Source organism: Halomonas sp. A3H3, from assembly GCF_000982975.1.
Classification (GTDB): Bacteria; Pseudomonadota; Gammaproteobacteria; order Pseudomonadales; family Halomonadaceae; genus Vreelandella; species Vreelandella titanicae.
Genome location: NZ_HG423343.1, coordinates 2,930,773 through 2,974,919 on the forward strand (window position 1 = coordinate 2,930,773; position 44,147 = coordinate 2,974,919).

Genomic DNA, 44,147 nt, shown 5'->3' on the forward strand with positions numbered 1-44,147 from the left:
CACCCAAGGGGTCTGGTCGTAATGATGACGAACATTAAACGCCGGATACGCAGCGTGTGGCCCAGGCAATAGACTGCCAGGGCGGCAAGCAATGAGACGATCACAAACAGCATGATGTACATTAACAGTTACGCCTGACGACCATAGCACGCGTGAACCACCTGATCCCTTGCCGAACTCAGAAGTGAAACCGCTTAGCGCCGATGGTAGTGTGGGGTCTCCCCATGCGAGAGTAGGTCATCGTCAGGCACTTATTACGAAAAATCCCCCAGGGCGATGCCTTGGGGGATTTTTTTTGTGTGCCTTGCCGAACTCAGAAGTGAAACCGCTTAGCGCCGATGGTAGTGTGGGGTCTCCCCATGCGAGAGTAGGTCATCGTCAGGCACTTATTATGAAAAATCCCCCAGGGCTGATGCCTTGGGGGATTTTTTTTGCGTGAGGGGGAGGTTGTGAGGGGAAATAGTAAGGAGTAAAGGGTGTGAGCTGCCAGCAAGGCTCTCCTCACTCCTTACCCCTCACCCTTCACTAGAGAAGCATTTCTAACGCTTCAATCAGGCTATCCATCTCATCATCGGTGCCGATAGTGATGCGTAGGAAGTTGTTGAGGTCTGAGGTATTAAAATGGCGCACCAGAATGCCCCGCTCGCGTAGGCCAGCAAATAGCTGCGCACCTTCGTGGTTAGGGTGCTGGGCGAGCACAAAGTTAGCCTTAGAGGGCAATACTTCAAATCCCAACGCTTCAAGGCGCCGGTGAGTGCGTTCACGGGTGGTGATAACACGCTCGCGGCAGGCTTCAAAATGCTCGACATCTTTGAGTGCGGCGATGCCTACTAAGCTTGCCAAACTATCCACTGGAAAGGAGTTAAAGGAGTCTTTTACCCGCAGCAGGCCATCAATCAACTCCTCTGAGCCCACCGCATAGCCTAGCCGCAAGCCTGCCAAACTGCGTGATTTAGAAAACGTACCGGTGACGAGAAGGTTAGGGTAGCGATCAATCAGCGAAACAGCACTCTCTGCGCCGAAATCGACATACGCCTCGTCCACAAGCACTACTCGATCAGTGACGCGCTTTAGCAGCGCCTCGATAGTCGCAAGCGAATGCGCGTGGCCAGTAGGGGCGTTGGGGTTAGCGAAAATAACGCCGCTGCGGCTAGTATCCGCTCCAAGCGCATCAATATCGACTTCCCACTGCTTATTGAGCGGATGCTTTCGCAGCTCAACGCCATAAAGATTGGCGTACACGGGGTAGAAGCTATAGGTGATCGTGGGTACGTCTAGTGGTGCGCCATGGCGGAAAAATGCCTGAAAGGCAAACGCTAGCACCTCATCGGAACCATTACCGACAAACACTTGGCTACGCGCTACCTGAAACGTCTCCGCTAACGCTTCACGCAGCGCTGCAGAGGTTGGGTCAGGGTAGAGGCGTAGATGATCGGTCGCGTAGTCACGCAGTGCCTCACCGACACCTGGCGCAGGTGGGTAAGGGTTTTCATTGGTATTGAGCTTTACAAGCTGCTCGCGTGGCTGCTCGCCGGGCACGTAAGGCGTAAGTTCGCGAACGGCCGGACTCCAGTATTGGCTCATGTGGGTAACCTGATTATCCTAGCAAGGTACACCATGGTCGCTTGAAGGCTAACTAAGCGCAAGCATTCGCATCACTAGGGGTGTGCGTCGCACCTTGTAGCGGTTATGCTGTCATAAGTGCGCGTAAATAAATGTGATGTCCAACACGAGATTAAGGAGACACTCTATGCAACTTAAGAGTTTGCTGGCCGGTTCGGCCATGTTGGCACTGCTGGCTGGCTGTGCAAGCAGCCCCATGGAGCAGCAGCAAGAAGAGGCAGCTGCCGCACAGCAAAATTACCAAGGTTCATTACCTTGCCGCAATTGCGATGGTATCGATCTGGATGTCACGATGGTGGGTGAAGAGATGAGCGCGGCTGAAGAGCGTACCTTCACACTGAACGCTTCTTACCGTAACCACCCTCAAACACCGCCGGATGAAAACTACGCGGGTAACTGGGAAGTGCTAACCGGTACGCCTTCCGATCCGGACGCCACTGTTTACGAACTGACGCCAGATGGCGATGGTCAAATCTACTACTTCATGCGTATTGATGAGAGCACGTTGGAGTTGATTGATCCAGAGCGTCGCCGCTTTGAAAATGGTGAAATGCTGCAGCTAAAGCGTCAATAAGACGTTAGCCAGTAGTACAAAAGGCGGCCACTGGCCGCCTTTTGTGTTTGCTGGCACTCATGAATATAAAGTACGCGACAGTAAGTGATGAATACTAGCGGCAGCCAAGCGTAAGTTGCCACTTAGTGACAGCAACAGTAGGAGTGTAATGGCAGTGGCCAAAGCCAAAAGCGCCTTTGTGTGTACCGAGTGCGGCGCCGAATACCGTAAGTGGCAGGGGCAATGTAGCAGTTGCCAAGAGTGGAACACGCTTAGTGAAGTGCACTTGGCGAGCGCTCGCCCTGGCGGCGGCGCAGCCCCCGGTCGATCTGGTTACGCGGGTGATCTGTCACGCGAAGTGATCGACCTGGGCAATGTTGATCTTAGCGAAGTACCCCGCATGAGCTCCACTTTCGCAGAGTTTGATCGCGTGCTGGGCGGTGGGCTTGTGCCCGGCTCGGCGGTGCTTTTGGGTGGCAATCCTGGCGCGGGTAAATCGACCCTGCTATTGCAAACGGCCTGCAAGTTGGCCCAGCAGCGGCGTATCCTCTATGTAACCGGTGAGGAGTCGCTCTCCCAGGTAGCAATGCGTGCGCACCGCCTACAGTTGCCTACCAATGGCTTGAAAATGTTGGCCGAGACCAGCGTGGAAACCATCTTGGCGGTGTCTGAGCGGGAGAAGCCAGAGATTCTGGTGATTGACTCTATCCAGACCATGCATCTGGAAGATATCAGCTCTGCGCCCGGCGGCGTTGCCCAGGTGCGCGAGTCAGCCGCGGCGCTAACACGCTTCGCCAAAAAGACTAATACGGTTTTGCTACTGGTAGGCCACGTCACCAAGGACGGTTCACTGGCAGGTCCTAAAGTGCTTGAGCATATGATCGATGCCTCGCTTTTATTAGAAGGCGGCGCAGACTCACGCTTTCGCACCCTGAGGGGACAGAAGAACCGCTTTGGCGCCGTCAACGAACTAGGTGTTTTCGCCATGCTTGAACAGGGCCTTAAAGAAGTTAAAAACCCCAGCGCGATCTTTCTTTCTCGCCAGGAGGAGCAGGCGCCAGGTAGTTTAGTCATGGTGGTCTGGGAAGGCACACGGCCGATTCTGGTAGAGGTACAGGCGCTGGTGGATGAGTCCGCGCTGGGCAACCCTCGCCGTGTCGCCGTCGGCGTTGATCAAAACCGCCTAGCCATGCTGCTGGCAGTACTTAACCGCCACGGTGGGTTGTTTACCGGTGACCAGGATGTGTTCTTGAATGTCGTCGGCGGTGTCAAAGTGCTCGAAACCAGCGCCGATCTGGCGGTGCTGCTAGCTGTGGTCTCTAGCCTGCAAAATCGCGCGCTACCCAAAGAGCTAGTGGTGTTTGGTGAGGTTGGATTATCGGGCGAGATACGCCCGGTGCCCAGCGGCCAAGAACGCATTGCCGAAGCGGCCAAGCACGGTTTTCTCCGCGCCATTGTACCGCGCGCTAACGCACCCAAGCAGGCGCCTAAGGGTATGGAAGTGATCGCTGTTGATAAACTCAGCGATGCGCTGGACGCCCTGTAGCCTGGACGATACTGGGTTAAACTGATGATATTCCCCAAGTGCCAAGGAGAGACACGATGAGTTCGATTCGCTTGACCCAATATAGCCACGGCGCGGGCTGTGGCTGCAAAATCGCCCCGGACGTGCTGGATGGCATTCTTGCCAAGGCGGGGCCAGCGGCGGGCCATAAGCGGCTTATCGTCGGCAATCAGGGACGAGAAGATGCGGCTGTCTACGATCTGGGCGATGGGCGGGGCATGATTGCCACTACGGATTTCTTTATGCCCATTGTCGACGACCCCTTCGATTTTGGCCGTATCGCGGCGACCAATGCCATCAGCGATGTTTACGCCATGGGCGGCACGCCGGTGATGGCGTTAGGTATTCTCGGCTGGCCGCTGGATAAGCTAAGCGCTGAAGTGGCTGGTGACGTAATGGCCGGCGCCCAGGCGGTATGTCGCGAATTAGGCGTTGCCCTGGCGGGCGGTCACTCCATTGATGCGCCCGAGCCGATTTTCGGACTCGCGGTAAACGGCTTAGTCGACCTGGATAAGCTCAAGCTAAACAGCACCGCCAAGCCGGGTGATCTACTGTTTTTAACCAAGCCGTTAGGCGTGGGCATGCTAACCACAGCAGAGAAACGTGGCTTGCTGGAAATGGGCCACCATGGTCTTGCCCGTGAAACGATGCTCAAGCCCAATAGCATTGGTGTGAAGCTTGCCGATGTGAAAGGGGTGAACGCCATGACTGATGTCACTGGCTTCGGATTGGCGGGCCACCTTGCTGAAATGTGCCAGGCCAGTAACGTCATGGCCCAGATTGATTTCCGTAAGTTGCCTCGTTTGGCCGAGGCAGAGTCCTACCGCCGCCAAGGCGCTGTGCCTGGTGGTACGCTGCGCAATCGTGATGCGCTGGGGGAGAGCCTGCCGGCCATGGATGAAGCCCACTGGCAGTGGTTATGTGACCCCCAGACTTCCGGCGGCCTGCTGCTCAGCGTTGACCCCGCCTGGGAGGATGACGTTGAGCGTATTGGTCGCGAATTCGGCCTGTCGTTACAGTCATTCGGCGTCATGAAGGCGCGCCAGGGTAAAGCCTCCATCGAGGTGGTCGGGTGATACTGGCCACAACTCCAGCCACCACACCGGCGGTATTGGGTTTAATTAGAGAAGAGCGACCGCTAATAGATGTGCGCGCCCCGGTGGAGTTTGCCCAGGGCGCGCTGCCCGGTGCCGTCAATTTGCCCTTAATGGTCGATGACGAGCGTCATCAGGTGGGCATCGCTTATAAGAAGCATGGTCAAGCCGCGGCGATTGAACTAGGTGAGCGTTTAGTCAGCGGCGAGGTCAAGCAGGCTCGGGTCGCAGCGTGGCAGAAGTACTTAGCCGAATACCCAGATGCATTGATTTACTGCTTTCGCGGTGGACTGCGCTCGCAAATTGCTCAGCAGTGGCTGGAAGAGGCCGATATCTCAAGGCCACGGCTGGAGGGTGGCTGGAAGGCTATGCGCCAAGCGCTCTGTGAGCGCATTGATACGGCCGCGCTTCAGCCAATGCTGGTTGTTGCCGGGCTCACCGGGTGTGCAAAAACAGCGCTGATTAATCAGCTCGATAATGGCGTCGACCTGGAAGCTTATGCGCACCACAAAGGTTCTGCTTTTGGACGCAGACCTGAAGAGCCTGCTACTCAAATCAACTTTGAGCATGCGCTGGCCAAGCGGCTAATCGGGCTGATGGAAGGGCTGGTCATCGAAGATGAGTCCCGTCAGATTGGCAACGCCAATATTCCCTTGAACTTCTGGCGGGCGCAGCAGCAAGCGCCGCGGGTGCGTATCGAAATGCCGCTGGATTGGCGCCTTGCTCAGATTCAGCAGGACTATATTATCGACCTGGAGCAGGCCTATGCCGCTCGTCATGGGGCCTACCAGGGCTGGCAAATAATGCAGGCGCAGTTAAGTAATTCCCTTATCCGACTAGGAAAACGCTTGGGTAACGCGCGCCTTCAGCGCTTACAGCGGCTGCAGGCGCTGGCATTCAAAGAGCATGCCCAGGGCAACCCCCAATCCCATGAAGCCTGGCTTGCGCCGCTGCTCACCGAGTACTACGACCCGCTCTACCGCTACCATTTAGAGAAGCAGCGCGACGCTGCGCCGCCAGAGATTCATGTGGGCGATTGGGATAGCTGCCTAGAGGCCGCCAGGCAGTGGAACCGCTGACGGCCTTATAGCTTGTACTGTTACGCTGCTTTAAGCCACTGGGTCATCAGTCGGTCGAGCTGTGGCGCGAGGTGAATAAAGCGGTTGGGGTCTTCTAATATTTGGGCCGCATCCTGAACATAGCGGGTAGTGGAAGGTGACGCTTCAGGCCACTCGGCTGTGCCCAGTAGCTGTTTCACGCTAGCCGCAGTGGCTTCTAGGTGGCACAGCAGGCCGATGACACGACCTCTGTCCCATGCAAACCCTTGCAGCGGTGCAGCTTCGCTACCGCCTAGGGGCAGCGCATCGTCGGGTAAACTGAAGACATAGCGATGCCACATAAAAGCGCTGAATGTTTCGGGTAAATCCAGCAAGCTTTCCGGCGCTAGGGTGACTGTATGCCAGCCTGTTTCAGTATAGGTACCAGGCGCTACCACCGAGCCCAGTGCCTGGGCTATCCAGTGGGCGCCTACGCCAATACCCAACAGCGGTTTTTGGCCATCCAAATAGCGGTTGATGAGCTTATCTTCGGCTTTAAACCACGCCGGTGGATGGCTGAGTAGCTCTTCTGGGCCATCAAGTATAATCAGTGCATCAGACTCGTTTGGGCGGGGCGTTAGCTCGCCTGCGTAGAGATGAAAAACGGTGTAACTATGGCCCATACTGGTTAGCCAATCGGTTAAACGGGCGGGGCCATGGTCAGGGCCGTGCTGTAGCAGATGAATATGCATGGTAATCTCCTCGCCGGCCGTACAATCATCAAAGCGCTGGGGATCGCCCCAAGCGTAGAGAGACGATAACGTACCCGATAACTTTCACCAATATCCCACGTCAAGCGATCCAGGAAATCAGTATGGTGTCGAAACCTCAGGGCTTTTACCAACGGTTACAAGAACTCCCACTACCTGCCCAGCAAGCCTTCATGGCGGCGTTGTGTGAGCGTTTGCTGCCTAACTATATGCTTTATCAGCAAACCACCGGCCAGGGTGATAGCCATACGCTAGGCACCGTGCTGAGTTTGGTCTGGGAGCGGCTTAATGTGCCCAATGCCAGTATCGACTTTGCCCGCCAAGCGGAAAAGCTAGCCGAGTGTGAGCCGCCCGAAGAGGATGACAGCTTTGGTGCCCGGCGCGCCCTGGATGCAGTAGTGTCGGTCTCAGCGCTGCTGGACACCCTGCAAGGCGACTCCCCAGAGGCCGTGCTGGATGTTAGCCGCACATCCCGAGCGGGCGTACGCGCTTTTATAGAGCTTACTGAAGGCGAGGTTGACGCGCAGAAGCTAGCGCTGATTATTCGCGACCATCCGTTGATGGACGACGAAAACGATTTTCAGGATGCCGTATTGGAAGCCGTCAGCGAACCGCTGGATAAGGCGTCGCTGAAAGAGGTGCGTGAATTAGGTCGCAATGGTGGCATCAGCAATCTGGGTTTATCGCTAGACGACGTTGAGGAGTAGCGACTAAAAGCGCACCCCTGCGGTTATCATCATGCCTGCGGTGCCGAAAATGATCAGGTCTGATTCAAACCGGCCCCATTGCACGCCGATACTGGGGAGTGCGGCCGGGGCGATTTCCAAGTGATTGAGCGGAATTTTGTCGCGATACTCGCCTTTATAGCCGCGCAGGAGTCCGCCAGTGAGTTTGGCGCGCACGTTTATCCCCTGATCGGTTTGCCAAAGAGGGAACTCCCGCCCCGCATAGAAGTACCAAGAGGGCTGATCGAAGGAGTTTTTGAACCAAGCCCCGCCCGCTAACCAGTGATTCGGATTATGCAGTTCAATGCTAACCAGGTCTTGTTGGTTAGTGTGTTCCGGGTCGGGGCTGAAGTGGCGGGTATAAAGGCTGGTTTGCACCAGGGTGTGATCCCACTCCAACGACGGTGGCCAATCAGGTAGCGAGAATGCGGTAGCAGGCATACTAAACAGCAAGCCTGCTAGCCATCCCATCCATGGATGTGAGCGAAACATTCGAAGCTCCTGGTTGATAGAGGGCATTTTAAAGCCGCATTTCGATACCGCGTTCGGCCATATAGCGCTTAGCTTCAGGGATGGTGTATTCGCCAAAATGGAAAATACTGGCGGCCAGCACTGCATCGGCACCACCTTTGAGTACGCCATCCACCAGGTGATCCAGGTTGCCCACACCGCCTGAGGCTATCACCGGAACGCTCACCGCTTCGGAAATCGCGTGGGTCACGCCCAGGTCAAAGCCAATCTTGGTGCCGTCGCGATCCATGCTGGTGAGCAGTAGTTCGCCCGCCCCGAACTCAACCATCTTCTTCGCCCATTCAACGGCGTCAAGGCCTGTTGGGCGGCGGCCGCCGTGAGTGAAAATCTCCCAGCGGGGCGTTTCACCCTCTTCAGAGACCCGCTTGGCGTCAATGGCCACCACAATGCACTGGCTACCAAAACGCTCGGCGGCTTCGCGCACAAACTCAGGGTTGTTGACCGCCGCGGTGTTGATCGAGACTTTGTCTGCCCCGGCGTTCAGCATAGTGCGAATGTCGTCACAGCTGCGAATGCCGCCGCCGACGGTTAGCGGAATAAACACTTCGCCAGCAATGCGTTCAACCATCTCCACCGTCGTGTCGCGGTCTTCGTGGCTAGCGGTAATGTCGAGAAAGGTGATTTCATCGGCGCCCTGCTGGTTATAGCGCTGGGCAATCTCCACCGGATCACCGGCATCGCGAATACCGACAAAATTAACGCCTTTGACCACGCGCCCGGCGTCTACGTCCAGGCAGGGGATAATGCGTTTGGTAAGGCTCATGAACTGCCTCCCGTCAGTTGGTCGCTCAGCCGCTGAGCTTCGGCAACATCCAGGCTGCCTTCGTAAATTGCCCGACCGGTAATAGCGCCCAGGATACCGCTATCAGCAACCTCGCAGAGTGCTTTGATATCGTCCAGGTTGGTCACTCCACCGGAGGCAATCACCGGCAAACCGCCTTCGCGAGCAAGCGCCGCGGTGGCTTCCACATTGACGCCTTGCATCATGCCGTCGCGGGCAATGTCGGTGTAGACAATGCTGGAGACGCCGTCGTTGGCGAAACGCTTGGCAAGCTCAGTGGCTTTTACCGTGGAGACCTCTGCCCAGCCGTCGGTGGCGACATAGCCATCTTTGGCATCAAGTCCAACGATCACATGGCCGGGAAAAGCGCGGCACATCTCGCCCACAAAAGCGGGTTCTTTAACTGCCTTGGTGCCGATAATCACATAAGAGACACCGGCGCTTAAGTAGTGCTCGATGGTTTCCGCACTGCGAATGCCGCCACCAATTTGAATCGGCAGATCCGGGTAAGCGCGGGCGATAGCCGTCACGGCGTCACCGTTCACTGGTTTGCCTTCAAAGGCGCCGTTCAAGTCCACCAGGTGCAGGCGACGGGCGCCAGCCTCTACCCAGCGCGCCGCCATGGCCACCGGGTCATCGCCGTAAGACGTCGCGTCTTCCATGCGGCCCTGCTTCAATCGAACACACTGGCCGTCTTTGAGATCAATAGCGGGAATTACCAACATACAAAATCCTCTCAGGGCGTCCAGGTGACAAAGTTTTCAAGCAGGCGAAGGCCCGCGCGAGAGCTTTTTTCGGGGTGAAACTGCACCGCGAAGGTCGCGTCACGGCCAATGGCCACGTGGGCGGTTACCTTGCCGTATTGGGTCGTACCAAATACTTGTGCATCTTCATCGGCATTAACGTAGTAGCTATGCACGAAGTAGAAGTGTTCGTGATTATCAATACCTGCCCAGAGTGGGTGTTCATGGTGCTGCTCTACCACGTTCCAGCCCATGTGCGGTACTTTCAAGCGCTGCTCGTGGGCGTCGCGCATATCGCCAGGGAAACGATCTACACTGCCTTTAAAGAACCCCAGGCACTCTACGCCGCCATTCTCTTCGCTGCGCTCCAGTAGCATCTGCTGGCCCACGCAGATACCCAGCAGCGGTTTGGCCTGGCGGGTTAAGATATCCTCCACCAACCCGCGTAACTCGGTGCGCTCAAGTTCGCCAACGCAGTCGCGAATGGCCCCTTGGCCCGGTAGCACTAAACGCGTTGCGCCGAGGATACGGCGCGGGTCGCGGGTAATGACGACATTCTCATGGGTCACATGCTCCAGCGCTTTGGCTACAGAATGAAGATTGCCCATTCCATAGTCGATTACAGCAATGGTCATGAAGCGCTCCTTGGAGAAGTGGACAAAATAGGGCTAACGGCAAAGCCCGTGGCATCGCGCAGGCTACAGCGCAGCATCATAAGCTCCCTTTGGTGGAGGGCATTTGGCCTGCCATGCGCGGGTCTTCCATCACGGCCATGCGGAGTGCTCTGCCAAAGGCCTTGAAGATCGTTTCCGCCTGATGGTGAGCATTAAAGCCTTTGATGTTGTCGATATGCAGCGTCACGCGGGCGTGATTGACAAAGCCCTGGAAAAACTCCCAGAACAACTGAGTGTCCAGGCTGCCGATAGTGTCGCGGGTGAATTCAACATTCATAAACAGACCTGGCCGACCGGAAAAGTCGATCACTACCCGGGAGAGTGCTTCATCAAGAGGAACATAGGCGTGACCATAACGGTAAATGCCGCGTTTATCGCCAATTGCTTCAAAAAAAGCTTGGCCTAGCGTAATACCCAGGTCTTCTACGGTATGGTGGTCGTCAATATGCAGGTCGCCAGTGGCATTGATGTCGAGATCGATCATCCCGTGGCGAGCAACTTGATCAAGCATATGATCCAGGAACGGAACGCCGGTTTGGCAGCTAAGACGGCCTTCGCCATCGAGATTGACGCTGACCTTGATCTGCGTTTCGTTGGTGTCACGGCTAACCGTGGCAATACGCGCTGACATGTTGCATCTCCTGCGCTGAAGCGCACTCTGAGGGATGGCTGGTGGCGATCATCAACTTACCACTGATTTGATCGGCCTGTGGCGAAGCGACCATTATAGTGAATCGGCGCCCTCATCCGCTACAATGCGCGAAATGTAGCCGCAATCAATTGCGGCAGAAATAGCAGCCAGGCTGCTTTGGCGAAGAGGATTTCACCATGCCGGTGACACTGCACCATGTCGACCAGGCCCGTTGGGAAGCCGATGAGCAGGTGCGCCTTGATCTTATGCGCATCTATCAGGATGCGCCCCAAGAGCGTATGCCCACCCCAACGGTTGAGCCATTTATTGAGCAACATTTTGCAGGCCAGCACTTTTTTGCCTGTGCACTCTTCAACGATCGGCTGCTGGGGGCCGTCGCCGTTCAGGAGGGCGCAGACCGGGCGTGGTGGCTATCTGAGCTCTGCGTGCGCAAAACCACCCGTCGCCGTGGCGTCGGTTCGCGCTTGATGGCGCTGCTTGGCGAGCAAGCCAAGCAGGAAGGCCGTGTCCTGCGCATTGAAACGTCCACTTTACCACTGGCCGACCGCGTGCTGCTCTCCAAGCTAGGTTACCGGCCAATGGCCAATCCAGAAACGCCGGCAGCGGGTATGCCCGCCACCAGTGATTTTGTTGAGTTAGACCCACAAGGGAAAGGGTAATGAAACAGCTATTACGTATCTTGCTGGCAGCAGTCGGCATTCTCGCCATCGTTGCGGTCGCCGCCGTGGTCTACGTGACCACCTTTCTGGATCCAGAAGACTTCAAGCCCCGTTTAACTGCTGTCGTGGAGGAGCAAACGGGACTCAACTTGGCGTTGGAAGGCCCGATTACCTGGTCATTCTACCCGCGTATCGGCGTCAGTGTAGAGAAAGCCCGCGCCTGGTTGCCCGAGCAGGCTGAAGAGAGCGCTGCCTTTGCGGCTATTGACCGCGCCGAGGTGAGCGTGGCATTCGGCCCGCTACTGCGCGGGGAAATTGCCGTTGACGGCCTAACCCTGGACGGTATGCGCCTTAACTTAGAGCGCGATGAACAGGGTGAGGGTAACTGGGAGCCCTTGTTAGAGCGCCTTTCTGAGCACAATGAAAGCGCGGCTGAAACGGTGCTGGCGCCCGCCAGTGCTGGCCCCAATGCGGACGCCGGTAGCTTAGCCGTGGTGTTGAGTATTGCCAGCGTTGAAGTGAAAAACGCCGACATTCGCTTCCGCGATGCGCAAACCCAAGCACTGTGGCGTATGCAGCAACTGAATATCTCGGGTAGTAACGTTAACCCGCTGCGCGCCTTTCCGCTGAAGGCTATGTTCACACTGACCAAGCATAACCGGCTCGATGCCGAGGTATTGGAGCGTGCCCCTGATCTGACCAGCGATATCAATCTTGAAACACGCGTGCGGCTTGGGTTGGCAGATAAGCTTTTCGCCCTGGAAAATATGGCACTGACCACTCGAACCACCAAGGGGGCAGAGAGTGAGCCACAGCAGCTGAGTTTGAAGGCCGCCGAGTTGGTTGCCCGTATGGGCGAGCAGCAGCTCACCATTAAAGAGGGGCTGCTCGAAACGGGCCTGCGTAAGGCGGATAACTGGCAGGGCAGCTTGGCGTTGGCGCTCGCCTTTGGCCTGGAGGGCGACTGGCAGGCACAAACGGCGCAGTTGAAAGACTTGCAGCTTACCGGGCCGGATGGCCTAAGGGTGAGCGGCCACCTTAATATTGAGCAGTTGCGCGATGCCCCCCGTTATCGTGGTCAGCTAACCGCTGCCCCCTTTACGCTACGCCCCTGGCTTGCCCGTGCTGGCGTTACCCTAACCACCGCAGGCGAGGCTGCGCTCAGCGATGTAGCCATGACCAGTCCTATCGAAGGTGATGCCGAGCAATTCTCTTTGCCTAGCCTCTCGTTGGTCGTCGACGACAGCACCTTTACCGGCGAGCTGACGGCGGCGCTGAATGGCTCACGCCTGGCGTTCGATTTAGCCGGTGACCAACTAGACCTTGATCGCTATCTTCCCGGTGAGGCCACCGCCAAACAGGCGAGTCGCGGCTTGCTACGCAAAGCCTTTGCTCAGGAAAACAACACATTAGTGCCGCAATCGTTGCTCAGCGGGCTGGCGTTAGAGGGCGACCTGAGCGTGGATACGCTTATTTTTGCGGGCCTGACCTTCAACAATCCACGCTTGCAACTGCGTGGTGACGACGGCGTTCATCGGCTAACGGCGTTTGAGTCGGGCTTCTATGAGGGTGAACTCAGCGCTACCGGCCAGGTTGATGCTACGGATTCCATCCTTGAGTGGGCGCTATCGCCGACTATTAACAACGTTCAGGTGGCGCCGTTGATTGAAGCGATCAGTGAAAAAGAGGAGGCATCACCACTGCGCGGTCGCTTTAATTTAACCGGGGATGTCACCAGTCAGGGCAATACCCGTGAAGCGCTTATCGGCAACCTCAATGGCGCGCTTAATGCTCGTCTAAACGAAGGCGCCATTTTAAATACCAACATTTCCAAGCAAATGTGTGAACTGGTTGCCCAGTTAGAGGGGCAGGGCACTTTGCGGGATTGGCACACCGATACTCGCTTTGAGCGTTTTGATGCTACCTTCCAAATCAGTAACGGCTTAGTGGAGAGTGACGACCTGCTGATCACCCTGCCCGGCATCAATGTGCGTGGAGAAGGCGAACTGGATCTTGCCAGCTTGCACTTTGATACCCGTGCGAATGCCCGCTTGGTCGACACCGCCGACGCGGCCTGTGAAGTTAACCCGCGCCTAGAACAACTGCCGCTGCCCGTACGCTGTGAAGGTAATCTTGGCGATGAACGCACCGAGTGGTGCCGGTTCGACCGTGAGATGTTCCAGACCGCCGTGGTTGACCTGCTGCGCAACGAGGCGGGTGATCGTGTTAATGAAGAGCTGGAGGAGCGTCTAGGCGACTCTTTAGATGAGCTAGATGAACGCCTTGGCGAAGGTGCTGCTCAAGAACTTCGTGATGGTCTACGCAGCCTGTTTAACTGAGCATCGACGCAGGATGTGAAGTGACGCATTTATCGAAACAGTAAGTGCTGCGCCGGCCTAAACGCCGGCGCTTTTTTATTGGCACTGGTGCCTGCCCATTTCTGTTTCATATACCCATTTCTGTTTAAGGAGCGTGCATGGCAGATATGCCCACGCCGCGGCTAGCGGCAAACGAATTCCAACAACGCTTACTGGATTGGTTTGACCGCTACGGCCGTCACGACTTACCGTGGCAGTCGCCGCGTAGCGCCTACCGTGTGTGGGTGTCGGAAATCATGCTGCAGCAAACCCAGGTTGCCACCGTTATCGGCTATTTTGAGCGTTTTATGGCGCGCTTTCCTACCCTGGAGAGTCTCGCTAAGGCCCCGCAGGATGAAGTGCTGCACCTCTGGACGGGCCTTGGTTACTATGCCCGTGCTCGCAACTTGCATAAAGCTGCCCAGGTTGCATTAGCGGAGCACAATGGCGAGCTGCCGACGGAGAGTATCGACGCATTAGTCGCTTTGCCTGGTATTGGCCGCTCCACCGCTGGCGCTATCATTGCCCAAAGCACAGGGCAGCGGGCGGCTATTTTAGATGGCAATGTAAAGCGCTCGCTCACTCGTTTGCATGCGCTGCCCGGCTGGCCGGGCAAGCCCGATGTGGAGAGAAAGCTGTGGGCGCTGGCGGAGTATTACACCCCAGCAGAGCGCCTGGCGGATTACACCCAGGCGATGATGGATTTTGGCGCCACGCTATGTAAACGCAGCAAACCGGACTGCCTTAGCTGCCCATTTAACGATGTCTGTTTGGCCTACGCCCAAGGCGAACCAAAGCGCTACCCAGAATCCAAACCCAAAAAGGCGCTGCCCACACGACAAACGATCATGCTGATGCTGCGTGACCCGGAAGGCAGGATATGGCTTGAGAAACGCCCTCCCAGCGGTCTGTGGGGCGGGTTATGGAGTTTGCCGCAGTTTGAGAAGTACAGCGAGCTCAATGACTGGCTTGAAGACAACGCCGTTAACCCTAAGCGGGGAACTACATCGCCTAGCTTTTACCACACCTTCAGCCATTTTCGCTTAGAGATTACCCCGCAGCCGGTGAGCTGCGATAGGCTGGGCGGTGTTCGTGAAAGCGGCGTATGGTACGACGTTAACCATCCGCCTGAACTGGGCCTTGCTGCTCCCGTTAAAGCGCTGCTCAGCCAGCTAACGCCCTTTAGCCTCAATCCGACACCAGGGCACGCTTAAGCGTTTGCTAGCTGATTGGATGAGATCATTGAATGAAGTTGCAGAACCAGGAGCACGTTATGAGCAATACCGTTTTTTGCCGCAAGTACCAAAAAGAGTTGGAAGCACTGCCATTCCCACCTTTGCCGGGTAAGCAGGGGCAGGAGATTCAGGCCACCGTTTCCAAGCCCGCTTGGGAAGCCTGGCAGGCGTTGCAAACCCGCCTGATCAATGAAAAGCACCTCAACATGCTCGACCCCGAATCCCGTGCGTATCTAATGGAGCAGATGCAGCGCTTCCTGGACAACCAGGAAACCGACCAAGCCGAAGGCTATGTACCGCCCTCGCAGGCATGAATAGCTGGCATAAAGAGAGAGGAGGCTACTTCTAGTGGCGGGTGGTTTGGTCGAGCAACTGGCTTGTAATCAGTGGCTCTAGGTATGGGTGTATCGAAGGCCGAGCCAGAGATGGCGTAGTAAAAAAGACCTCTAAGCATCGGTATCGCAAGAAAGTTTCACAAAGGTGTTGACGGAAAGCGGCGTTTTTAGTTTAATACGCACCGTTGGCAGCGGCCAGATAGCTCAGTTGGTAGAGCAGGGGATTGAAAATCCCCGTGTCGGCGGTTCGATTCCGTCTCTGGCCACCACACTGCTGGGGTATCGCCAAGTGGTAAGGCACCGCTTTTTGGTAGCGGCATTCCCAGGTTCGAATCCTGGTACCCCAGCCATTGCCAACAAGATTTCTTGTTGATTGCAGAGCCTAACAGCGAAGCAATCAAGTTCTCAAGGAAACGTGAAGCGCCGACATAGCTCAGTTGGTAGAGCAACTGACTTGTAATCAGTAGGTCCCGGGTTCGACTCCTGGTGTCGGCACCACTGAAAAGTGGTTAAAAGCAACATGTTAGAGACTCAAAAAGGCTACCTTCAAAGGTGGCCTTTTTTGTTTTATTCCCCAAATTCTGCATCTGCGTACTGTTTCTTTCAAGACCACTTCTGCCTGTTCTTATCAGATTGGCAAATCGTATCTGAGTAGTCGAAATGACCTGATTTGTTGGCGGCCTTCAGCAGATTCTATAAAATCCTTCATCCTCGACTGTCTGGTTTTCACGGCTATACAAGCATGGGAAGCCTGAGTGCACCTTCGTGCAGCATAAATTCTTATGTGTGTATCAAAAAGAGGCGAAGCACCTACATTAAAGGTGTTCAAAAGCCGCTATTGTGGCATGTTGTTTAATTGGCACGTTTGTTGCTTTAGTTTTTTTATAGTTGTTTAGTGGTAATGGCCTTCGACTTAAGAATAGCGTCAATGAGTTGACAAAGTCGATTAGGGGTCACAATACTAAGTTTAGTAATTGACATATTGTGCGTCGGCATACACCGAAAAGGCACAGAGCAATAGGGCTCCCATCGTTACCGTCAGGTAGCGTTGTGAGCCCTTTTTTTATGTCTGAAAATAGGAAGGTCAGTCAATGAACAGTCGTATCCCGGTTGGCATACTCTTCTCCACCCAAGGCCCCTACGCCACCGTTGGCCGCTCAATGCGCGATGGGGCGATGCTGGCGCTGGAAGAGGTCAACCAGGACAAACGATATCCCTTTGAGCTTGTGCCCATCGAGTGTGAGCCAGCCGGTGACATCGCTGCCTACAGCACACTCGTGAGGAGTTTGCTTCGCCATGAGGGCGTGAAGCACGTGATTGGTTGCTATACGTCTTCCAGCCGAAAAGAAGTTATCCCGATTTTCGAAAAATATGACGGTTTGTTGTGGTATCCCTCTCATTACGAGGGGTTCGAGACCAATAACAACGTCGTTTATACGGGCGCCGTGCAGAACCAACATGTTCTGCCGCTGATGGACTATGTGCTTGCCCATATCACACGAGATGTGTACTTCGTAGGCTCCAACTATGTATGGGCCTGGGAAAACGGCCGCATCATTAGGGAACTTACCAAAGCACACGGTGGAGAGATGATCGCCGAGCGGTACTTGCAGGTAGGTGATTTGGATGTGGCACGCATCATCGAAGAAATCCACGAAAAGCGCCCCGCCTTCATCATGAACATGCTGATCGGTGAGTCTAGCTACGCGTTCTACCGGGCGTTTGCAAAAGCTCGCGCTGAGAATGCGGCACTACAAGAAACGGTCATTGGTAGCTGCACACTTTGTGAGCCGGAACTCGCCCAGATCGGTTCGCAGGCATGTAGTGGGCATCTTGCATCGAGTGTCTACTTCTCGACCATTGAGACGGATGTTAACAAGCAGTTCGTTAAAAGTTACCGCAAGCGATATGGCCACAATGCTTTACCGAGTGCAGATGCAGAGGCTTCTTATAACACCGTTCATCTTCTTGCCCTGGCGCTGGCTGGCGCCGATTCAGTTGATATCGAACGGGTGAAAAAAGCCTTGCATAAAACGTCGTTCCAAGCCCCGCAGGGCATGGTTCATGTCGATCCTGAGAGCAATCACAGCTACTTGACCGTCCGGCTAGGAATATCCCGCGAAGACGCGACGTTCAAGGTGATTTCAGAAGCAAACGCCCCCGTTCGCCCGGATCCTTATCTCGTTTGGGCTGAAGCATGTGGTGGAAGCTCTGCTCAGACGGAAACGCCCATTGCTCAAAACAATATTGGCTTGAGGATCGTGCGATGACTGTTACCACACGACGTAACTTCAGGGGCCACCGTGCATTGGTTGTGTGTGCCGCCGAAAAGGATCGGGCGGTGCTGAGCCAGTTCCTTGTAGAACTGGGAGTTACCCCGGTCGTTTATGAAATCCACGATGAAGTGGGGGCTGATAGGCCGTTTGACTTGGTGTTCTTCGATGATGAATTGGGACGCCAGTTCGGCAGCATCACTCGCATGATCGACAGTGTCCAGGGGCCGGCGATTGCCCTGATCGGTTCGGATGCGCCGAGCTCGGTCAATTGGTTCATCGAGCGCCGAGTTTGCGGCTATCTCACCAAGCCGTTACGTAAGGCCGGTATTCTCGCGAGCCTAATTCTCGCTAACCAAAAGTTTAATGAGCGCTACGAGACTGAGCAGAGACTTCAACGTCTGGAACAGCAGGTGCGTGCACGCCGAGTCGTTTGTACGGCGGCGATCAAGCTCATTGAGGATATGGGCGTTTCCGTCAATGACGCTTTTGCCCTGTTGCGCTCGGCGAGCATGAACCGACGTCTATCACTGGAAGACCTCTCGGCGATGATCGTCTCCGGCGAGATTGCTATGGCAGCGCTGAAGGGAGATTTCGATGTCACCGATGGTCTCGGGGAAGCCCGGTTCAATCGCTACTTGTAGTGGCCTAACTAACAATAAGCGAGACAACAAGCGAGGCAAAAGTGGGGCACATCATTGAACTCTAACACCTAACCACACGATTTTAGCCGTCATTGCGTTTAAGAGCAGAGCGTCGTTTCTCATTTCATGTAGAGGCGATGTAGGAAGCTGTATTGCCGCAGGAAGGCGTTAAAGCGTTGCAGGAAACAGTAAAAACTAAACTGGGAGTATACAAATGAAATACTCAACAATTCAGAGAACGATAACCTTATCAACTCTGATGGCTGGCGCTTTTGTGGCCAGCGCTTCGGCAGATGATCCTATCCGGATCGGTGTGTTAGAGGATCAGTCCGGCAACTTTGCGGCAGTCACTCAGGCGAAGGTGAGTGCCATTGAATTAGCGGCTGAGGAAATCAATGGCGCAGGCGGTATCGCGGGTCGCGAGGTGGAACTCGTCGTTTACGACACTCAGTCTGATGATCGTCGTTATCAAGAGTTAATGCGGCGGGTTCTCCAGCGTGATCAAGTGGATACCGTCTTTGCGGGGTTTGCTTCTTCATCAAGGGAAGCATATCGACCGATTGTTAACCAGTTTGATGGGTTGGCGTTTTATAACAATCAGTATGAAGGCGGCGTATGTGACGCCAACATGATTGTCACTGGCGCTGTTCCGGAGCAGCAGTTCTCGACGCTGATTCCCTGGATGATGGAAGAGTATGGCCCTAAGGTCTATACGATCGCCGCGGACTATAACTTTGGCCAGATCTCGGCGGAGTGGGTTAGACAGATTGTGGAAGAGGAAGGCGGGAAAATTGTAGGCGAGGCGTTCATTCCACTGAGTGTTTCACAATTTTCACAGACAATTCAAGATATTCAGGGTGAGGATCCAGACTTTGTAGTAACCCTACTTGTCGGTTCCAACCAGGCGTCTTACTACGAGCAAGCGGCATCGGCAAATCTGGGGCTGCCCATGGCATCGTCAGTAAATGTCGGACAGGGCTACGAGCATAAGCGCTTCGCGCCCCCAAGCCTTGCAAACATGTTTGTTACCACGAACTTTATCGAAGAAGTGGATACCCCTGAGGCTAACGCGTTTGTTGAGAAGTTCTATGAGCGCTTCCCTGATACGCCCTATGTGAATCAGGAAGCCGCGAACTCTTACATTGCTATGTACCTTTATAAGCAGATGGTTGAGCGTGCCGGCGGTTCGACCGACAAAGAAGACCTTCGCGAAGTGATCGCCGAGGGCGATGTCTGCTTCGATGGCCCTTCTGGCACCGTGTGTCTCGACCCTAAGAGCCAGCATATGTCTCACAATATCTTTCTGGCGAAAGTGGATGAGAACCACGAGATATCTTTCCCCGAAACTTGGGAAAATATCGAGCCGTACTGGCTGGGTGAAAATGGTTGCGATCTGACCCAGAACGACCCAAGTGCCCAGTACACCCCTTCTAGCCCTCCCAACGAGTAAATATCACGCATCGTCCCGGCAGGGTGATGAAATTCACCCTGCCTGACCTGTGAGTTTGCATTAAGCGGGAAACTCGCTGGCGTTTCCTGCCCAGGAGCCTGGATATGGAATATATACATTTCGCGTTTACAGCGTTTTATCAGTTTGGGGATGCGTTTGCCTTCCTGGTGCTATCTGCCATGGGGCTTGCGGTGATCTTCGGGATGATGGGTATCATCAACCTGGCTCACGGTGAATTTATCATGTGCGGCGCCTACGTAACGGTGGCAACGGCGCGCATGGGGGTTCCACTGCCCATCGCTATGTTATGCGGCAGCCTTGCCGCCGGGATTCTTGGCATTGTGCTTGAACGCACGATTATTCATCGCCTCTATCACCGGCCATTGGACTCCATTGTGGCCACCTGGGGGATCAGCCTGGTTCTCACTCAAGGCACACTGATCGTGTTTGGCTCCAGCATGTCGGGTATCAGCACGCCGCTGGGTAGCTTTTCGGTGGGCGATTACACCTACTCGACCTATCGAATGGTGCTGCTTGGGGTCGCCTTGCTACTGCTTATTGGCTTGTATGTGCTGTTTCACCATACGACGTTCGGTATCCATTCGCGGGCAACGATTCAAGCACCGCACATGGCTAAAGCCGCGGGGATCGACACCGGGCGTATGTACTCCCTCACCTTTGGTCTCGGGGCTGCACTGGCCGGTTTGGCCGGCGCGCTTTATGCCCCCACGATCTCCATCGTCCCGACGCTGGGCGCCAACTTCCTGGTCGAGAGCTTCGTGACGGTGGTTGTGGGCGGGGCGGATGTGTTCCTGGGTACGGCGCCAGCCGCGGCCACGCTCGCGGTTATCAAGGCGTTCCTGACCGGGTGGCAGGGGCAGCTCATGGGCCAGGTGGGGCTGTTAATAACCGTCATGGTGGTTATCCGCATTCTCCCGCAAGGCCTGTCTGGCTGGTTACTCAAGGGGCGTTCATAAATGGCTATGTTGCAACGAGAAGACCCGCTGACGGCGCGGTCAGCGTCTCGCGTGCCAAACTGGATGCGGCTCGTTAACGGTCCGCAAACACTGGGTCGCGGATCGCTGTTTTGGGTTGGCTTTGCCTTGGCGATTGGCGCGGCCGCCGTTTACCCCGCCTTTGCAGATGGCTGGAGTGTCGGTAATACGGCCTACTTTTTTTGCTGGGTGTTTATGGCTCTTGGGCTATCGCTGATCTGGGGATACACGGGCGCGCTCAGCTTTGGCCAGACCGCTTTCTTCGGGCTTGCCGGGTATACGTACGGTGTCGTCACGATCAACTTTGGCGCGGCTTACGGTATGACCATCGTCGGAGTGCTGCTCGGCGTTGGGATGTCGTGTCTGGGGGCGGCTCTGCTGGGTTACATGCTTTTTTACGGACGCATCAGCGGCGTCTTCCTGGGGATTGTCACGCTGTCGACCACGCTGGTTTTTGCAACTTTCATGGCGCAGACGGCGGGCTCACAGTGGGCGATCGGCGATGCCCGGATGGGTGGTGACAATGGCATGACCGGTATGCCGCCGCTGACCATCCCCTGGGCGGGAGGCGATATAGCGCTGTACTCGGGCGTGCCGCTTTATTACCTGCTTCTCGCCATGCTGGTGCTTTGCTATCTGGGCTTACGGGTGCTGGTTAATTCGAGGTTCGGCAATGTGCTGGTGGCGATTCGTGAGAACCCGCACCGCGCTGAAATGCTCGGTTACGACATTCGCCGCTACCAGTTAATTGCCTTTGTGATTGGCAGTGGTTTAGCGGGTCTGTCTGGTGTGCTGTATACCGCCTGGGGGCAGTACATCAGCCCGTCCAACATGGATTTGGCGGCCGCCGCATTACCCATTATCTGGGTGGCGGTGGGCGGGCGTAAAGACCTCACCGCGACGCTAGTGGGCACCTTGGTGGTGCTGGGCATTTTCCAGAATCTCACGATCTACGGCAGCTACTACGCCTTCGTCATCATGGGCTTGCTGCTGGTCGTCATCGTGGTCTATTTGCCGGAAGGGTTGATCCCGGGGCTGGTCAGGCTTGTAAGCCGTCTCCGCAAGCGTAAGGAGGGCATGTCGTGACCATATTGCGAACCGAGAACTTATATAAGCATTTCGACGGCGTAAAAGTGGCGCAGGACGTGAACTTCTCAATGGCGTCCGGTGAAATCCGCTGCTTGATTGGCCCGAATGGCGCGGGGAAGAGCACGTTTTTCAAGCTTGTGCTCGGTGAGCATCAACCCAGCGCTGGCAAGATCTACTTCTCAGATAAGGAAATCACCAAGCTGCGTTCCTTTGAGCGCGTGAAACAGGGAATCGCTGTCAAGTTCCAGGTGCCGGGTATCTTCGCTGAGCTGTCCGTTTGGCAAAACATGCAGATCGCGGTTCAGAACCATCTGCATGGCGATTCGATGACGGCGGCGATCGACAAGGCACTCGCCTTCGTAAGGCTTACCGACAAGGCCGAAGAGCTTGCCGGAGAACTCTCCCACGGCGAGCAACAGTGGCTTGAGATCGGCATGGCGGTGAGCACGGAGCCGCGTTTGCTACTGCTCGATGAGCCAACGGCTGGCATGACGCCGGAAGAAACGGCGCGCACCGGCGAGATGATCCAGGCGCTCAATCGCCAGGGTATGTCCATTTTGGCGGTTGAACACGACATGGAGTTCGTACGCCAGATTGCCCATAAGGTCACCGTACTGAACTTCGGTGAGATCTTTGCGGAAGGCACGATCAACGACATCGAGGCTAACGAAGAGGTCGCACGCATTTACCTGGGGACAGCCGATGACGACGAATAATACACATCTGTTGAGCTTGGAAGGCGTTACGTCTGGCTACGGTACCACCGCCGTTCTGCAAGAGGTCAGCTTGAGTGTGGGCCGCGGCGAGGTGGTTGCCGTCATCGGCCGAAATGGCGTTGGCAAGACAACGTTAATGAAGACGCTAATCGGTCTTCTTAAGCATCGACAGGGCGCTATCCGCTTCGACGGTCAGGATATCGGCGCGCTCGAATCGCACCAACGTGCGCGCTTGGGCATTGGTTATATCCCGCAAGGGCGCGAGGTCTTCTCGCGCATGACCGTCTGGGAAAACCTCAAGGTCGGCGAGATGCTCCAACAGCCCGGCGAGGGTGTCGACTACGAGCGGGTCTACGAGTTCTTCCCTATCTTGCGCGAGCGGGCCAATCAGCGGGCCGGCACTTTCAGCGGCGGACAGCAGCAACAGCTTGCTATCGGCCGGGCCATGGTAGGCAAGCCGAAGCTGATGCTGCTCGATGAACCTTCGGAAGGTATCCAGCCGAACATCGTCAAGGACATCTCGCGCAACATCCTAAAGCTCAATCGCGAGCTGGGCGTGACCGTTCTTCTCGTTGAACAGAACCTGGACATGATCATGACCATGGCGCAGCGCTGCTACGTCATGGACAAGGGGCAGATTACCCATGAGCTCGCGACGGAACAACTTCGTGACCGTGACGCCATGCGGCGCATTCTGGCGGTTTGAGGGCGTGACACGTAAGGGGTCACGGAAAACGTTTTGCCATTTAACAACGATGCACGCTCCAGCCCGTAGTTGCCGGAGCGATGATTGAACGTACTTAAACAGTACTCAAAAAGGAGTCGAACAATGAACTGGTTTGATCAGTCCATCATGGCCCGTCGCGCCGTCGCCAAGGGTAAGCCGGGTACTACCCACCAACTCACTGAGGTGGCTCAAGGTCAATACCACTATACGCTTGGACCTAACCCCAAGCCTGTGCTGCATATCCAACCTGGCGATGTAGTCAGTGCGGAAACCCATGATGCTTTCGAGGGAAAACTGCGCTCGGAAAGCGATAAGCCAAGCGAGCTACTTAATTTACCTTATCTCAATCCGCAGAACGGGCCGATTTACGTAGAGGGGGCGGAGAAGGGTGATTGCCTGGCGGTGTATATCCGTGACATGAAACCTCGTGGCCCGCAGCCTTGTGGCACGACGGCGCTGATTACCGAATTTGGTGGCTTGGTGGCGACCGGTGATACCGCGCTACTCAACACACCGCTACCGGAACGGGTGAAGAAGGTGGACGTTGATGCGGAAACCGGCGTGAAGTGGACTGACAAAATTACCCTTCCGTATCAGCCTTTTATTGGCACCATTGGGGTGTCGCCAGAGATTGAATCGATTAGCTCGCTGGTGCCTGATTATTACGGCGGCAATATGGACTTGCCTGATGTGGCGCCTGGCGCGGTGATCTATCTGCCGGTGCATACCAAAGGCGCCTATCTTTATCTAGGCGACTGTCATGCGGCGCAGGGTGATGGTGAGTTGTGCGGCGTGGCGATTGAGCATCCTACCGTGACCACTGTACAGGTCGACTTGATCAAAGATTGGACGTTCAAGTGGCCGCGCCTGGAAAACGAACAGTTTTATATGACCATTGGTTCCGCGCGCCCCATGGAAGATGCCACGCGCATCGCCTACCGAGAGCTGGTTCGCTGGCTAGCGGCAGAGTTCGATTTTGATGAAATCGAGGCTTACATGCTGCTTACCCAGGCAGGCCGTGTGCGGCTGGGTAATATGGTGGATCCAAAGTATACCTTGGGTGCTTCCATTCTCAAGTCCATCGTTGGCCAGGCACGCTAGCGAGCGGGGAGGACAATATGAAATATTTTGCCGCCGCAGTGCAGTTTGAGCCTGAAATGTTTGCCAAAGAGCGCAATATTGATGCTTTGAAGCGTTTGGTGGAAGAGGCGGTCGCGTCTGGTGCGCGGCTAATCATCACCCCGGAGATGGGGCTTACCGGTTACTGCTGGCATGACAGAGAGGAGGTCGCTCCTTATGTAGAACCGGTACCTGGCCCTTCAACCGAATGCTTCGCCGCTCTGGCGGCGAAGCTTGACTGCTATATTGTTATTGGCCTGCCAGAAGTAGAGCCTGCCAATGGACTTTACTATAACACCGCGGTATTGATTGGCCCTGACGGTTATCTGGGCAAGCACCGCAAGAGCCACCCTTATATTGCCGAGCCAAAATGGGCGGCTTCAGGCGACAGCGGCCATCAAGTGTTCGAGACATCGATGGGCCGTATTGCTTTGCTCATCTGTATGGATATTCATTTTCTCGAAACCGCGCGACTGGTGGCGTTGCAAGGCGCCGATGTCATTTGCCATCTGAGTAACTGGCTCGCTGAGCGTGCGCCGGCACCTTACTGGATGAGCCGTGCCAGGGAAAATGGCTGCTATCTTATCGAAAGTAACCGCTGGGGACGTGAGCGTGGTGTGCAATTCAGTGGGGGTAGCTGCGTGATTGAACCGGATGGTCATGTCCAAGCCCGCCGAGATGATGGGGATGGCATCGTGCTGGGTGAGATTGATACTGACCGTGTCACGGGGCCGTTGGGCAGTGAGCGTCAACCAGAACTCTATCATGAGCTTCTGCATCAAACCTACGCCTGGAATCCGCTGGACTTTTTCCGGCTTTATGGTCATCAGCCACTGCCCAAGGGCAAAGTAAGCCGCATCGCCGTTGCTCACTTTGCTCCATCGAACAATCTCGACGATAACCTTGACCACTGTATGGCGCTGATTGACCAGGCAGAGAATGCCGAGCTGGTTGTTCTGCCCGAGTTAGCCCTTACGGGGCTGGACGCTGGCGCTATCAACCCCATTTCACAACATCACGCTATTTTTGACACACTGCGTCGAGTCGCTGAAGAGCGTCAACAGTATTACGTGGTCGGATTTGCGGAGCAGGCGGATGGCAATCTCTACAATGCGGCTGCTCTGGTTGGGTCGCGGGGCGTTATGGCGGTTTATCGTAAAATTCACTTAAGCGAGGCTGACCGCGAATGGGCGACGCCTGGCGAGCGTTGGGTAAGCTGCGACCTGCCGCTAGGTCGCGTTGGAATACTGATTGGCCATGATGCCGATTTTCCCGAAGCAGGGCGCATCCTGGCCCTGCGGGGCTGTGACGTCATCGCTTGCCCTGCTGCCTTACCGGGCCCCTTTCATTGTTCACATCCGGGGACTCGTATTCATCAGTCGGCGCCTATCCCCACCGGCCCGGACGAACACCATTGGCACCATTACCGAGTACGTGGTGGCGAGAACAACTGCTATTTCGCTTTCGCCAACGTGCATATGCCCGAGGCTGGATTACCCGGGCTAAGCGGTATATTCGGGCCGGATACGTTTTATTTTCCTCGCCAGGAGGCTCTATTAACCAGCGCTACTGGCTGCGTTGGGCTTACTGTCGACACGAGCAATCTGCAATCGTCTTACCCAAACAGCGCGGTACGTCGCAAGGACTTAGTGGCGATGCGACTGCCACACCACTATCCAAAATTGTTGGAGCGATAGTTCGTATTTCCCTCACTAGATGCCTTTTCAGGCAATCGTCTGTGTATAGGAGTAGTTGACTATGAGTGTGAAACGACCTGACATTGATACGTTGGCCGCCATTTCCGATTATTATGGTTTTGACCTTTCCTTTGATGAACTGAGTGAGTTCCAGTCCGCCGTTGCTGGCTCAATGGCCATTTATGATCGCCTGGACGAACTGGCGGATGAATCGCTGCCTGTCAATTACCCACGGGCGGAATTGGGCTATCGCCCCGTAGGTGACGACAATCCGCTTAATGGCTGGGCTTGGAAATGTTCGGTGCCTGGCGCCGAGGAGGGGCCGCTCGCGGGTCGAACGGTCGCGCTAAAGGACAATATCGCTCTGGCAGGCATTCCCATGATGAATGGCTCACCGATCATGGAAGGTTTTGTGCCCCGCGAGGACGCCACCGTTGTCACCCGGCTGCTCGACGCTGGCGCGCACATCATCGGCAAGACGGCCGTTCCTGCGTTCTGCTTTGACGGTGGCGGCTGTACTGGCTACCCCGAGCCCCAGCCGGTCAATCCTCACGATCATGATCGACTGGCCGGTGCATCCTCCAACGGCAGCGCCGTGGTGGTGACCAACGGTGAAGTCGATATGGCCCTAGGGGGCGACCAGGGCGGTTCCATTCGGCTACCCGCCTCATGGAGCGGTTGCTACGGGATCAAAGGAACGCATGGCCTTGTGCCTTACACAGGTATCTTTCCCATTGAGCTGACTCTTGACCACGTAGGCCCTATGGCGCGCACCGCGGAAGATTGCGCCCGAATGCTGGAAGTGCTGGTGGGCTCGGATGGCTTAGATCCACGCCAATACGACGTACGCACGGCGAAATACACCGAAACGCTAAGTGAAGATCTTACTGGTATACGCATTGGCATCCTACGTGAAGGGTTTGGTATTGCCGGTGCCAGTGAGCCCGATGTGGATGCCGCTGTACGGGAGGCTATCAGCGTGCTGGAAAAAGTGGGCGCCCGTGCTTCGGAGGTGTCGGTGCCCATGCATAACGACGGGCTTGCACTGTGGAGTGCGATCGCCTTTGAGGGGGCCACCGAACTGATGGTTAGGGGCGATGGCTACGGCACAAACTGGCGCGGCCATTACAGTACGCAGCTTATGGACTTTTATGGGCGGGCTCGCCGCGCTCGCGGTCATGACTTTAGCGACACGGTGAAGATGACGGTGCTCGCCGGGCACTACATGTCAGAGCAGTACAATCGCCACTACTATGGTAAAGCCCAGAATATCGGTAGGCGTCTCGCGCGCGATTATGACAACGCTCTGCAGGAATATGACTTGTTAATCATGCCTACCACCGCCATGAAAGCGGTAAAGAGGCCGGCTGATAAAAGTCTCAATAGCACACTGGCCGGTGCGCTTGGCAACCTGCACAACACGGCCCCGTTTGATGTCAGTGGTCACCCAGCCATGAGCGTCCCGGTTGGCTTTTCGGAGGGCTTGCCCGTAGGTATGCAGTTGGTTGGTAGACGCTGGGATGAAGCGACCGTGCTTAAAGTCGCCCATGCTTATCAGGTCGCTATTGGCTAGTGGTATACGGCGAGCATTGATGCAGTAGTAACCCGATTATCTTCGATAAAACTTAAGACGAGCGGGCCTGGATTCATAGAATAAGCTCAGCACTTTGGTTCACAAGGTAGAGGCAGTAGGGCCAGCGCTGGTACCCTTTCTGCCTTACCTACCAGAGTGAAGCAGAGCATGGAATACTGGTAACTGGCTCAGACCCAACATATCAGTTAGCTCAGCAGGCGCGGTTATTGATGCCACGCCGAGGGGCAGCGCACGCCATCACCCTGGATTCTGGATCGGAATTCGCCGAGCACAGAAAGGTTGCCAAGGCCGTCTCGGCAAAGAGCACTAGAAACCGCAGATGCTGCACTTATTAGTTGAATTCAGGGCTTATCATTTCAGGGTGAATCTCGATGATTCCACTTCATGATTACTTGGCATTTCTCTCCATCGTTACGCTCATCGTAGTCTCCCCAGGAGCCAACCTGTTCCTGCTGCTTCAGGCGACGCCGGCGCAAGGCCGTGTTACGGGGGTGTTGATGACCCTGGGCTTCTGTGCGGCGATCATATCTCATGCCACGTTGGCGCTCATTGGTGTTGGGGCGCTCGTAGCAGCCTCTGTCACGTTATTCACTATTATAAAATTCGTGGGCGCTGCATATCTTATTTGGCTTGGCGTTAAGGCATTTCGAGTAGCATTAACGAAAACGCCCCTCGCGTCGCAGGCGAAAGATTGTCAAACATTGCCGAGGATAAGCCAAAGACAGGCCTTTGTACGGGGCTATCTCACCAATATTCTCAACCCCAAGCCCGCTATCTTCTACGTTGCGGCCTTTCCCCAGTTCCTGAGTGCCGGTGGAACGGACTACTGGCTGGGAGGGCTCGGTTTGGGAGCCAGCCATGCCCTGATCGCTCTGTTCTTCTACGGTATGGTTGTCGTCACATTGCATAGAGTCGCTGAGTGGTTAAGGAAACCATGGGTATGGAAGTCGATCCAAGGCATCTCTGGTTTAGTCTTTCTTCTGATCGGCGGTCGCCTCTTGATTTCGCGCTCCCCGGCCTGATTCTTCTAGGCTTGGTGAGTTTAAAATGCGTCCTTTAGATGAGCTCTTTGTGATTAATAAAGATGCACCGCCTCGAAGACCGCCAATGGTTCACTGTTATCGCCCAGCAGTACAAGCCTCGCGCCATTCACGCTCCATGCCGTTACCTGCTTGAGTGCGGCTAGAAAATCTTGCTCAGTTTTCATTTGGGGTTTTGGGCAGGCTATTTTAGTGCTGGCGATTTGCCCAAACTCTATGCGCTCGTTTTCCACGCGGTAGCTGCCCATCAGGGTATTACAGCCGGTAGCGCCGGCTAAGCGAGAAGCCTCTTGATGAAGAACCAAATGTGCTTCACGGAAATTCTCATGGGGGACGACCGGCGCGCCATCAAGCGTCACCAGCTTCCAGTAGGTGTTGATCAAAGCTTCATTAGGGCGATGCGCTGTCTCGTGGGTATCCATTGTTGCTGAAGAACACCCAGCGGTTATTAATAGCGCGCTGATAAATCCATAAATCGGTAGCTGCCTTTTCAAAGTATGACTCCCCATTCAGTTAGATAAAAAGATGAGCAACATTAACCGCAAACATTGTGGCTTGGAGTGAGCTTTTTAGGTGACTTATTGCCTAAAAAGCCACTGTTCAATTTTTTTCACGTAACCTACGTTATCAAACCAGAAATCATGCCTTGCGAGGAAATTTTAGTGGTCTAGGCTACTCCCTGCACGATGTTAGAATCGTGCTGTTTTATTTATATGTACGCTAATCTTTATACGTGCAATATGTTCGATCTGAAACCTAATCATACAAGGAGTGGATTAGATGACAGTCAAAAGCACACCACTAAATGCTGTAACCGCCCATAAGCAATATAGCGAAATGGCCGATACGCCTAACGTTCACACTACTCAGGTTCAGCGCCAACAGGTACAGGATGCCTACCCGTCGCGCTTAACCACCCCTCCTGAGAAAACCTGGCTGCCACGCCAAGATGCGGTTGTCAAAGGCCGTCAACTTTCCGGCCCGTTAAGCCAGGCGCAGCTTGATGAGTTTGAACGTAAAGGGTTTCTGTTTATTCCTAACCTCATTGAAGGCGCAGAGCTTGAGGGGCTGCGTCAGGAAATGAAGGCGTTGATGAGTAACGATAAGTATCTCAATCAAGACTTCAGCGTCACTGAGCCAGAGAGCCAGGAAATCCGCTCGCTATTTGCGGTGCACTTCCTCTCTGAGCGGTTGGGAAAGCTGGCCAGCGATGAGCGTGTCGCGGGCGCTGCTCGTCAAATCATAGGCGACGACCCTTATGTGCATCAGTCGCGTATTAACTATAAGCCTGGATTTGCCGGTAAGGGCTTTAACTGGCACTCCGACTTTGAGACGTGGCACGCGGAAGATGGCATGCCTGCGATGCACGCGGTTAGCGCATCGCTGATCTTAACTGACAACCATGAGTTCAATGGTCCGTTGATGCTGATCCCCGGTTCGCACAAAAAGTTTGTACCGTGCGTGGGGGAAACACCGGAGGATAACCACAAAAGCTCGCTGAAAGCGCAGGAAGTGGGCGTGCCAAGCCCAGAGGCACTTACCGAGCTAGTGGCGGAACACGGTATTGAAGCGCCAAAAGGCAAGGCGGGTGGTTTGCTGCTGTTCGATTGCAATACGCTGCATGCTTCTAACGCCAACCTGTCGCCTGACCCGCGTAGCAACGTGTTCTTCGTGTTTAACCGCCAGGATAATCGCTGCCAAGCGCCTTATGCCGCGGCTAAACAACGGCCAGATTTCCTGGCTCATAGCCCTGATCAACAGGCCCAGCAATATCGCTAACGTGCAGTGGGGAAACAAATTCATGGCCGAAGGGTGTGGAACCTTCGTATAGGTGGGGTAAACTGTTGCGCCTGTCGTTGCGAAAGCGGCACGCATAATGAGAAGGAGAATACCCGCCATGCGTTTTGTTCCACAGTTTACCGATGGCCAGGAGTTTCCCCACCCGCTGGGCAAGGTTGTCTGCATCGGCCGTAATTATGCCGACCATGCGAAAGAGCTGGATAATCCAGTTCCCACTGAGCCGCTGCTGTTCATAAAGCCATCGACCAGCGTTGTGGATCTAACCAAACCGTTGGATCCGCCGTTTTCACGCGGTGATGTGCATTATGAAGCCGAGCTTGCGCTGTTAGTGGGTGAAACGTTAACCCACGCCACCCTGGATGAAGCCGAGCGTGCGATTGTCGGTATCGGGTTGGCGATGGATTTAACGCTGCGTGATGTACAGACGAAGCTAAAAGAGAAAGGGCATCCCTGGGAAATCGCCAAAGCTTTTGATGGCGCTTGCCCGCTTTCGTCGTTTCTGCCGCTAAGCCGTGTTCCCAACTGGAACGCGCTGGCTTTCACGCTTGAGATTGATGGTGAAGAGCGCCAGCACGGTGAAGGCTCCGATATGATCTTCGCCATACCAACCTTGGTAGCCGAAATGAGCCGTCACTTCACTCTAGAGCCGGGCGATGTGATTTTGACCGGCACGCCATCAGGCGTTGGAGAGCTGGTTCGCGGTTCATCACTGCGTTTAACCTTGACCGGTGGTTTGGTAGTTGAAACCAGCGTAGTCGAGTAGCGAAAAAAGCAGAGAATTGCTGGACAGTGTTGGATCGTGAAGAAGCGCCACCCCAAAATCAGGGTGGCGCTTCTGTTTGGCGTAACCCAATACGTGCCATTCAGTACGGGCTATTCAAGACTGGTTTTCAAGATCGGTTATTCAAGATAGGTATAGCCTTCCAGACCTTCGCTTAAGCTCGCCGCAAAGCGCGCTTGCTCGTCGGCAGTAAAGCCGCTGGCGGCTAGCTGGTCGGTGAGCTTCTGCTTGAGCACATTGGCATTGAAGTTGACGTAGGCAAGTACCTGGGCCACTGAGTCCCCGGCCAGCGGGTTAGATAGTGTCCACTCGCCGTCGGCATTGAGCGCAGCATCAACGGAGTCGGTGTCGCCAAACAGGTTGTGTAGATCGCCAAGAATTTCCTGATAGGCGCCCACTAGAAAGAACCCTAGCCAGCGTTCATCGTCTGAAGCCCACTCGGGAAGCGGTAGGGTGCTCTCGACCCCCTGGCCGTCGACGTAGCTGTCGATGCGGCCGTCGGAGTCGCAGGTGATATCCTGAATCACTGCCCGCCGGGTGGGCGCTTGATCCAGCCCGCTAAGGGGCAGTACCGGAAATATCTGCTCGATGCCCCAAACATCAGGCACCGACTGGAATAGCGAGAAGTTGACGAACAGTTTATCGGCGAGTTTCTCCGCCAGTTCATCCATGATTTCGCGATGGGCACGGTTACGAGTATCCAACTGAGTGCGCAGCCGTGTGCAGGCAGCCATATACACCCGCTCACCTTCAGCGCGGGCGGTAATGTTACTCAAACCCATCACAAAACGTTCCTGCAGTTCGCTAACCGCTTGAAGCAGATCGTGCCACGCTTCCACCAGCATGCGCGGCTCTTGGGCGGTCGCTAACTGCTCGAACACCCGCCACAGCAGCTCTACTTGGGCATCTTCTTGGCTCTCGCCTGCCGAATGCCGTTCAGGCGGCGTGTCGTCGATGCGCTCTTCGCCAATCACGTTAGTGATCAGCACCGCGTGGTGGGCAGTTAGCGCACGGCCGGATTCGCTAATGAGATGAGGCTGTGGCAGGTTCGCCTCTTGGCAGAGCTGGGCAAAGGCGCTGACGACGTTGCGGGCGTATTCACGCATCGAATAGTTAGCTGAGCAGAAGCTGCGCGAGCGAGTGCCTTCGTAATCGATACCCAGGCCGCCACCTACATCGACGGTGTCAATGGGTGCGCCCAACTGCATCAGGTTCTGGTAGAAGCGCGCGCACTCACGCAGACCGCGTTGAATATCGCGAATATTGGCGATCTGGGAACCCAGGTGGAAGTGCACGAGCTGCAGACTTTTCAGTGCCTCCTCGCGACGCAGAGTGTCTACCACCTCGAGAATTTGGCTGGCGGTGAGGCCGAACTTAGACTTTTCACCGCCGGTATTCTGCCATTTGCCCTTACCCACCGAGGCAAGGCGGGCGCGCAGGCCAATACGCGGGGTAACATCCAGTTCTCTCGCCTCTTCCAAAATCAACTGCAGCTCGGAGAGCTTTTCGACCACCAAATAGACCTTGTGCCCGAGTTTTTCACCCAGCAGCGCCAAGCGCACATACTCGCGGTCTTTGTAACCGTTGCAGACGATCAGCGAGGAGCCGCCATCAGACAAAGCCAGCACTGCCAGCAACTCGGGCTTGCTGCCCGCTTCCAGCCCCACACGGCCGTTGCCGCGCTCGGCGGTGGCCAGAATCTCTTCGACTACTCTGCGCTGCTGGTTCACTTTAATCGGGTAAACGGCGGTGTAGCCGCCCTGGTAGTCGCAGTCGCTCATGGCGGCATCAAAAGCGCCACACAGCTGCTCCACTCGGTCGTGAAGAATATCGCTAAAGCGTACCAGCACAGGCAGCCGCAGCCCAGCGCTCTGCAACTGGCGAACCAAGCCGCTCAGCGGTAGCGCCGGGCCTTCCGCATCACTACCCAGCGGCCGCACCAGGGCCTGACCTTGATCATCCACGTCGAAGTAACCGCTACCCCATTGATCGATATTCCAGGTGCGCCGTGCGCGAAGGGCAGGGCTAGTCGTCGCCATCACACTCATGCAGAAACCTCAGGTAGCGGCAATGCACCGTGGGCAATGCGCGCAGTTAATATGGTTCGAAAACGTTCGGGGTCGTGAGGCGTCAAATCGTGGGCCGGGGGATCAACATAGACCACCAGCAGGCGTGACAGCCAGTAGCGCAGCGCCGTCATGCGCAGCATGGTGGGCCACAGTTCCCGTTCATCCGCCGTTAACGGCCGGCGCGCCAGGTAGGCGCTCAACAGCGTATTGTAGCGCTCAGCGTTGAGAGTGCCATCGTCGTTGGAGGCCCAGTCGTTGATCACAATCGCCAGATCAAACAGGAGATCCCCAGTGCAGCCATTATAAAAGTCGATAATACCGCCAAGCTGGTCACCCTCAAACAGGGTGTTGTCACGAAACAGATCACCGTGCAGGGCGCCTTGGGGCAGCTCACCGTGTCGCATAAAGGCGCTCTCGAAATCGTCGACTTCATCCTTCATCAACGTTTGATCCGCGGGGCTTAGGTAACTCAATACTTTATGGTGCATCACCTGCAGCCAGTTGAGATCCCGCGGGTTGGGGCGGTGGCCGGGGAAACGCTTTGACACCACGTGCAGGTGACCCAAAGTATCGCCTAAGGCATGGCACTGGGCTACATTGGGCGCCTCGGGATGGCGGCCAGGCAGGCGCGGGAATAGCAACGCCGGCTTGCCCTCCAGGCTATGCAGCGCGATACCTTCGCGGTCATGAATGGTGCCGGGCACCGGTAAGCGGTGCTCGTCCAAATAGTCCAGCAGTTCGACAAAGAACGGCAGTTCTGCGTGTTCGCCCTGTTCGAACAGGGTTAATACCAGTTCGCGGCGGTCGGTAGTCACAAAAAAAGTCGAATTTTCGGTGCCGTTCGCGACTCCCTTAAGGGAAACAAAACTGCCCACATCAAATTTTTCTAAAAACGCGGCGACCTGTGCGTCGCTAAGCGGAGTAAATACAGCCATGAGAGTCTCGCCCAGGTTGCTAAGCCCATTATTGTAGCGGCTTGGTCGCTCAGTTGGCAGCGTTGTTGTGATAAGAGAGTCGAGTTTGGCTCTACAGGCTGCCTGTGCAACGCGTATCATGTGAGGCACTCTTATTGGCAATTCTTTTTAAGCAATCCTATCTAACAATGGAACTTGGTTATGGCTCGCGCTCCGATCGTCCTCGTCGATGGCTCTTCCTATCTGTACCGTGCCTTTCATGCGCTGCCGCCGCTAACGACCTCCAATGGTCAGCCAACGGGCGCGGTGAAAGGCGTGTTAAACATGCTCAAACGGCTGATTAAGGATTACCCCGAAAGCCCCATGGCGGTGGTGTTTGACGCGCCGGGCAAAACCTTCCGCGATGAGCTGTACAGCGACTATAAAGCGCACCGCCCGCCGATGCCCGATGACCTACGCAGCCAGATCGCTCCGCTGCACGCCTGCGTGAAGGCGCTGGGCCTGCCGCTGCTTTGCGTTGACGGCGTAGAGGCGGACGATGTGATTGGCACCCTGGCCCATCACGCCACCCAGGCGGGCCGCGATGCAGTGATCTCCACCGGCGATAAGGATATGGCGCAACTGGTTAATGCCCATATCACTCTGGTGAACACCATGAAGGATGAAACCCTGGATGAGGCGGGCGTAGAAGAAAAATTCGGCCTGCCGCCCGCATTGATTATCGATTTTCTCGCTCTGATGGGTGACAAGGTCGATAACATTCCCGGTGTGCCCGGCGTGGGTGAGAAGACCGCTATTGGCCTGCTGCAAGGCATGGGCGGCGGGCTGGAGACCATTTATGGCGACTTAGAACGAGTGAAAACGCTCACTTTCCGGGGCGCCAAAACTCTGCCCAAGAAGCTTGAAGAGCATCGCGATCAGGCGTTTCTCTCCTATCAGCTGGCCACCATTAAAGTCGACTGCGAGTTGCCGGTGGGCTTGGATGATTTGGATATTGCTCATCCGGATCGCGAAGCGCTGGTCACCCTGTATAAAGAGATGGAATTCCGCCAGTGGCTGGGCGAGCTGCTGGAAGGCAAAGACGAAGGCGTGGATGACGTTAAAGGCGGCGAGCCTGCGCCCGTAAGCGCTGAAGAAGGTGGTAGCGAGTCCGAGGGGGCGAGCACTTCTGTGCAAGCCTCTGTTCGTGAAGATCAGGTCATCCTCGAACAGGCAGACTTCGAGCGCTGGCTGGATCGGCTGCAAAACGCCGAGCGCTTCTGTTTCGATCTGGAAACCACCAGCCTTAATTACATGGATGCGGAAATTGTTGGCGTTGGCTTGTCGCTGGAAGTGGGTGAGGCGGCCTATATTCCGCTTGCCCACGACTACCTGGATGCGCCTAAGCAGCTTGACCGTAAAACGGTGCTGGCGGCGCTAAAACCGCTGCTGGAAGACCCGACAAAAACCAAGATTGGCCAAAACCTCAAGTACGACATTTCCGTGTTGGCCAACTATGCGATTTCCGTGGCAGGCCCTTTTGCTGACACCATGCTGGCCTCCTATGTGCTCAATTCCACCGCCACCCGGCACGATATGGATTCGCTGGCGCTCAAGTATTTGGGTGAAAAGACCATCTCCTTTGAAGAGATTGCCGGTAAGGGCGCCAAGCAGTTGACCTTTAACCAGATTGCCCTGGAGCAAGCGGCGCCATACGCCTGCGAAGATGTCGATATCACCCTGCGGCTGCAGCAAGCGCTGCGTCCCCAGGTCGAGAGCGAAGGGCGTCTGGCGGAGGTGCTGGATAATATTGAGCTGCCGCTGATCAAAGTGCTCTCGCGCATCGAGCGAAACGGTGTCGCCGTGGATGCTGAGCTACTGCACAAACAGAGCCAACAGTTAGAGCAGCGCATTGGCGAATTAGAACGCGAGGCGTTTGAACTGGCCGGGCGCGAATTTAATCTCGGTTCACCCAAGCAGTTAGGGCAGATTCTGTTTGAAGAGCAGAAAATTCCGGTGCTCAAGAAAACCCCTAAAGGCGCACCTTCTACCGCGGAAGGTGTGCTGGAAGAGTTGGCGCTGGATTACCCGCTGCCCAAGGTGATTATGCAGCACCGGGGGCTGGCCAAGCTGAAGTCCACCTACACCGATAAGCTACCGCGTTTGCTCAATAAAGCCACTGGCCGGGTACACACCAGCTATCATCAGGCGGTCACTGCGACCGGGCGGCTGTCGTCGTCGGATCCCAACTTACAGAACATTCCCATCCGTACCGAAGAGGGGCGCAAAATTCGTCAGGCGTTTATTGCCCGCCCTGGCTACCGTATTGTTGCCGCCGATTACTCGCAAATTGAGCTGCGCATTATGGCGCATTTATCTGAAGATAAAGGGCTGCTGGAAGCGTTTGCCGAAGGGCGTGATATTCACACCGCCACGGCGGCAGAAGTCTTCGGCACCTCTCTTGAGAAGGTCTCTGGCGATCAGCGCCGCAGCGCCAAAGCGATTAACTTCGGCTTGATCTACGGCATGAGTGCCTGGGGGTTGTCGCGTCAGTTGCATATCGAGCGCAACCAGGCGCAAACCTACATTGATCGTTACTTTGACCGCTATCCTGGCGTGGCCCGTTATATGGAGCGTATTCGCTCCCAGGCAGCTGAAGATGGCTTTGTCGAAACCGTGCTGGGTCGGCGGCTCTACCTACCGGAAATTCAGTCGCAAAACCGCAACCGCCGCCAAGGCGCTGAGCGCACCGCGATTAACGCGCCGATGCAGGGCACTGCCGCCGATATTATCAAGCAGGCGATGATCGATGTGGATGCGTGGTTAGCGGAAGGCGAGTTCGATGCGCTGATGGTGATGCAGGTGCACGATGAACTGGTGTTTGAAGTCGCCGAGAAGCAGGTCGAGGCCTTTATCGAGCAGGTGCAAAAACGCATGCAGGGCGCGGCTGAGCTGAAAGTACCGCTGATTGTAGAAGCGGAGAGCGGTGCCAATTGGGATGAAGCGCACTAATGCCTACTACCAACACCGCAAGCCTCGTTCGTTTACACCTGCGCCTCTGAATGAGGAAGGGGGTGGATGGCATATTGTCGCAACAGTGCAATGCTTAAGTAAGGAATTGATCAAGATCAAATTGTTGGCTCGGGTGGAGGAATAGCCTGTACACATCGCTTTGCCTGGGTTAGCACCTGTCTGTGGTTTCCCGGTGGGGCGAAAGGTGTGTTTAAGCTATCCATCGGGAGTCACTCATGGACATTGTTGAATTATCCAGGTTGCAGTTCGCCTTTACGGCGATGGTGCATTTCCTGTTTGTACCCTTAACGCTAGGGCTGTCGATACTTCTGGCGATCATGGAGTCGGTCTATGTCATGACCGGTAAAACCATTTATCGTCAGATGACCAAATTCTGGGGCAAGCTGTTTGGTATTAACTTTGCGTTAGGGGTAACGACCGGTATCGCCATGGAGTTCCAGTTCGGCACTAACTGGTCGTACTACTCTCACTATGTCGGCGATATTTTCGGAGCGCCCCTGGCGATAGAAGCCTTGATGGCGTTCTTCCTTGAGTCGACGCTGGTCGGGCTATTCTTCTTCGGCTGGGATCGCCTGTCAAAAGAGAAGCACCTGGCGGTTACCTGGTTCATGGCCTTGGCGACCAATATGTCAGCCCTGTGGATTCTGGTAGCCAATGGCTGGATGCAGCACCCCGTAGGGTCGGAGCTCAACCTAGCCACCATGCGTATGGAGTTGGTCAGCTTTGCAGAGGTACTGCTCAACCCCGTCGCCCAAGTCAAATTTGTGCATACCGTGTCAGCGGGGTACGTCACCGGGGCGATTTTCGTGTTGGCGATTTCAAGCTGGTACCTGCTCAAGGGGCGTGAGATTGCCTTTGCGCGGCGCAGCTTTGCGATTGCTTCTGCCTTCGGGTTGGCCAGCGCGCTATCGGTCATTGTACTGGGCGATGAGTCTGGCTATGAGCTGGGGGACGTGCAGAAGGTCAAGCTGGCCGCCATCGAAGCAGAGTGGCAAACCCATCCCGCACCTGCGGCTTTCACGCTATTTGGGCTCCCCAACGAGGCGGAACAGCACACCGACTTTGCCATCCGCATACCTGGTGTGATGGGCTTGATCGCCACGCGCTCGCTGAATACCGAAGTGATGGGTATTCGAGAGCTTAAGGAAGAGCACCGCGAACGCATCGTCAATGGCCAGGAGGCCTACGCTCTCATGCAGCGCCTGCGCAGTGATGAAGAGCGCGAAGGGGATATGGCTCGGTTCGAGGAAGTACGCAGCGATCTTGGTTATGGGCTACTGCTCAGTGCCTATAGCGACGATGTAGCCAATGCGACCACAGCCGAAATTGATCAAGCCGTTGAAGCGTCGATTCCCAAGGTTTGGCCGCTTTTCTGGTCTTTTCGGGCCATGGTCGCCGCGGGCTTTAGCATGCTGTTGCTGTTTGCGCTGGCCTTCTGGCATAGCGTACGTCGTCAGCCAGAGAAGTCCCGGTGGCTACTTCGCTTCGCGCTGTTCAGCCTACCGCTGCCTTGGATTGCCTGTGAGGCGGGCTGGTTCGTGGCCGAATATGGGCGTCAGCCGTGGGCAATCGGCGAGATACTGCCGGTTCACTTGGCCATTTCCAGCCTGACGGCCGAGCAGGTGCTGTTTACCCTGATTTCTATTGGCGTCCTCTACACCATCTTCGTCATCATCGAAATGTGGCTGATGCAGCACTTTGCCCGCAAAGGGCCCTCCGGTAGCGGTTATCTGGATGATGACGCTGAGTCTGACTATCCAATTTCAACCCCAGCACGGGAGGCATGATGATGGACTACGAAACCCTTAGGTTTGTCTGGTGGGTGCTGATCGGCGTGCTATTGGTGGGCTTCGCGGTCACCGATGGTTTTGATATGGGCGTTGCCGCCTTGCTCAACGTTGTCGGGCGCGGCGATGAGGAGCGCCGGGTGATGATCAACTCCATGGCGCCTCATTGGGACGGTAATCAGGTCTGGCTGGTCACCGCAGGGGGCGCACTGTTTGCCGCTTGGCCTCCAGTTTACGCAACGGCCTTCAACGGCTTCTATCTCGCCTTGATGCTGACACTGTTCGCGCTTTTTCTTCGCCCCCTGGCGTTCGATTATCGCTCCAAGTTGGCAAATCCCACATGGCGCCGTCGTTGGGATTGGGGTTTGACGATCGGCTCCGCCGTTCCCGCGCTGATCTTTGGTGTCGCTTTTGGCAATCTCTTGCAAGGCGTTCCCTTCCAGTTCGATGACTATCTGCGCCTGGAGTATCAGGGCGGCTTGCTGGGCCTATTGAACCCCTTTGCGCTATTGGCCGGGCTGTTGAGCCTGATGATGTTCGTCACCCACGGAGCGGCTTGGTTGCAGCTTAAAACCGAGGGCGAACTGCGCAGCCGTAGTGCGGCCATCGGCAGCCTGACAGCACTGATATGCGCGGCACTGTTCGTACTGGGTGGGGTGTGGCTGCTCCTGGGCGTTGATGGCTACCAAGTGACTAGCGTAATCGACACCCAGGGGTACAACGATACCACCGGTAAAATCGTGGCGGTCAGTGCTGGCGGCTGGATGACCAACTACAGCCGCTTCCCGCTGTTGTGGCTACTGCCAGTACTGGGCGTCTTAGGTTTTGTGCTCTGCGCGCTGACCATGAAGCTGGGACGCCATGCGCTGGCATTTACCAGTTCGGCTGTCGCCATGGCCATGGTGGTGGTCACAACGGGCGTTACGATGTTTCCCTTCGTGATGCCGTCGTCGCTGAACCCCAACCATAGCCTGACCATGTGGGATGCCACGGCGAGCGAGTTGACGCTCAAGATCATGTTTGTGGTGGTGTGTATCTTCGTGCCGTTGGTGCTGCTGTATACCGCCTGGAGTTACTGGGTCATGCGCGGACGCCTGAACGAGCAATTTATTCGTGATAACGACAAAGCGCTTTACTGAGGAGGGTGTCGTATGTGGTATTTCGCCTGGATTTTGGGTGTCACGCTGGCGGCTGCCGTCAGCATTCTTAACGCCATGTGGCTTGAAGTGAATGGCTATGAAGGCGAATCCGAGCATGAGCGGAGCGACTGAAGCCAATGACCCGCGGCATCGGCTGAACCGCTGCCTTGCCCAACAACGCTGGTGGTTGCGGGGCGCCACGCTGCTAGCGATGATCGGCGTGGTATTGCTGATTGCCCAGAGTTGGCTGTTGGCCACTATTTTTCACCATTGGTTACTGCTTTGGCAGGGTAGGGAGTCGCCGGGCCATCCGACGGTTTGGCTAGCAGGGCTGGCCATTAGCATGGTGCTACGCCCTTTTCTCCACGCTGGCCGGGAGTGGCTGTCTCGTCAGGCCAGCCTGCGTGCTCGTGACGCCTTACGCAGCCAGTTATTAACGCAGCTTGGCCACCTTGGGCCGGTTAGGCGCCAATTTGGCAGTGATGGCGCCTTGGCCACTCAGGTGCTGGAGCAGGTGGATGCCTTGGACGGCTACGTTAGCCGCTATCGGGTACAGAGCTTGCTGGCGGTGCTAGTGCCCTGCCTGATAGCGGCGGTGGTAGCGCTGCACAGCCCCTTGGCCGCGGGATTGATGCTAATGACCGCGCCGTTGGTGCCATTGTTTATGATCCTGGTGGGACGTGCGGCTGCGGGTGCCAGTCAGCAGCAGTTCGTCGCCCTGGCGCGTATGGGGGGCCGCTTCCTCGACCTGGTTCGTGGGATGGCGACGCTACAGCGCATGGGAGCAACTGACCAAGCAGAGACCAAGGTCGCCCAGGCGAGTGACGCCTACCGTGGACGTACTATGCGGGTGCTTAGACTTGCCTTTCTATCCAGCGCGGTGCTGGAGTTTTTTGCCGCGTTGGCGATTGCCTTGGTGGCGCTTTATCTCGGCTTAGGGCTGCTTGGCCTTTTACCCTGGGCGAAAGCCGAGGTGCCGGTGCCCTATCAGGGGGCGTTGTTTATTTTACTGCTGGCGCCCGAGTTCTATGCGCCGCTTCGCCAATTGGGCACAGACTATCATGCCCGGGCGGAAGCAATCGGTGCCATGCAGGCGTTGACGCCTCTGCTGGAAGCTGACACTTGGCAGCCTCAAGAGGCACCGCTACCCCCGGTAGCGGGAAACGTCGAGTCTTTCACCGTGGAGTGTAACGAGCTGAGTGTTCGGGGTGAAGGCGGTCGGCTTCGCCTGGCGCCGCTTAACCTCACGCTGGCGGCGCGGGAAAGGGTATTGGTGCAGGGCGAAAGCGGAGTGGGCAAGTCGAGCCTTTTGCATGCGTTGTTGGGATTTAGCGCTTACCAGGGCAGCCTGAAGGCGAAGGGTTGCGAACTTGCCCGGTGGTCCCGCGCCACCTGGCAACGCCAGCTTGGCTACCTTAGTCAGCAACCACCGATCCAGTCCGGCAGCATTGCAGATAACCTGCGCTTGGCGGCCCCGGATAAAACAGATCAAGAGCTTATTGAGGTTCTGAACCTGGTCGGGCTGTGGCCGATTCTGCTTCGCGGTAATGGGCTTGCCACGCAGCTGGGCGAGCGCGGACAGGGACTCTCCGGTGGCCAGCTGCAACGTTTGGGATTGGCGCAGTTGCTGCTTCGTGATGCAGCGCTCTGGCTATTCGATGAGCCCACGGCCCACCTTGATCCGGATGCTGCCTGGCAACTCAATGCATTGATCGGAAAGCTTAGCCGCGGGCGTAGCGTGCTTATCGTCAGTCACGAGTCGGCGGGCCTGGAGTGGGTCGATCGGCAAATTGAGCTGTCATCGAAAGAGGCCATGGCATGCTGCGGCTAAACAAGACACCTTCTGCAGAACAACCTCCCACTATCCGGCTGCGTGATTTGCTGTTGCTTCGGCGTGGCGGCTGGTCGCTGGCGTTCTTGCTAGGTGCCGCCACGCTGCTGGCTGTGATTGGCTTGCTGGCTATCTCGGGTTGGTTTATTACCGCGGCGGCGGTTGCCGGTACGATGACGGCGACCGCCTTCGGTTTCGACTATTTTCGCCCCGCAGCGCTGATTCGTCTGTGCGCCATTGTACGCACGGCCGGGCGCTACGGTGAACGCCTAGCGTCCCATGATGCCGCGCTAGGATTGCTGAAGGATCTGCGTTGTCGATTGTTCATGGCATTGGGGAAAAAGCCATTATTGCAGGCGGCTTCCAGTCCTTCTCACCACGGTACGGCCAACGCTATGCATTGCCTTGTGACCGATATAGACCAGCTTGATCAGGTGGTATTGCGGGCGCTCCTGCCCTGGGGCTGGGCCGGGCTAATGGTGGCGGTTGTCATGGCAGGACTTTACTGGCTGAGTGGCACCCTGATGTGGGCTGCTTTGCCGGGAGTGCTGTTAGCCTGGCTGGGGTTGCCGTTACTGGCGTTATGGCGTGGTATTGATCAGGCACGCCAGAGGGCCGAACTTGCTGAGCGTCGTCGGGTGGCACTGATTGAGCCCTTGGCAGCCATTACCTCATTAGTGCTGTGGGGGCGATGGCCAGAGATGGCCCAACGAGTGAAAAAATGGGACGCCGACTACTTGGCGCATCAGGAGGGCCAGCAACTGCTTGCCAGCCTGACCACCGCGTTGCAGCAGGTGGCGCTGGGAGCTGCCATCGTTAGTGTGCTATGGCAGGCAGAAGCGCTGTTAGCGGCCAGCCATTTGACGGTGCCAATGCTGTTAGCCGCCGTCTTGGCGGTCCTGGCATTAGGGGAAATATTGGCACCACTGACCCATAGTTTTCTTGCCTTGGACGCGAGCCTTGCCGCACGGAATCGCCTCAATACCCTGGCGGAAGGGGCGCCGAGGGCGCAAGCCGCTATTGAGGAGGCTGAAATCACACCGCCCAGCTGGCAGCTAAATGTCAGCCAATTAACAGCACGCCTGCCTGGAGCATTGGTGGGGCCGCAACGTATCAACCTGGCGTTGAAGAGCGGTGAAATACTCTGTTTACGTGGCCCCTCGGGGTGTGGCAAATCGACCTTGTTGCAGGTATTGGCCGGCGAGTTGCTGCCGCTGTCCGGGGAGTGTTGCCTTAATGGTTATCCCATTGAGCAGTGGTCAATGCACAACGCCGTCGGCTATCTGCCCCAACAGTGGGATTTGTTTGACATGAGTCTGGCGGAAAATCTACGCCTTGGTGCCCGTCATGCCGGTGATAGTGAGCTGTGGAGCGTTCTTGATGATTTGGCGCTAGGCACCTGGGCGCGAGGGTTGCCCCAGGGGCTTGAGACACCTTTGGGCGAGTATGGAGCAGCCGTCTCTGGAGGTCAGGCGAGACGTATCGCCCTGGGACGCGTGCTGCTGGCGCGACGGCCCATTCTACTGCTCGACGAGCCGTTAGCCGGGCTTGACGCGGTAACTCGGCGTCATGTCGTCACCAGCCTTGTGCGCCGCGCACAGCATGGGATTCTGGTTATTTCCAGCCACGTGCCATTAGAGCTGCCTGAAAGTCAGGTGTGTACCCTCTATATGCAGGAAGATGGTCGTCCCCGGCGCTTTCCGCCAGTGCCAGCATGTTTAGAAGCGCTATAACGCAAAACACCCGCAGTTGCGGGTGTTTCTAGCCTCTACTTAGGTGATTTTTGCCTAGCCTGGATTTCTCATAGCACCTCAGCCAGTACCGCACTCAGGCTAACACCGCTAAACACCTATTGGCTCGACTTACATCGGCTACTTTTTAACCACTTTTCGTCGTTCAGACACACCTCCCCCTTCCCCCCATTGCGTCGGGCCGGGGGAGCCCGAGCAGTCAGTTCGGCACCAACCGCCTGACGAGATCGGATAGCGCCGTTTTATAGGGGTAGCTGTCACTCATGAGTACGCGGATTCGGCGCGTATTGCGGATGATGACCGCGCCTACTTTGATGAGCTTGAGCCTCAGGTTGCTCGGACTCATGCGCGCGAAGGGCGTGTGCTTCAGGTAAGTCCGTAACCGC

The 44,147-nt window shown here is 56.0% G+C and carries 39 protein-coding genes, 3 tRNA genes, 1 rRNA gene and 1 pseudogene; 33 read left to right on the plus strand and 11 right to left on the minus strand.

Going from position 1 to position 44,147, the window contains the following annotated elements; all coding sequences use genetic code 11:
* The first annotated feature begins 133 nt into the window (after positions 1-133).
* A 5S ribosomal RNA gene (rrf, locus tag HALA3H3_RS12920) occupies positions 134-249 on the plus strand.
* 276 nt (positions 250-525) lie between these two features.
* On the opposite strand, the gene hisC is transcribed toward rrf, so the two are convergent.
* Complete coding sequence (gene hisC / locus HALA3H3_RS12925) at positions 526-1,584, minus strand: histidinol-phosphate transaminase (RefSeq protein WP_022522026.1); 1,059 nt, start codon at positions 1,582-1,584, stop codon at positions 526-528.
* A 166-nt stretch (positions 1,585-1,750) separates the two neighbouring features.
* Here hisC and HALA3H3_RS12930 point away from each other — a divergent pair, with 166 nt between their 5' ends.
* The 4 genes from HALA3H3_RS12930 (at position 1,751) to mnmH (ending at position 5,913) form a co-directional block, all read left to right on the plus strand.
* Complete coding sequence (locus tag HALA3H3_RS12930) at positions 1,751-2,197, plus strand: copper resistance protein NlpE N-terminal domain-containing protein (RefSeq protein WP_022522027.1); 447 nt, start codon at positions 1,751-1,753, stop codon at positions 2,195-2,197.
* A gap of 154 nt (positions 2,198-2,351) precedes the next feature.
* Positions 2,352-3,722 carry a DNA repair protein RadA gene (gene radA, locus HALA3H3_RS12935; protein ID WP_053857190.1) on the plus strand — a complete coding sequence of 457 codons (1,371 nt, stop codon included), beginning with the start codon at positions 2,352-2,354 and terminating at the stop codon, positions 3,720-3,722.
* A gap of 56 nt (positions 3,723-3,778) precedes the next feature.
* Entirely contained in the window at positions 3,779-4,816 is a 1,038-nt protein-coding gene (gene selD / locus HALA3H3_RS12940) for a selenide, water dikinase SelD (protein ID WP_022522029.1), read from the plus strand.
* Complete coding sequence (gene mnmH / locus HALA3H3_RS12945; protein ID WP_022522030.1) at positions 4,813-5,913, plus strand: tRNA 2-selenouridine(34) synthase MnmH; 1,101 nt, start codon at positions 4,813-4,815, stop codon at positions 5,911-5,913. The genes selD and mnmH overlap by 4 nt, the downstream gene beginning before the upstream one ends.
* Positions 5,914-5,933: 20 nt before the next feature.
* On the opposite strand, the gene HALA3H3_RS12950 is transcribed toward mnmH, so the two are convergent.
* Complete coding sequence (locus HALA3H3_RS12950; protein WP_022522031.1) at positions 5,934-6,623, minus strand: type 1 glutamine amidotransferase; 690 nt, start codon at positions 6,621-6,623, stop codon at positions 5,934-5,936.
* A 122-nt stretch (positions 6,624-6,745) separates the two neighbouring features.
* Here HALA3H3_RS12950 and HALA3H3_RS12955 point away from each other — a divergent pair, with 122 nt between their 5' ends.
* A complete protein-coding gene (locus HALA3H3_RS12955) occupies positions 6,746-7,348 on the plus strand; it encodes a YjaG family protein (RefSeq protein WP_022522032.1) in 603 nt (200 codons plus the stop codon).
* A 3-nt stretch (positions 7,349-7,351) separates the two neighbouring features.
* Here the strand turns inward: HALA3H3_RS12955 and HALA3H3_RS12960 are convergent, their stop codons facing one another.
* The 5 genes from HALA3H3_RS12960 to hisB form a co-directional block, all read right to left on the minus strand.
* Complete coding sequence (locus HALA3H3_RS12960; protein ID WP_022522033.1) at positions 7,352-7,858, minus strand: hypothetical protein; 507 nt, start codon at positions 7,856-7,858, stop codon at positions 7,352-7,354.
* 28 nt (positions 7,859-7,886) lie between these two features.
* On the minus strand, positions 7,887-8,660 hold the full coding sequence (gene hisF, locus HALA3H3_RS12965) for an imidazole glycerol phosphate synthase subunit HisF (RefSeq protein WP_022522034.1): 774 nt from the start codon (positions 8,658-8,660) through the stop codon (positions 7,887-7,889).
* Complete coding sequence (gene hisA / locus HALA3H3_RS12970; RefSeq protein WP_022522035.1) at positions 8,657-9,403, minus strand: 1-(5-phosphoribosyl)-5-[(5-phosphoribosylamino)methylideneamino]imidazole-4-carboxamide isomerase; 747 nt, start codon at positions 9,401-9,403, stop codon at positions 8,657-8,659. Before hisA ends, hisF begins: the two co-directional genes overlap by 4 nt.
* A gap of 11 nt (positions 9,404-9,414) precedes the next feature.
* Complete coding sequence (hisH, locus tag HALA3H3_RS12975; RefSeq protein WP_022522036.1) at positions 9,415-10,056, minus strand: imidazole glycerol phosphate synthase subunit HisH; 642 nt, start codon at positions 10,054-10,056, stop codon at positions 9,415-9,417.
* A gap of 76 nt (positions 10,057-10,132) precedes the next feature.
* On the minus strand, positions 10,133-10,726 hold the full coding sequence (gene hisB / locus HALA3H3_RS12980) for an imidazoleglycerol-phosphate dehydratase HisB (RefSeq protein ID WP_009288591.1): 594 nt from the start codon (positions 10,724-10,726) through the stop codon (positions 10,133-10,135).
* A 197-nt stretch (positions 10,727-10,923) separates the two neighbouring features.
* Here hisB and HALA3H3_RS12985 point away from each other — a divergent pair, with 197 nt between their 5' ends.
* The 19 genes and pseudogenes from HALA3H3_RS12985 to HALA3H3_RS13070 all read left to right on the plus strand — a co-directional run bounded on the left by HALA3H3_RS12985 (position 10,924) and on the right by HALA3H3_RS13070 (position 28,659).
* A complete protein-coding gene (locus tag HALA3H3_RS12985; protein ID WP_009288590.1) occupies positions 10,924-11,406 on the plus strand; it encodes a GNAT family N-acetyltransferase in 483 nt (160 codons plus the stop codon).
* Positions 11,406-13,745 carry an AsmA family protein gene (locus tag HALA3H3_RS12990; protein ID WP_022522037.1) on the plus strand — a complete coding sequence of 780 codons (2,340 nt, stop codon included), beginning with the start codon at positions 11,406-11,408 and terminating at the stop codon, positions 13,743-13,745. Before HALA3H3_RS12985 ends, HALA3H3_RS12990 begins: the two co-directional genes overlap by 1 nt.
* 137 nt (positions 13,746-13,882) lie before the next feature.
* A complete protein-coding gene (mutY, locus tag HALA3H3_RS12995; protein WP_022522038.1) occupies positions 13,883-14,977 on the plus strand; it encodes an A/G-specific adenine glycosylase in 1,095 nt (364 codons plus the stop codon).
* 59 nt (positions 14,978-15,036) lie between these two features.
* A complete protein-coding gene (locus tag HALA3H3_RS13000) occupies positions 15,037-15,312 on the plus strand; it encodes an oxidative damage protection protein (protein ID WP_022522039.1) in 276 nt (91 codons plus the stop codon).
* A gap of 214 nt (positions 15,313-15,526) precedes the next feature.
* Positions 15,527-15,602, plus strand: a tRNA-Phe gene (locus HALA3H3_RS13005).
* Positions 15,603-15,608: 6 nt separating this feature from the next.
* Positions 15,609-15,683, plus strand: a tRNA-Gln gene (locus HALA3H3_RS13010).
* Between the two features lie 72 nt (positions 15,684-15,755).
* Positions 15,756-15,831: transfer RNA gene (locus HALA3H3_RS13015), tRNA-Thr, on the plus strand.
* A gap of 593 nt (positions 15,832-16,424) precedes the next feature.
* Positions 16,425-17,603, plus strand: a complete 1,179-nt coding sequence (locus HALA3H3_RS13020; protein ID WP_022522041.1) for a transporter substrate-binding domain-containing protein — start codon at positions 16,425-16,427, stop codon at positions 17,601-17,603.
* Complete coding sequence (locus HALA3H3_RS13025) at positions 17,600-18,250, plus strand: ANTAR domain-containing response regulator (protein ID WP_022522042.1); 651 nt, start codon at positions 17,600-17,602, stop codon at positions 18,248-18,250. Before HALA3H3_RS13020 ends, HALA3H3_RS13025 begins: the two co-directional genes overlap by 4 nt.
* A gap of 214 nt (positions 18,251-18,464) precedes the next feature.
* Positions 18,465-19,700, plus strand: a complete 1,236-nt coding sequence (locus HALA3H3_RS13030) for an urea ABC transporter substrate-binding protein (RefSeq protein WP_022522043.1) — start codon at positions 18,465-18,467, stop codon at positions 19,698-19,700.
* Between the two features lie 104 nt (positions 19,701-19,804).
* Complete coding sequence (locus HALA3H3_RS13035; RefSeq protein ID WP_022522044.1) at positions 19,805-20,677, plus strand: ABC transporter permease subunit; 873 nt, start codon at positions 19,805-19,807, stop codon at positions 20,675-20,677.
* A complete protein-coding gene (locus HALA3H3_RS13040; RefSeq protein ID WP_022522045.1) occupies positions 20,678-21,781 on the plus strand; it encodes an ABC transporter permease subunit in 1,104 nt (367 codons plus the stop codon).
* Complete coding sequence (locus tag HALA3H3_RS13045; protein WP_022522046.1) at positions 21,778-22,500, plus strand: ABC transporter ATP-binding protein; 723 nt, start codon at positions 21,778-21,780, stop codon at positions 22,498-22,500. Before HALA3H3_RS13040 ends, HALA3H3_RS13045 begins: the two co-directional genes overlap by 4 nt.
* Entirely contained in the window at positions 22,487-23,206 is a 720-nt protein-coding gene (urtE, locus tag HALA3H3_RS13050; RefSeq protein WP_022522047.1) for an urea ABC transporter ATP-binding subunit UrtE, read from the plus strand. Before HALA3H3_RS13045 ends, urtE begins: the two co-directional genes overlap by 14 nt.
* A gap of 123 nt (positions 23,207-23,329) precedes the next feature.
* Entirely contained in the window at positions 23,330-24,328 is a 999-nt protein-coding gene (locus HALA3H3_RS13055; RefSeq protein ID WP_022522048.1) for an acetamidase/formamidase family protein, read from the plus strand.
* Between the two features lie 17 nt (positions 24,329-24,345).
* Entirely contained in the window at positions 24,346-26,043 is a 1,698-nt protein-coding gene (locus HALA3H3_RS13060) for a nitrilase-related carbon-nitrogen hydrolase (protein WP_022522049.1), read from the plus strand.
* 61 nt (positions 26,044-26,104) lie between these two features.
* Entirely contained in the window at positions 26,105-27,616 is a 1,512-nt protein-coding gene (locus HALA3H3_RS13065) for an amidase (RefSeq protein ID WP_022522050.1), read from the plus strand.
* 203 nt (positions 27,617-27,819) lie between these two features.
* A pseudogene (locus tag HALA3H3_RS27995) lies at positions 27,820-27,942 on the plus strand (IS30 family transposase); the annotation flags it as partial.
* 66 nt (positions 27,943-28,008) lie between these two features.
* Positions 28,009-28,659 (plus strand): LysE family translocator, encoded by a 651-nt coding sequence (locus tag HALA3H3_RS13070; protein WP_053856979.1) that lies wholly within the window; start codon positions 28,009-28,011, stop codon positions 28,657-28,659.
* 53 nt (positions 28,660-28,712) lie between these two features.
* Here HALA3H3_RS13070 and HALA3H3_RS13075 read toward each other — a convergent pair whose 3' ends face one another.
* Entirely contained in the window at positions 28,713-29,099 is a 387-nt protein-coding gene (locus HALA3H3_RS13075) for an META domain-containing protein (protein WP_053856980.1), read from the minus strand.
* A gap of 358 nt (positions 29,100-29,457) precedes the next feature.
* Here HALA3H3_RS13075 and thpD point away from each other — a divergent pair, with 358 nt between their 5' ends.
* A complete protein-coding gene (gene thpD, locus HALA3H3_RS13080; protein ID WP_022522052.1) occupies positions 29,458-30,456 on the plus strand; it encodes an ectoine hydroxylase in 999 nt (332 codons plus the stop codon).
* A 118-nt stretch (positions 30,457-30,574) separates the two neighbouring features.
* Positions 30,575-31,240, plus strand: coding sequence for a fumarylacetoacetate hydrolase family protein (locus HALA3H3_RS13085; RefSeq protein ID WP_022522053.1), 666 nt, complete (start codon positions 30,575-30,577; stop codon positions 31,238-31,240).
* A 137-nt stretch (positions 31,241-31,377) separates the two neighbouring features.
* Here the strand turns inward: HALA3H3_RS13085 and speA are convergent, their stop codons facing one another.
* Positions 31,378-33,306, minus strand: coding sequence for a biosynthetic arginine decarboxylase (gene speA, locus HALA3H3_RS13090; protein ID WP_022522054.1), 1,929 nt, complete (start codon positions 33,304-33,306; stop codon positions 31,378-31,380).
* Positions 33,303-34,262, minus strand: coding sequence for a homoserine kinase (locus HALA3H3_RS13095; RefSeq protein WP_039860825.1), 960 nt, complete (start codon positions 34,260-34,262; stop codon positions 33,303-33,305). Before HALA3H3_RS13095 ends, speA begins: the two co-directional genes overlap by 4 nt.
* Positions 34,263-34,442: 180 nt before the next feature.
* On the opposite strand from HALA3H3_RS13095, the gene polA reads away from it, so the two are divergent.
* The 6 genes from polA (at position 34,443) to cydC (ending at position 43,743) form a co-directional block, all read left to right on the plus strand.
* Positions 34,443-37,232, plus strand: a complete 2,790-nt coding sequence (gene polA, locus HALA3H3_RS13100; protein WP_022522056.1) for a DNA polymerase I — start codon at positions 34,443-34,445, stop codon at positions 37,230-37,232.
* Positions 37,233-37,468: 236 nt separating this feature from the next.
* Positions 37,469-39,040: a cytochrome ubiquinol oxidase subunit I gene (locus HALA3H3_RS13105; protein WP_022522057.1), complete on the plus strand. Its 1,572-nt coding sequence runs from the start codon at positions 37,469-37,471 to the stop codon at positions 39,038-39,040.
* Positions 39,037-40,179 (plus strand): cytochrome d ubiquinol oxidase subunit II, encoded by a 1,143-nt coding sequence (gene cydB / locus HALA3H3_RS13110; RefSeq protein ID WP_022522058.1) that lies wholly within the window; start codon positions 39,037-39,039, stop codon positions 40,177-40,179. Before HALA3H3_RS13105 ends, cydB begins: the two co-directional genes overlap by 4 nt.
* 12 nt (positions 40,180-40,191) lie before the next feature.
* Positions 40,192-40,311, plus strand: a complete 120-nt coding sequence (cydX, locus tag HALA3H3_RS13115) for a cytochrome bd-I oxidase subunit CydX (protein ID WP_053856982.1) — start codon at positions 40,192-40,194, stop codon at positions 40,309-40,311.
* Positions 40,295-42,010: a thiol reductant ABC exporter subunit CydD gene (gene cydD / locus HALA3H3_RS13120; protein WP_022522059.1), complete on the plus strand. Its 1,716-nt coding sequence runs from the start codon at positions 40,295-40,297 to the stop codon at positions 42,008-42,010. The genes cydX and cydD overlap by 17 nt, the downstream gene beginning before the upstream one ends.
* Complete coding sequence (gene cydC / locus HALA3H3_RS13125; RefSeq protein WP_022522060.1) at positions 41,998-43,743, plus strand: thiol reductant ABC exporter subunit CydC; 1,746 nt, start codon at positions 41,998-42,000, stop codon at positions 43,741-43,743. The genes cydD and cydC overlap by 13 nt, the downstream gene beginning before the upstream one ends.
* Before the next feature lie 217 nt (positions 43,744-43,960).
* Here the strand turns inward: cydC and HALA3H3_RS26145 are convergent.
* Positions 43,961-44,147, minus strand: a 187-nt coding sequence (locus HALA3H3_RS26145; protein ID WP_199105076.1) for a transposase, incomplete at its 5' end; no start/stop codon positions are given.

Coding starts and splice junctions, on each gene's coding strand:
- hisC (WP_022522026.1), bottom strand. CDS start 1,584: ATGAGCCAATACTGGAGTCCGGCCGTTCGCGAACTTACGCCTTACGTG.
- HALA3H3_RS12930 (WP_022522027.1), top strand. CDS start 1,751: ATGCAACTTAAGAGTTTGCTGGCCGGTTCGGCCATGTTGGCACTGCTG.
- selD (WP_022522029.1), top strand. CDS start 3,779: ATGAGTTCGATTCGCTTGACCCAATATAGCCACGGCGCGGGCTGTGGC.
- HALA3H3_RS12950 (WP_022522031.1), bottom strand. CDS start 6,623: ATGCATATTCATCTGCTACAGCACGGCCCTGACCATGGCCCCGCCCGT.
- HALA3H3_RS12955 (WP_022522032.1), top strand. CDS start 6,746: ATGGTGTCGAAACCTCAGGGCTTTTACCAACGGTTACAAGAACTCCCA.
- HALA3H3_RS12960 (WP_022522033.1), bottom strand. CDS start 7,858: ATGTTTCGCTCACATCCATGGATGGGATGGCTAGCAGGCTTGCTGTTT.
- hisF (WP_022522034.1), bottom strand. CDS start 8,660: ATGAGCCTTACCAAACGCATTATCCCCTGCCTGGACGTAGACGCCGGG.
- hisA (WP_022522035.1), bottom strand. CDS start 9,403: ATGTTGGTAATTCCCGCTATTGATCTCAAAGACGGCCAGTGTGTTCGA.
- hisH (WP_022522036.1), bottom strand. CDS start 10,056: ATGACCATTGCTGTAATCGACTATGGAATGGGCAATCTTCATTCTGTA.
- hisB (WP_009288591.1), bottom strand. CDS start 10,726: ATGTCAGCGCGTATTGCCACGGTTAGCCGTGACACCAACGAAACGCAG.
- HALA3H3_RS12985 (WP_009288590.1), top strand. CDS start 10,924: ATGCCGGTGACACTGCACCATGTCGACCAGGCCCGTTGGGAAGCCGAT.
- HALA3H3_RS12990 (WP_022522037.1), top strand. CDS start 11,406: ATGAAACAGCTATTACGTATCTTGCTGGCAGCAGTCGGCATTCTCGCC.
- mutY (WP_022522038.1), top strand. CDS start 13,883: ATGGCAGATATGCCCACGCCGCGGCTAGCGGCAAACGAATTCCAACAA.
- HALA3H3_RS13000 (WP_022522039.1), top strand. CDS start 15,037: ATGAGCAATACCGTTTTTTGCCGCAAGTACCAAAAAGAGTTGGAAGCA.
- HALA3H3_RS13020 (WP_022522041.1), top strand. CDS start 16,425: ATGAACAGTCGTATCCCGGTTGGCATACTCTTCTCCACCCAAGGCCCC.
- HALA3H3_RS13025 (WP_022522042.1), top strand. CDS start 17,600: ATGACTGTTACCACACGACGTAACTTCAGGGGCCACCGTGCATTGGTT.
- HALA3H3_RS13030 (WP_022522043.1), top strand. CDS start 18,465: ATGAAATACTCAACAATTCAGAGAACGATAACCTTATCAACTCTGATG.
- HALA3H3_RS13035 (WP_022522044.1), top strand. CDS start 19,805: ATGGAATATATACATTTCGCGTTTACAGCGTTTTATCAGTTTGGGGAT.
- HALA3H3_RS13040 (WP_022522045.1), top strand. CDS start 20,678: ATGGCTATGTTGCAACGAGAAGACCCGCTGACGGCGCGGTCAGCGTCT.
- urtE (WP_022522047.1), top strand. CDS start 22,487: ATGACGACGAATAATACACATCTGTTGAGCTTGGAAGGCGTTACGTCT.
- HALA3H3_RS13055 (WP_022522048.1), top strand. CDS start 23,330: ATGAACTGGTTTGATCAGTCCATCATGGCCCGTCGCGCCGTCGCCAAG.
- HALA3H3_RS13060 (WP_022522049.1), top strand. CDS start 24,346: ATGAAATATTTTGCCGCCGCAGTGCAGTTTGAGCCTGAAATGTTTGCC.
- HALA3H3_RS13065 (WP_022522050.1), top strand. CDS start 26,105: ATGAGTGTGAAACGACCTGACATTGATACGTTGGCCGCCATTTCCGAT.
- HALA3H3_RS13070 (WP_053856979.1), top strand. CDS start 28,009: ATGATTCCACTTCATGATTACTTGGCATTTCTCTCCATCGTTACGCTC.
- HALA3H3_RS13075 (WP_053856980.1), bottom strand. CDS start 29,099: ATGGATACCCACGAGACAGCGCATCGCCCTAATGAAGCTTTGATCAAC.
- thpD (WP_022522052.1), top strand. CDS start 29,458: ATGACAGTCAAAAGCACACCACTAAATGCTGTAACCGCCCATAAGCAA.
- HALA3H3_RS13085 (WP_022522053.1), top strand. CDS start 30,575: ATGCGTTTTGTTCCACAGTTTACCGATGGCCAGGAGTTTCCCCACCCG.
- speA (WP_022522054.1), bottom strand. CDS start 33,306: ATGAGTGTGATGGCGACGACTAGCCCTGCCCTTCGCGCACGGCGCACC.
- HALA3H3_RS13095 (WP_039860825.1), bottom strand. CDS start 34,262: ATGGCTGTATTTACTCCGCTTAGCGACGCACAGGTCGCCGCGTTTTTA.
- polA (WP_022522056.1), top strand. CDS start 34,443: ATGGCTCGCGCTCCGATCGTCCTCGTCGATGGCTCTTCCTATCTGTAC.
- HALA3H3_RS13105 (WP_022522057.1), top strand. CDS start 37,469: ATGGACATTGTTGAATTATCCAGGTTGCAGTTCGCCTTTACGGCGATG.
- cydB (WP_022522058.1), top strand. CDS start 39,037: ATGATGATGGACTACGAAACCCTTAGGTTTGTCTGGTGGGTGCTGATC.
- cydX (WP_053856982.1), top strand. CDS start 40,192: ATGTGGTATTTCGCCTGGATTTTGGGTGTCACGCTGGCGGCTGCCGTC.
- cydD (WP_022522059.1), top strand. CDS start 40,295: ATGAGCGGAGCGACTGAAGCCAATGACCCGCGGCATCGGCTGAACCGC.
- cydC (WP_022522060.1), top strand. CDS start 41,998: ATGCTGCGGCTAAACAAGACACCTTCTGCAGAACAACCTCCCACTATC.